General features: G+C 45.2%; 37 protein-coding genes and 1 pseudogene (1 of these 38 cut by a window edge). 32 read left to right on the top strand and 6 right to left on the bottom strand.

All coding sequences use genetic code 11. The features are described 5' to 3' along the window. The 8 genes from NSA57_RS01315 to NSA57_RS01355 form a co-directional block, all read left to right on the top strand. Positions 1–1,578, top strand: partial view of a TIGR02680 family protein gene (locus tag NSA57_RS01315; protein ID WP_257463767.1) — the end only. Its footprint begins 2,526 nt before the window's first position; 1,578 of the gene's 4,104 nt are visible here — the last part of the coding sequence; its start codon lies beyond the left edge, outside the window; the stop codon is at positions 1,576–1,578. 3 nt (positions 1,579–1,581) lie between these two features. Continuing rightward, complete coding sequence (locus tag NSA57_RS01320) at positions 1,582–2,943, top strand: TIGR02679 domain-containing protein (RefSeq protein WP_022068909.1); 1,362 nt, start codon at positions 1,582–1,584, stop codon at positions 2,941–2,943. A gap of 538 nt (positions 2,944–3,481) precedes the next feature. Then, positions 3,482–6,334, top strand: a complete 2,853-nt coding sequence (locus NSA57_RS01330; protein WP_330671273.1) for a cobalamin-dependent protein — start codon at positions 3,482–3,484, stop codon at positions 6,332–6,334. A gap of 331 nt (positions 6,335–6,665) precedes the next feature. After that, complete coding sequence (locus NSA57_RS01335) at positions 6,666–8,033, top strand: hypothetical protein (protein ID WP_138270012.1); 1,368 nt, start codon at positions 6,666–6,668, stop codon at positions 8,031–8,033. Positions 8,034–8,062: 29 nt separating this feature from the next. After that, a complete protein-coding gene (locus tag NSA57_RS01340; protein ID WP_173752061.1) occupies positions 8,063–9,205 on the top strand; it encodes an aminotransferase class V-fold PLP-dependent enzyme in 1,143 nt (380 codons plus the stop codon). Between the two features lie 47 nt (positions 9,206–9,252). Next, entirely contained in the window at positions 9,253–9,552 is a 300-nt protein-coding gene (locus NSA57_RS01345) for a hypothetical protein (protein ID WP_178709151.1), read from the top strand. Positions 9,553–9,671: 119 nt separating this feature from the next. After that, complete coding sequence (locus NSA57_RS01350) at positions 9,672–10,532, top strand: AraC family transcriptional regulator (RefSeq protein ID WP_138270015.1); 861 nt, start codon at positions 9,672–9,674, stop codon at positions 10,530–10,532. 178 nt (positions 10,533–10,710) lie between these two features. Then, positions 10,711–12,009, top strand: a complete 1,299-nt coding sequence (locus NSA57_RS01355; RefSeq protein WP_138270016.1) for an ABC transporter substrate-binding protein — start codon at positions 10,711–10,713, stop codon at positions 12,007–12,009. A 374-nt stretch (positions 12,010–12,383) separates the two neighbouring features. Here the strand turns inward: NSA57_RS01355 and NSA57_RS01360 are convergent, their stop codons facing one another. After that, positions 12,384–13,145 carry a response regulator transcription factor gene (locus NSA57_RS01360; protein ID WP_147598103.1) on the bottom strand — a complete coding sequence of 254 codons (762 nt, stop codon included), beginning with the start codon at positions 13,143–13,145 and terminating at the stop codon, positions 12,384–12,386. Next, positions 13,123–14,949 (bottom strand): sensor histidine kinase, encoded by a 1,827-nt coding sequence (locus NSA57_RS01365; protein ID WP_147598104.1) that lies wholly within the window; start codon positions 14,947–14,949, stop codon positions 13,123–13,125. The genes NSA57_RS01360 and NSA57_RS01365 overlap by 23 nt, the downstream gene beginning before the upstream one ends. A gap of 267 nt (positions 14,950–15,216) precedes the next feature. Here NSA57_RS01365 and NSA57_RS01370 point away from each other — a divergent pair, with 267 nt between their 5' ends. From NSA57_RS01370 to NSA57_RS01380, 3 genes are read left to right on the top strand one after another with little or no spacing between them, the layout of a single operon-like run. Further along, entirely contained in the window at positions 15,217–16,092 is an 876-nt protein-coding gene (locus NSA57_RS01370) for a carbohydrate ABC transporter permease (protein WP_138270019.1), read from the top strand. Continuing rightward, positions 16,092–16,922 carry a carbohydrate ABC transporter permease gene (locus tag NSA57_RS01375; RefSeq protein WP_147598105.1) on the top strand — a complete coding sequence of 277 codons (831 nt, stop codon included), beginning with the start codon at positions 16,092–16,094 and terminating at the stop codon, positions 16,920–16,922. The genes NSA57_RS01370 and NSA57_RS01375 overlap by 1 nt, the downstream gene beginning before the upstream one ends. Positions 16,923–16,963: 41 nt before the next feature. After that, positions 16,964–19,390 (top strand): glycoside hydrolase family 31 protein, encoded by a 2,427-nt coding sequence (locus NSA57_RS01380; RefSeq protein ID WP_257463768.1) that lies wholly within the window; start codon positions 16,964–16,966, stop codon positions 19,388–19,390. A gap of 191 nt (positions 19,391–19,581) precedes the next feature. Here the strand turns inward: NSA57_RS01380 and NSA57_RS01385 are convergent, their stop codons facing one another. Next, positions 19,582–20,766, bottom strand: a complete 1,185-nt coding sequence (locus NSA57_RS01385) for an iron-containing alcohol dehydrogenase (protein ID WP_147598106.1) — start codon at positions 20,764–20,766, stop codon at positions 19,582–19,584. Between the two features lie 280 nt (positions 20,767–21,046). Here NSA57_RS01385 and glyA point away from each other — a divergent pair, with 280 nt between their 5' ends. The 13 genes from glyA (at position 21,047) to ade (ending at position 35,041) form a co-directional block, all read left to right on the top strand. Then, positions 21,047–22,285 (top strand): serine hydroxymethyltransferase, encoded by a 1,239-nt coding sequence (gene glyA, locus NSA57_RS01390; RefSeq protein ID WP_022068918.1) that lies wholly within the window; start codon positions 21,047–21,049, stop codon positions 22,283–22,285. A gap of 117 nt (positions 22,286–22,402) precedes the next feature. Next, positions 22,403–23,605 carry an NRAMP family divalent metal transporter gene (locus tag NSA57_RS01395; protein WP_147598107.1) on the top strand — a complete coding sequence of 401 codons (1,203 nt, stop codon included), beginning with the start codon at positions 22,403–22,405 and terminating at the stop codon, positions 23,603–23,605. 77 nt (positions 23,606–23,682) lie between these two features. Beyond that, the gene (gene pxpB / locus NSA57_RS01400) at positions 23,683–24,411 is read left to right on the top strand and encodes a 5-oxoprolinase subunit PxpB (protein ID WP_147598108.1); all 729 of its coding nucleotides are present in this window, start codon (positions 23,683–23,685) and stop codon (positions 24,409–24,411) included. A gap of 1 nt (position 24,412) precedes the next feature. After that, positions 24,413–25,417: a 5-oxoprolinase subunit C family protein gene (locus NSA57_RS01405; protein WP_138270022.1), complete on the top strand. Its 1,005-nt coding sequence runs from the start codon at positions 24,413–24,415 to the stop codon at positions 25,415–25,417. A gap of 85 nt (positions 25,418–25,502) precedes the next feature. After that, on the top strand, positions 25,503–25,940 hold the full coding sequence (accB, locus tag NSA57_RS01410) for an acetyl-CoA carboxylase biotin carboxyl carrier protein (RefSeq protein WP_257463770.1): 438 nt from the start codon (positions 25,503–25,505) through the stop codon (positions 25,938–25,940). 22 nt (positions 25,941–25,962) lie between these two features. After that, on the top strand, positions 25,963–27,309 hold the full coding sequence (gene accC, locus NSA57_RS01415) for an acetyl-CoA carboxylase biotin carboxylase subunit (RefSeq protein WP_022068923.1): 1,347 nt from the start codon (positions 25,963–25,965) through the stop codon (positions 27,307–27,309). A 14-nt stretch (positions 27,310–27,323) separates the two neighbouring features. Then, positions 27,324–28,091 (top strand): LamB/YcsF family protein, encoded by a 768-nt coding sequence (locus NSA57_RS01420; RefSeq protein WP_257463771.1) that lies wholly within the window; start codon positions 27,324–27,326, stop codon positions 28,089–28,091. 208 nt (positions 28,092–28,299) lie between these two features. Next, a complete protein-coding gene (locus NSA57_RS01425) occupies positions 28,300–29,208 on the top strand; it encodes an NAD(P)/FAD-dependent oxidoreductase (RefSeq protein WP_330671274.1) in 909 nt (302 codons plus the stop codon). 14 nt (positions 29,209–29,222) lie between these two features. Further along, positions 29,223–29,525 (top strand): thioredoxin, encoded by a 303-nt coding sequence (trxA, locus tag NSA57_RS01430; RefSeq protein WP_022068926.1) that lies wholly within the window; start codon positions 29,223–29,225, stop codon positions 29,523–29,525. A gap of 24 nt (positions 29,526–29,549) precedes the next feature. Then, positions 29,550–31,232 (top strand): B12-binding domain-containing radical SAM protein, encoded by a 1,683-nt coding sequence (locus tag NSA57_RS01435; RefSeq protein WP_257463772.1) that lies wholly within the window; start codon positions 29,550–29,552, stop codon positions 31,230–31,232. Between the two features lie 146 nt (positions 31,233–31,378). Beyond that, positions 31,379–32,116: an AIR synthase-related protein gene (locus NSA57_RS01440; protein WP_147598113.1), complete on the top strand. Its 738-nt coding sequence runs from the start codon at positions 31,379–31,381 to the stop codon at positions 32,114–32,116. A gap of 168 nt (positions 32,117–32,284) precedes the next feature. Beyond that, positions 32,285–32,779: a tRNA (cytidine(34)-2'-O)-methyltransferase gene (locus NSA57_RS01445; protein WP_147598114.1), complete on the top strand. Its 495-nt coding sequence runs from the start codon at positions 32,285–32,287 to the stop codon at positions 32,777–32,779. 534 nt (positions 32,780–33,313) lie between these two features. Then, on the top strand, positions 33,314–35,041 hold the full coding sequence (ade, locus tag NSA57_RS01450; protein WP_257463773.1) for an adenine deaminase: 1,728 nt from the start codon (positions 33,314–33,316) through the stop codon (positions 35,039–35,041). 65 nt (positions 35,042–35,106) lie between these two features. Here ade and NSA57_RS01455 read toward each other — a convergent pair whose 3' ends face one another. The 3 genes from NSA57_RS01455 to NSA57_RS01465 are packed head-to-tail and all read right to left on the bottom strand — an operon-like array spanning position 35,107 to position 39,614. Beyond that, positions 35,107–36,519, bottom strand: a complete 1,413-nt coding sequence (locus NSA57_RS01455; RefSeq protein WP_257463774.1) for a HAMP domain-containing sensor histidine kinase — start codon at positions 36,517–36,519, stop codon at positions 35,107–35,109. Beyond that, complete coding sequence (locus NSA57_RS01460; protein ID WP_147598117.1) at positions 36,516–37,217, bottom strand: response regulator; 702 nt, start codon at positions 37,215–37,217, stop codon at positions 36,516–36,518. The genes NSA57_RS01455 and NSA57_RS01460 overlap by 4 nt, the downstream gene beginning before the upstream one ends. 18 nt (positions 37,218–37,235) lie before the next feature. After that, positions 37,236–39,614: an endonuclease MutS2 gene (locus NSA57_RS01465; RefSeq protein ID WP_257463775.1), complete on the bottom strand. Its 2,379-nt coding sequence runs from the start codon at positions 39,612–39,614 to the stop codon at positions 37,236–37,238. Between the two features lie 244 nt (positions 39,615–39,858). On the opposite strand from NSA57_RS01465, the gene NSA57_RS01470 reads away from it, so the two are divergent. From NSA57_RS01470 to NSA57_RS01505, 8 genes and pseudogenes are all read left to right on the top strand, one after another. Continuing rightward, positions 39,859–41,124 carry a S1C family serine protease gene (locus tag NSA57_RS01470; protein WP_257463776.1) on the top strand — a complete coding sequence of 422 codons (1,266 nt, stop codon included), beginning with the start codon at positions 39,859–39,861 and terminating at the stop codon, positions 41,122–41,124. A gap of 16 nt (positions 41,125–41,140) precedes the next feature. Beyond that, positions 41,141–42,088 (top strand): 3'-5' exoribonuclease YhaM family protein, encoded by a 948-nt coding sequence (locus NSA57_RS01475; protein WP_022068936.1) that lies wholly within the window; start codon positions 41,141–41,143, stop codon positions 42,086–42,088. A 5-nt stretch (positions 42,089–42,093) separates the two neighbouring features. Next, positions 42,094–43,482 carry a 23S rRNA (uracil(1939)-C(5))-methyltransferase RlmD gene (gene rlmD, locus NSA57_RS01480; protein ID WP_257463777.1) on the top strand — a complete coding sequence of 463 codons (1,389 nt, stop codon included), beginning with the start codon at positions 42,094–42,096 and terminating at the stop codon, positions 43,480–43,482. Between the two features lie 332 nt (positions 43,483–43,814). Beyond that, complete coding sequence (locus NSA57_RS01485) at positions 43,815–44,012, top strand: hypothetical protein (protein ID WP_160253881.1); 198 nt, start codon at positions 43,815–43,817, stop codon at positions 44,010–44,012. Beyond that, on the top strand, positions 44,002–44,337 hold the full coding sequence (locus tag NSA57_RS01490) for a hypothetical protein (RefSeq protein ID WP_257463778.1): 336 nt from the start codon (positions 44,002–44,004) through the stop codon (positions 44,335–44,337). Before NSA57_RS01485 ends, NSA57_RS01490 begins: the two co-directional genes overlap by 11 nt. 144 nt (positions 44,338–44,481) lie before the next feature. Continuing rightward, a complete protein-coding gene (locus NSA57_RS01495) occupies positions 44,482–45,309 on the top strand; it encodes a ParA family protein (RefSeq protein ID WP_257463779.1) in 828 nt (275 codons plus the stop codon). Next, a complete protein-coding gene (locus NSA57_RS01500; RefSeq protein ID WP_257463780.1) occupies positions 45,263–46,210 on the top strand; it encodes a ParB/RepB/Spo0J family partition protein in 948 nt (315 codons plus the stop codon). Before NSA57_RS01495 ends, NSA57_RS01500 begins: the two co-directional genes overlap by 47 nt. A gap of 190 nt (positions 46,211–46,400) precedes the next feature. After that, positions 46,401–49,826, top strand: a pseudogene (locus NSA57_RS01505) (SpaA isopeptide-forming pilin-related protein); the annotation flags it as partial. Positions 49,827–49,921 lie beyond the last annotated feature (95 nt).

The following is a 49,921-nucleotide window of genomic DNA, read 5'->3' on the forward strand; positions in this document are numbered from 1 at the left end:
CTGGAGCTGTTTGTACAGACGCTGGATGGGCTGAGAAATTATAAGGAGCTTTTGGCTAGTCTCCAGGTTTTATGGGGAAATTATCAGAATGGTCTCCGATTTGTGGAAAGTCAGGAAGCGTATCTGGAGGAGCTGGAACAGGATCTGGACGAAATACGGTATGAAAGAATTCGGATTCAGCAGAAAATACGGGAATTGGAGGGGCTTTTGGATTCTGTGAGAAAACAGCTGGAGCTTACGGATTATGAGCAGATACAGGAACGCCTGGATTTCTGCATGAAGCGTCTCTTGCAGCTTCCGAAAGAACGGGAAAACAGTGTAAGGGAACAGGAAGCCCTGGAAGGTGAAATCCAGACGCTTGAAGAAAAAATCAAGGAAAACGGTATAAAGAAACAGGAATTTCTGAAAAAACAGGAAAAGTATCAGTATATTTTCCAGAAAGAATATAATTTAGGGTATGTGGAAAAAAATTTTGTAATTACAGAGGATATGGATGATCAGGCGCGGAAGGTGTGCAGGATGTTTGCAGGAGGCTTTGGAAATAAGAAACAGAGCGACCTGTTTGGAAATCTTCAGGAGATTTATCATCAGAACCGGGGATATCTTCTGGATTATCAGATTACTCTGTTGTCTCTGTTTGGTGATCTGGATGAGGACAGTCTGTTTTATGAAAAAAGTGTAAAGCGAATTGATATTTCGGCAAAATATCGGGGAATATCAGTGACTTTTAAGGAACTGATCCGGAAATTGACAGAAGATGCGGAATCATTGTCTGCTCTTTTAAATGAAAGAGACCGGGAGCTGTTTGAGGATATACTTGCAAACACGATCAGTAAAAAAATCAGGATAAAGATCCAGGCAAGCAGGCGCTGGATAGAAAAAATGAATACACTAATGGAATCCATGCAGACCTCAAGCGGATTGAAATTAAGTCTTCGCTGGAAGAATAAGCAGGCTCAAAGAGAAGATCAGCTGGATACCAGATCTCTGGTGGAGCTGCTTCAGAAGGATGCGGAGATTATGAGGGAGGAAGAGGTTGAGAGCCTTTCCCGTCATTTTCGGTCAAAAATTGAGGAAGCCCGTAAAATTTCAGGAGAAACCGGCGCAGTTCAGTCCTTCCATGCAACTATGCGGGAGGTACTGGACTACAGAAAGTGGTTTGAATTTCAATTGGAGTGCCAGAAAACAGGAGAGAAGAAGCGGGAGCTGACAGACAGAGTATTTTTTACCTTCAGCGGAGGAGAAAAAGCCATGTCCATGTATGTTCCTTTATTTTCAGCAGTGGTGGCAAAATATGCAGGAGCCAACGAGGATGCGCCAAGGCTGATTTCTCTTGACGAGGCTTTTGCCGGTGTAGATGAAACCAATATCCGGGATATGTTCCGTCTGATGGTGGAATTTGAATTTAATTTTATGATCAATTCTCAGATTTTGTGGGGCGATTATGATACGGTTCCGGGACTGGCAATTTATCAGCTGATCCGACCGGAAAATGCAAAGTTTGTTTCTGTGATCCGCTATATCTGGAATGGAAAGAAAAAGATCATGACAACAGGAAGTACGGAACAGAGGTCATAGGAAATGACAGAAGGAGAGAAAAATAAAAACCTGAAGGAATGTCTGGAATATTTTCGTGAGCGTCCGGTTTATAAAAAGTTTTTCTCAAAATGGCGAGAGAAATATGCCGGACTGGGATATCTGGGCGGTAAGATAACGCTGACCGGATTGGATCAGGAGGAGAAGGCTCAGCTCAGTGGCTTTTTTCAAAAGGATTATACAGAAAGCAGGACTGTGACAATTTCTGCGCAGGTGTTTGAAAAAAGGCTTCAGAACAGCCGTTTTGCAGGAATTTCGGGAGAAGAGCTGCTGAAAGCATATTTTGAACAGCCATTGGTAATAAAAAAAGAAGAAAAACAGAAGGAACTGGAAAAAAGAGCTTTTTATTTCAATGATATTATAAAAAAATCTCAGGGAAATACGGCTTCTGTATGGCTGAAGCTGGTTCTGGCAAATCACCTTCCAGGTTATGAAATTCTGATTCAGCAGTATGGAGGTGATCCGGAGACATTTCGCAGTGTGCTGGAGAATTTTATGGCTGCAGTTCAGAGACTTACAGAAATGTTTAGAGAAGGAAACGGCTGCAGAGAACTGCTTCCTGTATTTTCTGCAAAGGTCACAGGCAATCCTCATTATTTTGACGCAGGTACTGCTGCCGAAAAATTACTGACTGCATTTTTTTCATGGCAGTTGTCGGACACAGACTCAGAGAAAATGACAGGTGCAGAGGAAAAGAACCGCCTTTTTTATCAGTGCGGGCTTTTGAGAGACGATTTGTCTAATGAGGTTCTGGCTTATGGTATCCGGGGCTGGAAAAGAGATGGAAGTCTTCACAGGGGAATAGAAGGATTTTTTCTTGAGAAGGAACCCATGCGTCTGACGCTGCACACCATGGGCAGTATTGAGGTTATCAGGGCGCAGCGGAAACAGGTTTATGTAGTAGAAAATCCGGCAGTATTTTCTGTTCTGACAGCCCGATATCCGGAATGTGCGGCTGTGTGTATCAATGGACAGCCAAGGCTTGCCGCTCTGCTTCTGCTGGACAGCCTGAAGGGCAGTCACAGATTCTTTTATGCAGGGGATTTTGACCCGGAAGGTATCCTGATTGCTCAGAGGCTGAAAGAACGATATGGTGAAAGTCTTCATCTCTGGAAATATGATAAAAAATGGTATCTGCAGTTTCTGTCCGAAGTGGAACTGAATCCCAGACGGCTTAAAAAGCTGGAACAGGTATATATAGACGAGCTTCTGGAAATCCGGGAGTGCATGAAAAAGAAGAAAAGAGCTGCCTATCAGGAGGCTATGATGGAGATTTATCTTGATGCAGTAAAATCTGAAGAGTCAGAAAATGGTTTTGTATCATCATCAGCAGATGAAAATGAATAAAATATTGTCAGAGGGTTACTGTTGTCGAATGGTGTCGATGAGATTTTGTTGACTTTCAGGCAGGAGGAGCATATACTGATAGTAGCTAAAAACGTTATGATTCTGACATTAGCGAAAACGAAAACCCCGGAAGTCTGCTACACTTCCGGGGTTTTCTATTCCTTTTATGTAAGGAGGCTTAGACCTTGAGGCTGTTACTGCCTGTTGTTTTTGTCCAGCCATTTGCAGATATAGTAGCTAACTATACCTGCTGCGACAGAAACAAAAAACGTCATGATAAGTTCTGACATCAGCATTCACCTCCTTTCTGCTGGAGGTTCGGCAGCAACTGTATTGTATCATTTGCAGTCAGAAAAATATGTCATATTCTGGTTACAAAGCTTGAAAATTTCAGCAGTGCAGAGGGATTTCTTTTAAATGCCTGTAATATGTAACTGAGAAAATTAAAATAGTACACATAAATAAAAAAATAGCAGAAGAAAATACAAGCTCTCCTGGGGTAAAATAAACTCAGTAATAACATACAGGAGGGTATGCCATGATAATCATTGGAGAAAAACTGAACGGTTCCATTCCGTCAGTTGCTAAGGCCATTGCAGATAAGGATGCGGAACTTATCAAAGAGAGAGCCAGAAAACAGGCAGAAGCGGGCGCCACATTTCTGGACGTGTGTGCTTCTGTTGAGGAGGACGTGGAAGTAGAAACTTTAAAATGGATGATTGATCTTGTACAGGAGGTAACAGATACGCCGATTTGTGTAGACAGTCCAAGTGCAAAATCCTGCGTAGCAGCGATCCCGTTCTGTAAAAGACCGGGACTGGTAAACTCTGTTTCCCTGGAAGGAGACAAAATTGACAGGATTTTCCCGGTCATTGCGGATACAGACTGGGAATGTGTTGCTCTTCTCTGCGACAATGACGGAATCCCGGATTCTGTAGAACGCAGGATGAAGGTTTTCCATGGAATCATGGAAAAGGCAAAAGAGTACGGAATTGCTCCGTCAAGATTACATATTGACCCGTTGGTAGTAACTTTGTCAACAGATGAGACTGCACTTACTGTATTTGCAGACTGCTGCCGTCAGATTAAGGCGGAATATCCGGAAATCCATATTACCAGCGGTCTTTCCAACATTTCATTTGGTCTGCCTGTAAGAAAAAATATCAATCAGGCATTTATGGTTCTTGCCATGAATGCAGGTATGGATAGCGCTATCGTAGATCCAACCAACAAAAATATGATCGGAATGATCTATGCCACAGACGCTCTTCTGGAAAGAGATGAATACTGCCTGAATTATATCGGGAAATTCCAGGACAGACCTCAGGAGTCAGAAGCAGAAGCGGCACCGCAGACACCGGCAGACGAGAAGATGCTGGCAGTCTTTAAGGCAACTCAGGACGGTAAAAACAAAGAAATCGGAAAATGTGTGCAGGATGCCATTGACGCAGGCTGCGATCCTACAGCAATTCTCAATGACGGTATGATCGGAGCTATGGCTGTGGTAGGTGAGAACTTCAAAAAAGAGATCATCTTTGTTCCGCAGATGCTGGCTGCAGCCCGCGCTATGAAGGCCGGTGTTGAGGTGCTGAAGCCGTATCTTGCAACAGGAGAGGCGGGAAGCGCAGGAAAGATCATTCTCGGTACTGTGGCAGGCGACCTTCACGACATCGGAAAAAATCTGGTGGGCATGATGTTTGAGAGCGCCGGATTTGAGGTTCTTGATCTTGGCGTGGACGTTCCCATCCAGACCTTTATTGATACAGTAAATGAACATAAGGATGCAACGATCGTTGCCCTATCCGCGCTTCTTACTACAACCATGCCGTCTCTGCGCGACACAGTTGCAGCTCTTCTGGAGCAGCCTTTCCGTCCAAGAATTAAAATTATGGTAGGAGGAGCTCCGATCACTCAGGAGTTTGCTGATGAGATCGGCGCAGACGCATATACCGAGGATGCGGCATCTGCAGCAGAGCAGGCAAAAAAATATGCGGATTCCGGTTTCTGTGCAAAGGCCGCAGCCGGAGAATTTGACCTTACTGAGGAAGAACTGAAAGCTTTTGAAGAAAAAAGAGCGGCAGAAAAAACAGAAGCAGCATCAAAAGAGAAAGCTGCGCCTGTAAAAGAAGCTGCAGTTCAGGTGAATTTTGACAAAACAAAAGTAGATATCAGCAAAGTACGTCTTCCCGGTCCGGGAGAAGGCTATAAGCTGAACTGGGAAGAAACAAAAGAGAAATTCCGTAATTACTGGGCTCACAAGAACACAGGCCGTCCGCTGATGTGCGTGATCGCAAGAAGACCGGAGATTGAACAGTATTCTGACGGAACTCCTGTAGACGGCGGATATCTGGGGCAGATCTGCCAGGGCAAATACTACAATATGCCGGATGAGCTGATGTGGAAGGATATGGAGGATAAATATCAGGATCCTCAGAGAATCGTAGACCGTTATCGTTTCTTCTGTGACACTCACGCATTCCTTGGCGAGAGTTTCCCGAACCTGAATGTTGACTTTGGACCGGGATCTCTGGCAGCCTACCTTGGATCCGAGATCGGCTTTAAAGAAGACACCGTATGGTTTAACAAGTGTCTGGACGGCTGGGATGGTGTTCCGAAGCTTCAGTTTGATCCGGAAAATAAATGGTTTAAGAAACATATCAATCTTGTGAAAAGCTGCCGTGAACTGGCTGGAAATGATTTTTATGTAGATATGCCTGACCTGATGGAGAATATTGATGTTCTGGCATCCCTTCGCGGAGCCCAGGAAACCTTGTTCGACCTTCTGGATGAGCCGGAAAAGGTAGGCGAGCGTATACAGGAAGTAACTGATGTTTACTATGATTATTATGACTGTTTCTACGATGCCATCAAAGACGAGGAAGGCGGCAACGCATACACTGTGTTCCAGATCTGGGGACCGGGAAGAACCGTGAAGCTGCAGTGTGATTTCTCAGCCATGATGTCACCGGAGGATTTCCGGAAATACATCCAGCCTTCACTGAGAACACAGTCTGAAAATGTGGATCATGTTCTTTATCATCTGGACGGACCGCAGGCGATCAAGCACATGGATGCTCTGATGGAAATTGACGGAATTGATGCTCTGCAGTGGACCAGCGGCGATGCCGGCCCGGACGGAACTCTTCCGGACTGGGATGTGATTTATGACAAAGCTATTGCAGCAGGAAAATCCATCTGGGTAAAGGTTTATTCCGGAGAGTTTGAGGACTGGATCAGAAACGTAGACCGTCTTGTAAAAAAATACGGTTCTCACAGCCTCTTCCTTCTGTTCCCGGAAATGTCCATGGAGCAGGCAGTATATCTTCTGGATTATGCAGAAAAGAACTGGAGCGATGTCAAAGGCACTTTCTGTGAGTCACTGGGAAGATAAATAAAGTTTACTTTTGAATTCCAATAAAATATATTCTGTAACACAGAAAAACCGCAGCAAAAGGGTTCCACGGCCCGGGCTGCGGTTTTGTTCTGATGAATATTTTATCCTTTGGTGACGGGGGCTGTCAGGCTGGTAAAGAAGAAATAAATGGATCAGATCATTATGATCGGCAGATTTATGATCGGTAGACTTTTTCCTGCAAAAACAGGAAAAAAGTACAGTGATATCACAAGATACAGGACGAAAATTCTATATTTCCTTTATATAATAGGTTTATCAGAAATAGGAAAACGTAAACTTATAAAATAAAAAGAGAGGAAACAGACAAATGAAACAGAAAGCTATGGAAACAAAACTGGTTGTAAGACCGCTGGTGGGATGCCTTACTCACACACATTTCTGGGAGGGACCGTGCAGAGCCGGACGGAGAGAGGATATGACTGAGGAAGCAGAGGCCAAAGCTGCAGACGAAGTTTTTAAAAGTTCTGTAGAGGGATTAAAACAGGTCATTGATGAGGTTGAATTTCTGGAGCCTCTGGATGTTCGCTATAATGAATCTTTCACTGTTGAGAAAGAGCTTTTTGCAAAAATAGGAGAAGATCTTGACAAAGTAGACTGTTTTCTGTGCATGGGCTGGAGAATCCCAAAGCTTGAACGTTATAATAAACCGGTGATCATCTGGCAGAACGGAAATGAGGGAATTGATTTTGCAGCTTATTGCCGTTCACTTGGAATAGAGGCTTATGTCTGTATGGATCTTCAGGATGTGAATGAGATCGCGCATATTCTCTGGGTAAGAAAAGCAGTTCAGAATACAAGAGCCCTTGTGCTGACTGCAGGATCTCAGCCGACTTTTGGGATCCAGAGCCTGATCCGTGATCCTGAGATTTTAAGACAGCGTTATGGCCTGGAAGTTGTGAAGCTTCCTTTTACATCTATTTTTAAATACATGGATGAGATCACAGACGAAGAAGCAAGACCAATTGCAGAAAAGATCATCAATGGTTCTTCAGATACCCAGGTAAATACAGAATGGTTCCTGAATGATATCAAATATTATCTGGCAGCAAAAAAAATGATGGATATTTATGACTGTAATGCATTTTCTACGGCCTGCCATGAGCTTTGCACCACAGAAATTCCGCAGCAGAGAAAATTTACCCCGTGTATGTGCCACTCTATTTTAAAAGATGAAGGGATTCCAAGTGGATGTGAAGAGGATCTCAATGCACTGATGGCAATGGTGATTCTGCAGTATGCAGCTCACCGGCCTGCATTTATGGGAAATCCCAATCATGAAACAGATGAACTGCTTCGTATTCATCATGCAGTTCCGGCGCTGTGCATGAATGGTTACGGAACCAAACCTCTGGAATATAAACTTTGGGCATTTACCGGTCAGGGATTCGGTGGCAAGCTTCAGGTTGATTTTACAGAGAATAATGAGGATTATGTAACTCTGGGACGATTTAATCCGGCAGGCGATACCATGTGCGTAAAGGTAGGGGAAGTCATCCGTTCCGAGTATGCAGAGACTTACTGCAGTCCTTATTATTATATTAAAATGGATGACGCAAGAGAGTATATGCATAATCTGGCAGGCTTTGGCCATCATCAGGTACTGGTGTTTGGCGACTATAGAAAAATTCTGAAAAAAATCGCAAAAGTTATGAATTTTAATATACTGGAAGGCTGACGGGAATCAGCCGGGGAGGAGGGAGAGGTTTGATCTATCTGAACAATGCAGCAACCTCATATCCGAAACCATCCTGTGTAAAAGAAGCAGTGCAGGCATGTCTGGAAGACGTGCCTGCTTCTCAGTTTCGGGGAGGAATGCAGATTGGAAAAAAGGATATTGAAGAAGCCTGCAGAGAGCGTCTGGGCAGGCTTTTGGGTATTTCTGAGTATTCCAGGATATATTTTACTTCAGGTGCCACAGAAGCCCTGAATACAGTGCTGGGAGGATTACTGCTGGATGGGGAGATTCTGGTTACTCAGACAGAGCATAACAGTGTTCTGCGGCCTGTCAGAAATCTTCTGTCAGCACAGAAACTGGAAATGAAAGTGATTCCCTGTGAAAAAGACGGCAGGATCACACTGGCAGCACTGGAAAGTTCTGTGACTTCCCGGACCAGAGCAATTGTAGTAAATCACTGTTCCAATGTGACCGGGTGTATTCAGGATATGGATATGGTGGGAAGATTTGCAGAAAAACACGGACTGATCTTCATTGCAGATGTTTCTCAGAGTGCAGGCTGTATTCCCATAGATGCAGAGAAATGGGGAGCAGATGCCCTTGTTTTTACAGGACATAAAAGCCTTATGGGAATTCAGGGAACAGGAGGCTTTTATATACGGCCGGGACTGAGGCTGATCCCGTTGAAATTTGGGGGAACAGGAACAGACAGCGCAAAACTTGTTTATGAGAATGACGATTATGAATATGAGCCGGGAACCCATAATCTTCCCGGGATCACAGCCCTTTATGCCGGAGTGGGATTTATTCTTGAGACAGGTGTGGAGATAATCCATAAAAAAGAAAGAAATCTGATGGAGATTTTGTATGAGGAACTTGAAAGGATTCCCGGAATTCAGGTTTATGGAAATAAGGAGACATGCAGAGGCCCGGTGCTGAGCATGAATTTTACAGGGCTTTCTCCGTCGGACAGTGCCTATATTCTTGGGGATACCTATGGAATAACAGTCAGGGCAGGGCTTCACTGTTCGCCGCTGATCCATCAGGCAATGGGAACCGGGGCAAGGGGAACTGTAAGGGTCAGTGTTTCCTGGTTCACAACCGAGGAGGAAATAAGAAGCTTTATAAAGGCGGCAGAAGAAATTGCAGAATCTCTGACAGGAGTTTTTTGAAGGTTTTATCAGAAAAAGCTTTGTTTACAGATCAGGAGAAATTGGAAATGAAGATTGTGGAAAAAACAGAATCAAGAGAAAAGTGCGCAGAAGCCGGATGGTTTGCCTGGGACTGTCTTCTGGATCATAAAATAAACAGGGAGTTTATTTTAAGTCTGAAACCTCTGGGGGGATTTGTGTATCTGGATATGCTCAGACAGCCGTTTTTCAAAATTGAAAATGATTATTATATGATAAAAGGAATAGAGGGAAACAACTATTTTCGCATAGCAGTACATGGAAAACACCAGGAGTATCTTGAAAAAATTGAAGAATTTGTCAACACAGAAAAACAGAATAGTTTATAAATAATCCCTTAAAAGTCTGTTTTATGATTATTTCTGACAATAATTGCGCTTAAAACCGGCATTTGTTATAATGTCTGAAGAATCACGCCATTACACAGCGGCAGAAAGGACATTATAAGATGAAGCTTATCAGAGATAATATTGCGCTGGATAAGGATTTTCCCTTTCAGATATCAGAGGTGGTGCTGAATCATAAAAACAGCCGACCGGATACCTTTCACTGGCACAGTTATTTTGAGATCACTTACGTACAGGAAGGACAGGGAAATTATTCTGTCAACGGACAGGAGTATATGATGAAACCGGGGGATATTATTATTTTTAATAATGTGGAAGCCCATGGCTGGAAGCTGATGGGAGAAGATATGAAGCTTCTGGTAATGATTTTTTCCCCGGAATTTGTGGCAGAAAAGCTCAGTGTTTTTGACTCTGAATATCTGAAGCCTTTTGTAGAGCGGGGAAGTAATTTTAAAAACAGGATCGGAAGTGAAGAGCCGGTAAGTCATGAGATCCGCAAAGGAATCAGGGAGATTTATGCAGAGTGGCAGCAGCAGAAAGAGGGATATCCTCTGATGATCAAGGCAAATATCCTTCGTATACTTACCATGCTGATCCGCACCTATCAGGATGAAAGTAAATCAGGAGAGATGCTGAAGGAAAAAAAGTCTGCCATGAAGCGTCTGGAGCAGGCGATTTCCTATATAGATCATCATTACAGTGAAAAAATCACCCTGGATGAAGTGGCGGCAGCGGCTTATATGAGTTCCAATTATTTTTCCTCTTATTTCAGGAAGGTAACCGGTATCAGCTTCAGTGAATATGTGACCCGCATTCGTATCAGCCACGCCAGAGAACTTTTAAGAGATACGGACAAAAGTGTTACGGAAATCGCCATGGAATGTGGATTTCATAATATCTCCAATTTTTACCGTCTGTACAAAAAACAGGTGGGAAAGCCGCCAAGGGATGAGAAAAAGTAAAATCTGTATGGCATAAATTTTTCGGGGAAAAGCAGTATTTCAGTGTATGAACAAAAATTATGACATCTGAGATCACAGATAAGTTAAAAAATGACAAAAAGAGCTGCGCAATTTCCATGTTCTTTTGGTGAATGTGCTGGTATGATAAAACCATCAAGAAAACAGGAGGGTTTTTACGATGAAGAAAAAATTAGTGGCTGCACTTCTTTGTGGTGCAATGGCAGCAGGATCTATCACTGTATATGCAGAGACAGTTCATGCGGAGGGCGATACAACCATTACTGTAATGGCAAGTCAGGACTGGGTGTATGACGCGGAGATGGAGCTTGGCAAAAAATTTGAGGAAGAGACCGGAATCAAGATTGATTATCAGATTGTCCCGGCTGATCAGTATTACAATATGCTGATGACAAAACTGAACAGTGGTGAGGGTCCGGATATCTTTGGCGGACAGGCCGGAGCCTTTGATATTGTTTCCCAGTATAACGTAGAAGAAAACGCAGTAGATCTTTCCGATCAGCCATGGGTAGAGACCTATGATGAGTTTGCAAAAGAGCAGACTTCTGTAGGCGACAAGGTTTACGGAATGACTTATTTCGACGTTTCCACAGATTATTATGTAATTTACAACAAGAAGATTTTTGAAGAGAATAAGCTGGAAGTTCCCACTACATTTGCAGAGTTTGAGGAAGTATGTCAGACACTTCTTGACAATGAGGTAACTCCAATCTATGAGCCATGTGCAGACGGCTGGCATCAGACTATGTGGTTTACTGAGATCGGCGGAAAATATGAGGATCTTGTTCCGAATATTGTAGATGATCTGAACAATAACAAGATCAAATTTGCAGATGTTCCTGAACTGAAACAGGCACTTGACCAGCTGAACGATATGGCCCAGAAAGGCTATTTCGGCGACAACTACCTGTCTGACGAGTACACAGATCTTCTTATGTATCTTGGAACAGGCGAGTACGCAATGGCTCTTGAGAAACCCGGTCAGATTCCGGCAATCGCAGCAGCTTCCGAAGGCGCTTACACAGAGGAAGACTTTGGTATGTTCAAGATTCCGCTTCTTGACAACGACATTCTGAACGTACATCCGGTTGGACCGTCCAGATTTATTTATTCCGGTTCTGAGCATCAGGAAGAAGCAAAACAGTACCTTGAGTACATTGCTTCTGCTGACAGTGTACAGTACATGATTGACAACTGTGACAAGATCGAGAACCTTCCTTTCGAGGTTGGTCAGACACCTTCCTACAGCGATGAAACAAAAGAGTTTATCGATTCTGCTGAGAAGCAGGGAACTGTATTCCAGGATACTATTAAATACCTGAATCCTCAGTGGACAGAGCTGACACAGGATATCGTATCCATGTTTATCGGCGATATGACCTCTGAGGACGTTCTGAACGCAATCGACGAGAGACGCGCAACTCAGGCAGAGGCAGTTGGAGACGAAGCCTGGAAATAATTTATAAGTGATTTTAAAGCATAAAGGGCGGCATAGCGAAAGCTATGTCGTTCTTTTTAAGGTTCTTTTAAAATGAAAATATAAATAAGCAAATATTAAATTTTTCACAACAGGATCTGCAATACTCGAAGGAAATACTCGAGCGTAGAAGAAATATTAAGCGGGATTATGTATGGCACAAAGACAGATCAATAAAGGATTTGTACACTTTTTTAAGCTTTGTACAGGAAAAACAGCAATGCATAAAGATCAGCAGAATAAAAAGACCTGTAATCAGTTCTGTAAACCGATAACAGGTCTTTTCAGTACCAAAAAAGTGTAGTTGTCAGAGAGTAATTAACTCTGATACCTGCACTTATTTTTATTGCTGCAAATTATTCTTCCATCTGCGGTTTCTGGCGGTACGCAGTAGGATTTATTCCGGTAAGCTTGCGGAAGGTTTTGCTGAAATGGAACTGATCCGGGTAGCCGACTTTTTCACCCACCTCACGGATGGGAAGAGTGGTATTTAACAAAAGATGCTTGGCTTCGTGGATGCGTACGTCTGTAAGATACTTTAACGGTGTGTTTCCCACGTATCTGTTGAACAGCTTTGTGAGATACGCAGAGCTGAAGCCCATACGGGAAGAAATATCCGAGAAGTCAATATCGTCCATGTAGTGATTGCGGATATAAAGAACTACGTAGTCTACGATTTCCTGGGAATCCTTTCCCGCCATGGAGGTGTCCTCCTCCAGCTCATAATATTTCTGCAGAGCAAGGCTTGCCTTTCCAAGAGTGCTTTCCAGACTTTCACGGGTCACAGGCTTCAGGAGATAGTCAAATACACCCTGGCGCAGAGCCTCCTGAGCGTACTGGAAGTCTGCATAGCCGGACAGGATCACAGTAAGAATATGGGGATACTGCTGGTGGATGTTACGGGCAAGAGTCAGTCCATCCATAACAGGCATACGGATATCTGTGATGATGAGATGGATATCCTCCTGCTTCAGGGCATCCAGAGCTTCCTGTCCGTCCATTGCCTGACAGACTACCTTGTAGCCGTTGTCCAGAGCGTCGATGTGTCTGGCAAGAGACTGGCGGAGCAGTTCTTCGTCTTCAACCAGCATGATGTTATAATGTTTGATCTTTTTCATGAAAACGTCCTCCTACAATTACAAAAGCGCCTCCTTCGGGCAGATTTCCGAACTGGAACAAAAAAGAGCTTCCGAACAGAAGATAAAAGCGGATAAAAATATTGAGAATACCCATGCCGTCCAGCTCCAGGCTGGGAAGCCGGCTGTATTTCAGGATTTCATCCATCTGAGATCGGAGATGTCTGTCTACCTCCGGGTCAAAGCCGGGGCCGTTGTCCTTTACGGAGATCAGCCACTGTCCGGCATCAATGTAGCCCTCAATGCGGATATGCCAGGGCGGCGCTGTTTTTGATACAAATTTTACCGAATTTTCAATCAGAAGCTGGATGCACAGCTTGGGGATCTTCAGATCCAGAAGATCATCGCCAATGTCAAACTCATAAGTGAATTTGTCCTTAAAGCGCATTTTCATACAGTTTAAATAAAGAGAACAGTGCTCCAGTTCCTCCTCCACTGTGGAAACTGATTCTTTGTCTGAAGATATGTATCGGAGAATGGAGGTGATATCCTGGCACATGGAGGTGACCTCCTCCGTCATTCCCTCTTCGGCCATAGCTCCGATGGTATTCAGGGAATTGTAGAGAAAATGAGGATTCATCTGTGCCTGTAAAGCAAGCATCTGGGCCTGTATCTCAGATTCCTTCATCACAAGAAGGGATTCCGTTGCAGCCTCCTGGGCGCGGATGGAGCTGTTCAGAGAGTCGCGCAGCCGGTCGATCTCTATGACTCCGGAATCTTTCAGACTGATCTGCCGGAACTTTCCGGCGGAATCAGACTGTGACAGAAACTGGTGCATTTCTGTCAGTGGCTGGGCAAGCCTGCGGCTTAAAAATCCTGCCACAAAATAGCAGACTACAAACAGACTGAGAGCCAGCAGGGGAATCCACATGAGGCTGGCAAGGATGGGAGTATAAAAGCCTGTGTTATTAATGGATGCAGTTACAGTAAATCCGCTGTAGTCCAGAGGGCACACAGTGACAAACTCTTTTTGCTGCTTCAGATCATTATATATCCGGGCGCTGTCTGAAGAAAGATCACGGGAGTTAAGTTCCGTGAAATAATCAAAGTGTTTTTCACCGCCAGAGGCAGTATCCGGATAAATCTGCCTGCCGTCCTCATCATACACGGTGATATCAATACTGGAAGAAGTGGTGGGCGAAAGCGCTTCCTCAAAAAGCTCATCATAGTATTTGGACACTTCCACAAAGCCGGCAGGATTATGGTAGTTGTCAAAGTACATACGGTAAAGGGAAAAATAAAACCTGTCAGTCTCAGTTCCTGAGTGCCGGGAGAGAAGAGGATGGCTGTCAGCCTGAAAAAAACGGTAGCCGTCCTTTTCTACCGCTCCCTTATACCAGGGAAGATCGGCTGTACTTTTGGACAGTCTGCCGTAATAGTTTCCCACTCCATATCCGCCTGACTCCATGGAATAAAGATTCACCTGGCGGATGGAGGTGTCAATTCCTCGTATGGAAACAAGAGAGTTGTTCAGCTGATTCTGCTGCTGACGCCGCTCATAGGCGGAGGCATTTTTGTTCTGGCTCCACTCAGCAAAGGTGTCTTTTACGGAGGTGGAGTTGATCACATTAAGACATATATTATCCATCTGGCTGATCTGAAGGTCAATGGCATCGCCAATACTGGAGCTTGTGCGGATAATGTCATTCTCCATATTTTTGTACATTTTTGTGTACTGGATCAGATAGACAATGGCTGAGACTATGATCAGCAGCGCTGCGGTTACCGATAAAAAACGGTAAAACAGAATGGTCTGAATACTCTTTTTTCCATGTCTGGCAAACATAAGACACACCTCCGATTTTATCTTTTGCCATTGCACCATGGTCACTAAACTTGGTGTTCGCATCGCTCGACCTCGTTAAGTGTCCAGGCATATATTCTCACTAAATTCATCCTGCGTCTTTGACTTGGATTCATTAAGTGTTCATATTGTACCACATCTGGTTAAAAAAATACATAAATAAAACAGGCGAGTGCATGGGAAAATTATGCGTTTTACCCTAAAATAAAGAAAAACAGAGAGAAACAAAGAGAAATGGAGGAGGATTTTGTGAACAAATCAAAAATTTATCCCTGGTATTTTGCAGCAGGCGCTATTTTTATCTATACGGCCCTGTCCGTTATTCCCGGGATCATTGGAATCGGCTATTCTTTTACAGACTGGTCTGCATATTCAAAGGAGCTGAATTTTGTTGGCTTTCAAAATTTTATTGATGTATTCAGCGGCGACCAGGATTATCTGCAGTACATACTGAACACACTTTTATTTACTGTGGTGACCACTGCTGCAAAAACAGGACTGGGACTTTTGTTCGCCCTTGCCCTCAGCAGGAATATTAAGGCAAAGAATTTCCACAGAGGCGTAATGTACATGCCGTCAGTTCTTTCTATTCTGATCATTGGCCTTGTATTTACTTCCATTCTGAATCCGAAAAACGGTCTTCTTAATGAGGGACTTCGGATGATCGGTCTGGAAAGTCTTACACAGAGATGGCTTACCGATCCGCAGATCGCATTCTGGTCTGTTATGGGGGTTGATATCTGGCGTGGAACCGGATACATTATGACAATTCTGATCGTGGGCATTCTTGCCATCCCCAATGTTTATTATGAGGCCGCAAGTATTGACGGAGCAAACGGATTTAAAAAATTCAGCTACATTACTCTTCCCATGCTGAAGCAGACTCTGGCAGTAACTATCGTACTGAACGTGCTTTATGGCCTGAAGGTATTTGATATGGTATATGCCCTGACAAACGGAGGACCGGGACACAGAACAGAGGTTATGTACACTGCAGTATTTAAGCAGTTTTCCCAGGGCCTGTATGCACAGGGCACCACTATCAGTTCCGTTATGTTCATTTTTATGGTGATCGTAGGCTACTTTATGATTAAGATTCTGACGAAAGATGAGGTGATCGAGTAATGAATGCGAAAACCAAGAAAATCATTCTGACAATATTAAAAAATATCCTTGCATGGATTTTTTCTCTGATCATGCTGATCCCTCTTCTTCTGATCGTGATCAATGCATTTAAACCGGATTCTGAGGCCCTTACCTTGTCTCTGACGCTTCCAAAGATTTGGGAGTTCAGTAATTTTTCAGTTGTGATTGAAAAAGGAAAGCTGGGAACCAGCTTCCTGAACAGTCTTCTGTATGCAGGCTGCGCAACGGTCATTACTGTAATCCTTGCATCCATGGCAGCCTATGTACTTGCCAGAAGACGGGGAAAAGCTGACAACAGACTGTATATGTACATGGTTCTGGGTATTGTGATCCCCATTAACTATGTATCTCTGATGAAAGTGATGCAGGTGACACAGTTAAATGATACAAGGCTGGGTATCATTCTTCTGTATGTGGCAATGCAGCTTCCGTTTTCTGTATTCCTTTTGTACGGCTTTGTGTCAAAGGTTCCGGTGGATCTGGATGAGGCGGCAGTGCTGGACGGCTGCGGACCCTGGAGACTTTTCTTTAATATCGTCATGCCGATGATGAAATCAAGTATGGTGACAGCGGCAGTTCTCTGCTTCCTGAATACATGGAATGAGTTCGTAATGCCTCTGTATTTCCTGAATTCTTCCGAAAAATGGCCGATGACACTGGCTGTATACAATTTCTTCGGACAGTATTCAAAGAGCTGGAACCTGATCTGTGCGGACATTCTTCTGACCTGTCTGCCGGTTATCATTATGTATCTGGTGTGCCAGAAGCATATCGTAGGCGGACAGACCGCCGGAGCAGTAAAGGGCTGATGCCCTTTTTCTGCTTAATCTGAAAATAAAGGAGAAGTATTATGGGTATTATGCAGAAACATGAGTGGGAATTTCGATTAAAGGACGGAAACTGCAGGGTTCAGGCAGTACGTAACAATATTATCAGATGTTCTTACACAAAAAGAGAGAACTGGGAGCAAAAGTCACCTGTTGGCATTAAGGTATGTCCGGAAAGCTCTTTTAGTGTCAGTGAGGGCGGAGAAAAAACTGTTTTCCGGACAGAGAGAGTGGTTTTGGAGGCTGACAGCAAAAACGGAGGCTTTGTATGGCGGAATGCTGATGACGGCCGTGTACTTTTGAAGGAGGGCCGCAAGGAACTGACAGAGGCTCCTCTTATGGTTTATTCTACAGGGGGCGAGGAGCCTGTTATCAAAAGAGTTCAGACCGTAGACGGCGAGAGAAATTTTGTGCAGAATCTGAAGGCTGTGGAGGATCACATGGCCTTTCACGGAAAACTGAACTTCTGCTGGCAGCCGGACGAGCATATCCATGGTCTTGGACAGGGGGAGGAAGGCATTTATGATTATCGTGGAAACGTTCAGTACCTTTATCAGCATAATATGCGCATCCCGATCCCCTTCCTGGTATCGGACAGGGGATATGGAATCCTGGTGGACTGCGGCTCCCTGATGACCTTTAACGACGACTGCAGAGGCTCCTGGCTGTATCTGGATATGATCGAGCAGCTGGATTATTATTTTATCAGAGGAGAGAACCTGGATGAGATCATCAAAGGCTTCCGTTTTCTTACAGGACGGGCCGTGATGCTGCCCAAATGGTCCTTTGGCTATGTGCAGTCCAAAGAAGCCTACAAAACTCAGGACGAGGTAGTTGGTATTGCAAAGAAATACCGTGATCTTGACATTCCTCTGGACTGTGTGGTACAGGACTGGAATACCTGGGAGCCGGGCAAATGGGGAAACAAGCGTGTGGACAGAGAACGCTATCCAAGCCTGACAGAAATGAATCAGAAGCTTCACGATATGCATGTGCATTCCATGGTATCGGTATGGCCGAATATGAATTCCGGAACAGAGGATTACGAGGAGATGAAGGCGGCAGGACATCTTTTTTATGATTATGCCACCTACAATGCTTTTTCTGAGGAAGCAAGAGAACTTTACTGGAAACAGGCGGAGAGGGAGCTGTTTTCCGGAGGCTTTGATTCCTGGTGGTGTGATTCTACAGAGCCCTTTTCCGGCCCGGACTGGAATGGTGAGTTTAAAAGAGAGCCATGGGAGCGTTTCCGCCTGGTAGGAGACGAGCACCGCAGATTCCTTGGGGCAGAGAGGGCAAACCTTTATGCGGCTGCACATGCTCAGGGGATTTATGAAAATCAGAGAAAGTCCAATCCGGACAAACGTGTTCTGAACCTGACACGCTCCGGTTATGCATCCAGTCAGAAATTCGGAACTGTCCTGTGGTCAGGAGATATTTTTGCCTCCTGGGATACCATGAAAAAACAGATCCATGAGGGGCTGAATATGTGTATGAGCGGTATGCCCTACTGGACTCTTGATATCGGCGGTTTCTTTACCGTAAACGAAAACTGGCAGCACAGAGGCTGCTCCTGCAGCAAGGATCCAACGCCAAAGTGGTTCTGGAGAGGGGATTACGAGGAAGGTGTGGAGGATTACGGTTACAGAGAACTGTATGTGCGCTGGTTTGAGCAGGGAGTTTTTCTTCCCATGTTCCGTTCACACGGCACGGACACCCCCAGGGAGGTGTGGAATTTCGGCAGGCCAGGCGAGCCTTTCTATGATGCGCTTGTAAAGAATATTGAGCTGAGATACAGACTGATGCCTTATATTTACTCCAATGCAGCAAGAATCTGGACAGATGATTATACAATGATGAGAAGCCTGCTTTTTGATTTTGCACAGGATAAACGCGCAGCGGCGCTGGGAGATGAGTATATGTTTGGCGACAGCCTTCTGGTATGCCCGGTAACAGAACCTATGTATTATGAGAGGGAAAGCCGCGCCATTGACCGTGAGAAGCTCTGGAACTGCTATCTTCCGGCGGGAACGAAATGGTATGATTTCCATACGCTGAAAGAATATGAGGGGGGCACAGAGGTGGAAGCGGACGCTTCCCTTGACCATATTCCGGTATTTGTAAAGGCCGGAGCTGTCATTCCCATGGAGCAGAAAATGCGCTATGCGGACGAGGCGGTGGATACACCCTTTGAGATCCATATTTATCCGGGCGCTGACGGAAGCTTTGTTCTGTATGAGGATGACGGAGACGGATATGCATATGAGCAGGGCAAATATAACCAGATTTCTCTTACCTGGAAGGATGATGAGCACTGCCTGACAATCGGCGCAGCAGAGCATACCTTTGCACAGGGGCTGAAGGGACGTGAATGCCGCGTGATCCTGGAAGGAGATAAGGTGGAGAAACGTTTTGTATATGACGGAAAGGAGAGACGTATTTCTCTGTAAGAGAACAGGTGTGCTTCCGGCTGATTAAGTTTTCTAATCTCTGAAAGTGCTGTTCTGCATAAATAAAAAAGAATCCTGAAATTCACCTTTATTTCTGAAACAGATCAGGAATCTGCGGTGAAATTTCAGGATACTGACAAAAACTTTATTTCGATAGAAAAGACAGTTATCAGGTAGGCAGACCGGAAGGGTCAGCGGGCCATAAGATAGATTTTTTCCATGTCTTTCATATTCAGCTGTTTGAAGACGCCGATGGTACGGGTGTCTTCAAAACTGCATTTAAAGGCAAGCTCATGAATCTGTTTTTCGTTCAGATCAAGACCGAGCTCCCGGAGGCTGGTGGGCATTTTTATGGAGCGGAAAAAATCTTCCATGGCTTCAATGCCGGCCAGCGCTGTTTTTTCAAAATCCACATAGCAGGGAATATCAAATACATTTGTTGCAAACTGGGCGAAGCGCTCCGGGTTTTCCAGATATACATATCGTGCCCAGCTTCCCCAGATAGCGGCAAGTCCGGCGCCGTGCGCCACATCATACAGACCACCCAGCTCATGCTCAAGCTGATGGCAGGCCCAGTCGCCGCCACCTGTTCCGCAGCCTGTAAGCCCGTTGTGGGACAGGCTTCCGGCCCACATCACTTCGGCCCTTGCATTGTAGTTGCCCGGCTCTTTCATAAGTATTCTGGCATTGTAGATCACAGTCTGCATCAGGGACTCGCTGATACTGTCAGTGATCTCCATAGTTTCCAGATTGACAAAGTATCGTTCCATGGTATGCATGAGAATATCCACACATCCGCTCTCAGTCTGGTACTGGGGCAGTGTATAAGTAAGTCTGGGATTTAAAAGAGCGAATTTCGGACGGCAGAGATCGCTTCTGGTGCTTCCCCGCTTCAGCCATCCGTCCTCGTTGGTGATCACACAGGAACCGCTCATTTCACTTCCTGATGCGGCAATAGTGGGAATGGCGCCAATGGGAAGGCAGTCTTTGGGCACTTCTGTTTTCAGGAAGAAATTCCATACATCTGTCCAGGGGTTGGCAACGCCGTAGCCGATAGCCTTGCAGGAATCAATGACGCTTCCGCCTCCTACGGCAAGAAGAAAATCCACCTGCTCTTTTTTACACAGCTCAATTCCTTCGCAAACCTTGCTGAGTCTGGGATTGGACACAACGCCTCCCAGCGTGACAAAATCCACCCCGGCTTCGGCAAGGCTGGATTTGATCTGATCCAGAAGTCCGGAAGAAACAGCGCTTCCGCTGCCGTAATGGATCAGAACTTTTTTGCAGCCGTATTCTTTCAGAAGTTCGCCGGCCTTCATGTGTGTATCTTTTCCAAAAATCACCCTTGTGGGGGTGTAATATTCAAAGCCTCTCATAGCAAATGCTCCTTTTATGTTAATACTTCACTCTATTATAAAAAAGATATCATAAATAGTCAAAAAAAACTTAATGAAATTGAAAAAGAATACAAAAATTTTTGTATGACGGACAAATGTCTTTTTCTCGTTGACATAGATAGGGGATTCAGGTATAATCAATTCTAGTGTTGCGGAGAGCAGTAACAGTTTTAAGCACGGAAGGTCTGAGGGATTCAGAGAGTCTGAAGCAGACATGGACGTTTCGTTACGGAGAAAGATATTTACAAGGAGGATGAGCATGTATTCATTAGAAGAAATTCAGCAGACAGATAAAGAGATCGCGGATCTGATTCAGGCGGAGGTGCAGCGTCAGAATTCTCACATCGAGCTGATAGCATCCGAAAACTGGGTGAGCAGGGCTGTTATGGCAGCAATGGGAAGTCCGCTGACAAATAAATATGCAGAGGGATATCCGGGCAAACGATTTTACGGCGGGTGCGCCTGTGTGGATGAAGTCGAGCAGCTTGCGATCGACAGGGCGAAAGAGCTTTTTGGCTGCGAATATGTAAATGTTCAGCCTCATTCCGGAGCCCAGGCAAACATGGCAGTATTTTTTGCAATGCTGAAGCCGGGGGATACCGTGCTGGGCATGGATCTTGCCCACGGAGGCCATCTGACACATGGAAGTCCGGCAAATATGTCAGGTACTTATTTCCATGCGGTTTCCTATGGAGTAAATGATGACGGCATCCTGGACTATGACGAGGTTCGCAGGATTGCGCTGGAATGTAAGCCCAAAATGATCGTCGCAGGTGCCAGTGCCTATGCCCGCACCATTGATTTTAAGAAGTTCCGTGAGATTGCAGACGAGGCGGGAGCATATCTTATGGTGGATATGGCTCATATTGCCGGTCTTGTGGCAGGCGGACAGCATCCAAGTCCTGTCCCTTATGCTGACGTTGTAACAACAACCACACATAAGACACTGAGAGGCCCAAGAGGCGGACTGATCATGAGCAGCGCAGAAAATGCAAAGAAATTTAACTTTAACAAAGCTGTTTTCCCGGGAATCCAGGGAGGCCCTCTGATGCATGTGATCGCTGCCAAGGCGGTATGCCTGAAAGAAGCTCTGCAGCCGGAATTTAAAGAGTATGCCCGCATGGTAGTGGAAAATGCTCAGGCGCTCTGCAAAGGACTTCAGAACAGAGGCGTTGATATTGTATCCGGAGGAACCGATAATCATCTGATGCTGGTAGATCTGAAAAACCTTGGGGTAACAGGAAAAGAAATGGAAAATCTTCTTGACGAGGCAAACATTACCTGCAATAAAAACACCATTCCAAATGATCCTCAGTCTCCGTTTGTAACAAGCGGCGTACGTCTGGGAACACCGGCAGTAACCTCCAGAGGAATGAAGCCGGAAGATATGGATGTGATCGCGGAAGCCATTTCTCTGATGCTGAAAAGCCGTGATAACAGAGAACAGGCAAAGGCCCTTGTAAAAACACTGACAGATAAATATCCGCTTGTGGGTTAATCAAAAAATTCTTGTTGGATACTGTAAATTATGATATAATAAACAAAGAGTTTGAAGCAGGCACTCTGCGCAACGCAGAGTGTCTTTTTCTATCAAAAACGAAAAGGAGGAAAGAGCATGAGCGAAAAAAAGAAGAACGGAGGTGCGCTTCTGGGTGCAGCCTTTCTGATGGCAACCTCAGCGATCGGACCTGGATTTCTCACTCAGACATCTAAATTCACCAGTGATTTTCAGGCAAGCTTCGGATTTGTAATCCTGATCTCCATTCTACTGTCAGCAGTGGCGCAGATGAATATCTGGAGAGTACTGTGCGTGACAGGACTGAGAGGACAGGAGGTTGCAAATAAAGTGCTTCCGGGACTTGGATATCTGGTAGCTTTTATGGTGGTCTTAGGCGGTCTGGTATTTAATATCGGCAACGTTGGCGGAGGTGCGCTGGGCTTTAATACCCTTCTGGGAATTCCGACCAAGGTGGGATATGTACTTGCCGGAGTACTGGCAATCCTGGTATTTCTTTCCAGAAATGCAAAGGGCGCCATGGACACACTGACAAAGGTTCTCGGAGCAATTATGATCGTTGTTATCTTTATTGTGATCGTAGTTGTAAAGCCTCCGGTAGGATCAGCCATTAAGAATACGTTTGTTCCGGATGCAGGGGTACAGGCTCTTGTGCCTGCGATCATCACACTTCTGGGCGGAACAGTGGGAGGATACATTACCTTTGCCGGAGCTCACCGTCTGATCGATGCAGGTATTACAGGTGAAAAGAATTTAAAAGAGATCAACAAAAGCTCTGTAATGGGAATCGGTATTGCAACGATCGTACGTATTTTCCTGTTTCTGGCAGTGCTTGGCGTAGTAGTAAAGGGTGTGGCTCTTGATCCTGCCAACCCGGCAGCAGATGCGTTCAGAAAAGGCGCGGGAGAGATCGGATACCGTTTTGCAGGACTTGTTCTTTTGTGTGCGGCAATTACTTCTATCATTGGTGCAGCCTATACTTCCGTATCCTTTTTAAAGACCTTCCATCCGGCTATCGAAAAGCACGAGAATGGTGTGATTATCGGTTTTATCGCAGCATCTACGCTGATCATGCTGATTCTTGGAAATCCGGCAACTCTTCTTGTGGTTGCAGGCGCTCTGAACGGACTGATTCTTCCGATCACTCTGGGAATCTGTCTGATCGCATCAAAGAAAAAGGCTATTATGGGAGAAAATTATCATCATCCCGCATGGCTTCTGGTACTTGGAATTATTGTAGTTATTATTTCTGCTTATCTTGGAATCACAACCTTTGTATCAAATCTGGGAAGTTTATTCTGAGCATAGTGAGAACGGGGAAAGGTGTGGTCGCAGAGGCTTACACCTTTTTCTGATATTTATGAATCAAGGAGAAAAACATGCAGAATATCAGAATTTTAACAGCAGGGGATTCTTCTATTTTGATTGAATTCGGAAAGGAGATCAGTCCGGAGATCAACAGGAAGATTTCTGCTACTATTCAGCTTATGAAGGAACAGCACATTGAGGGCGTGGTGGACATGATTCCTGCATTCTGTTCTCTTCTGATCAATTATGATCCCCGAGTGATCTCCTATGATGAGATCCGGGAAAGAATGCAGGCACTGGTAAAGGTGGAAGTAAAAGCCGGAGAGACCTGCAAAAGGATTTTTGAGATTCCGGTATGCTATGGCGGCGAATATGGACCGGATATTGCGAACATTGCAGAGCATGCAGGTCTGACAGAGGAAGAGGTGATCCGCATTCATTCCTCAAAAGACTATCTGATCTATATGCTGGGCTTTTTGCCGGGCTTTACCTATCTGGGGGGACTGGATGAACGGCTCCATACCCCAAGACTTGCCAATCCGAGAATACGGATCAGTGCAGGCAGTGTGGGAATCGGAGGTTCTCAGACAGGTATTTATCCACTGGATTCTCCGGGAGGCTGGCAGCTTATGGGTATGACTCCGGTAAAAACCTATGATCCGGACCGGGAAGTGCCGATTCTGGTAGAAGCCGGAGATTATATCAGGTTTGTCCCGGTGGACGAGGAAGAATATCTGCGTATCAAGGATGCTGTGGAACGTGGAGAATATCAGTGCGTGATCCACGAGGAAGAGGTGTAAAATGGGAATTCGTGTATTAAAAGGCGGAATGTTGACAACAGTTCAGGATCTTGGCCGAACCGGATATCAGAGTCAGGGCTTTTCCGTGGCAGGCGTCATGGATGTGCGTTCCTTTAAAATCGCCAATCTTCTTCTGGACAATCCGGAAAACGAGGCGGTACTGGAAATGACGCTGATCGGTCCCACACTGGAATTTACATCAGCAACCATTATTGCCATTACCGGAGGAGATTTTCAGCCTCAGGTCAATGGAGAACCGGTACCTATGTACACGGCTCTCTATATGAATAAGGGAGATATTCTGAAATTCGGAAGCGCAAGAACAGGAAGCAGAGGATATATTGCCTTTTCCAGTTATCTGGATATTCCGGTGGTTATGGGAAGCCGATGCACCAATATGAAAAGCGGAATCGGAGGCTTTAAGGGAAGGAAGCTTCAGGCGGGAGATTACATGAATTTCCGTATAAAGAGAAGATACCTTCCGTTTTTCCTTTCCAGAAAGCTGGAGCCGGAAAATTTTGATCAGGACCAGGCAGAGATCCGCGTGGTCATGGGACCTCAGGAAGAGCTTTTCAGCAGACAGGGAATCGAGACATTTCTAGGCAGCGAGTATACAGTAACAAGTGATTTTGACAGAATGGGCTGCAGACTGGAGGGACCGTTTATCGCTCCAAAGGAAACCTCAGATATCATTTCCGACGGAATTGCTTTTGGCTCTGTGCAGGTTCCCTCTCACGGAAAACCGATCATTCTTCTTTCTGACAGACAGACAACAGGAGGATACGGAAAGATCGCCACAGTGGCGTCTGTAGATATTCCGGCAGTAGTCCAGAGAAAAACAGACCAGAAGCTCCGGTTCCGCGCAATTTCCGTGCAGGAAGCCCAGGCTCTTTACCTGAAAGAAATCGAAGAGCTGGATGCCATGAGAAAGATCATACATCAGCCCTGCAAAGAGGTTCTGGACTGCAGACTGGTTGCAAAAAGACTGAGGAAATTATTCGAATAAAGTTTTGTACAGGACAGTGCTGTGAGAGCAGCAGCCTGTACCTTCAGGTATCAATAGAAAATGCAGCAGAAAAGGAGAGATACGAATGGATTTAGAAAAAATTGAAGGACTGGTAAAAATAATCGAAAATTCTTCTCTGACAGAATTTACTCTGAAAGAGGGCGATATGAAGATCACAATGAGCAAGCTGGATCATCCTCCTGTAGTGGCAGCCGGAGTGCCGGCAGCAGCGGCTGCGGGTGCACCGGAGCCGGCTGTGGAAGAAGCGGATCAGGAAGATGAGAAGCTCTTTATCACTTCTCCCATTGTGGGAACCTTTTATTCAGCTCCGGCGCCGGATGCCCCGACTTTTGTAAAGGTGGGAGACCAGGTAAAAAATGGACAGACAGTATGTATTCTGGAAGCGATGAAGCTGATGAATGAGATCCAGAGCGATTTTGACTGTGAGATCGAAGCAGTTCTTGTAAGCAATGAGCAGAAGGTAGAATACGGACAGCCTCTGTTCCGTGTAAAAAAATTATAAAAGCCGGAGGGAGGCCTGAATATTGTTTAACAAAATTTTGATTGCCAACCGGGGAGAAATTGCTGTCCGAATTATCCGCGCCTGCAGAAATTTAGGCATACGCAGTGTGGCTGTCTATTCCAAAGAGGATGCCAAAAGCCTTCATGTACAGCTGGCAGACCAGAGAATCTGTATTGGAGAGGGCCCTGCCAGAAACAGTTATCTGAATATGGACAGGATCATCCAGGCAGCCAGAAATATGGGAGCGGACGCCATTCATCCCGGATTTGGATTTTTATCTGAAAACAGTGAATTTGTCCGCAGATGTCAGGAAAACGGGATTACCTTCATAGGTCCGGACGCAGACGTGATCGATAAAATGGGAAATAAATCTCAGGCAAGAAAAACCATGATGGAAGCCGGAGTTCCTGTAGTACCGGGAACAAAGGAACCTGTTTATGATGCGGAAACAGGACTGAAGCTTGCCGGAGAGATCGGATATCCGGTTATGATCAAGGCATCCTCCGGAGGCGGCGGAAAAGGAATGAGAGTAGCTGCTTCAGAGGATGAATTTGAATTTCAGTTTAATGTGGCTCAGAGAGAATCGGCAAACGCTTTTGGCGACGACACCATGTATATTGAGCGGTTTGTGGAAAATCCCCGTCATGTGGAAATTCAGATCATGGCAGATAAATTCGGAAATGTTGTGGCTCTTGGAGAAAGAGACTGCTCTGTTCAGAGAAATCATCAGAAGCTGATCGAGGAATCTCCGTCTCCGGCCATCACAGAGGAAACCAGAGAAAAAATGAACCAGTATGCGGTACTGGCTGCGAAAACAGTAAACTACACCAATGCGGGAACCATTGAGTTTATTGTAAGCCCAAAGGGTGAATTCTTTTTTATGGAAATGAACACCCGAATCCAGGTGGAGCATGGCGTTACAGAAATGGTTACAGGCACGGATCTGATCATTGAGCAGATCAGAGTTGCCATGGGACTTCCTCTTAGCTTTAAACAGGAGGATGTGAAGCTGCGCGGTCATGCCATTGAGTGCAGAATCAACGCAGAGATACCGGAAAAGAACTTTATGCCAAGTCCCGGTGTGGTTCAGCATCTTCATCTTCCGGCAGGAAACGGAGTAAGGGTGGATACCGGACTTTATACAGGATACCGGATTCCTTCTGAATACGATTCCATGATCGCAAAGGTGATCGTCCATGCTCCGGACCGGGAGGCTGCTCTTCAGAAAATGCGTTCTGCGCTGGATGAGATGCTGATCGTAGGAGTGGAAACAAATCTTGATTTTCAGTATCAGATCATGAGACATCCGGTATTCTGTGAAGGAAAGGCAGATACAGGATTTATTGAAAATCTGATGCATATTAAATAGGAGTGACAGGATTTATGTACAAAGTAGATTTAAACAGTGACCTGGGAGAAAGCTTTGGCAATTATACCATTGGAAATGACGATAAGGTGATCCCTCTGATCACATCAGCCAATGTAGCCTGCGGCTATCATGCTTCTGATCCCGTTGTGATGGATAAGACTCTTGGCATGGCAAAAGAAGCCGGCATTTGTGTGGGGGCGCATCCGGGCTTGCCGGATCTGATGGGATTTGGCAGAAGGAATTTAAGCGTCAGCCCTGACGAGGCAAAGGCTTATGTTCTGTATCAGCTTGGAGCGCTGGAAGCCTTCTGCAGAGTCCATCATATGAAAATGCAGCATGTGAAGCCTCATGGAGCCCTTTACAATATGGCTGCCAAAGACTATGAGCTGTCTCTTGCAATCTGTCAGGGGATCAAAGACTTTGATCCGGAGCTTATTGTTCTGGCTCTTTCCGGCGGCGAGCTTGCCCGGGCGGCAAAAGACCTGGGACTTCGCACCGCGCTGGAGGTTTTTGCGGACCGTGCCTATGAGGAGGACGGTTCTCTTGTAAACCGCCGTAAAGAAGGCGCAATGATCACAGACGAGGAGCTTGCGGTTTCCCGTGTAGTGCGGATGGTAAAAGAGAAAAAGGTTACGGCAATTACCGGAAAGGATATTCCTATTCAGGCAGATTCTGTGTGCGTTCACGGAGACGGGGCCAAGGCCCTTGCGTTTGTGGAAAAAATCCGCAGAGCTCTGACCGATGAGGGCGTGGAGATCTGTGCCCTTGACAGGATTGTATAAATGTGAATAAAATAAGACAGAATCAGTTCAGAACTTCTGGACGGTTCTGTCTTACTTATTGTTAGAGCAAGCCGGTGGTCGTGATTCTTATTTTCAAAGAAGTTTGAATCGGACTTGTATGCTTTGTCCAAAACAGAAATTTTTATTCTGTGATAAAATCACAGAAATCTTTTCAGGAAAACAGTATACTATAGAAAAAGGCAGGTGAATGGAAATGGAACATGTAGTGATCATTGGCGCAGGTCCGGCAGGGATTTCCGCAGCTCTTTATACAGCCAGAGGAAATCTGGATCCTCTTGTGATCCACACAGGGATCGGAGCCCTTGAAAAAGCAGAAAAAATAGAAAATTATTATGGCCTGGAGAAGCCTCTTTCCGGGCAGGAGCTTTTTGACAGAGGAATTGCCCAGGCAAAGGCTCTGGGAGTCAGAGTCATGGAAACCCAGGTTCTGGGGATCAGCGGATTTGATACTTTTACAATCAGAACAACAGACGGAGACATAGAAACAGAAAGTGTGATCCTTGCTACAGGAAGTAAACGGGCAGCGTCCTCTATTCCGGGAATCAGAGAATACGAAGGAAAAGGAGTCAGCTACTGCGCTATCTGCGATGCCTTTTTTTACAGGGGAAAACAGGTTGCAGTTCTGGGAAACAGTGATTTTGCCCTTCATGAGGCAGAGCAGCTGAAAAATGTGACTCCTTCCGTGACGATTTATACCAATGGGGAAAAGCCTGAATTTTCAAGAGAACATGATATTCAGGTGAATACCATGAAAATCCAGTCAGTAGAAGGTGAGAATACTGTTTCCGGCCTTCGGATGGAACAGGATATGAGTATCCTGGAAAGTGATGGTCAGAAGGAGTCTTTTTATCCGGCTGACGGGATATTCGTAGCTCTTGGAACAGCGGGAAGTACGGAGATTGCCCGGCAGATGGGAGCTGAACTTACAGAAAAAGGAAATATCAGAGTAAATCAGGAAATGGAAACAACGATTCCGGGACTTTTTGCAGCAGGAGACTGTACAGGCGGCCTGCTTCAGGTAGCGACAGCCGTCTCAGAAGGCTGCGCGGCAGGAATCAGCGCAGGAAAATATATCCGAAGAAAATTCAAAAAATAAAGGAGCGATTGATTATGGAAATTACTTTAACATCACAGAATTTTGAAACAGAGGTACTTCAGTCAGAAAAGCCGGTTCTGGTGGATTTCTGGGCAACCTGGTGCGGCCCGTGTATGCGGCAGGCGCCTATTGTAGAAGAGATCGCAGCTGAGGGATATACAGTAGGGAAGGTGGATGTGGACCAGGAACCTGCTCTTGCCCAGCAGTTTCGGATTATGAGTATTCCCACTCTTCTGGTATTTAAGAACGGAAAAGAAGCAAACCGTGTCGTAGGACTTACCTCCAAGAATGATCTGCTTGCTCTTCTTAATGACTGAGCCGGGCATCGGGGAGTCTGACATATGAAAATTTTGCTGGCAGCATGCAACGCAAAATACATCCACTCCAATCCGGCAGTGTATGATCTCAGAGCGTTTGCATCTGAATATAAAGAACACATACTTCTTGGGGAGTATACCATTAATCAGACAAAGGATGAGATCCTGAAGGAGATTTACAGAAGCGGCGCAGAGGTAGTTTGTTTTTCCTGCTATATCTGGAATATTTCCTTTGTCCGGGAACTGATCTTTGACCTTAAAAAAATACTTCCGGGTACGGCCTTCTGGGTCGGAGGCCCGGAGGTTTCTTTTGATGCGGAAAATTTTTTAAAGGAAATGCCTCAGGTAACAGGCGTTATGGTGGGGGAAGGAGAAGAAACCTTTCTGGAGCTTGCCCGTTATTACATAGAAAAAAAAGGGACGCTGGCAGATATCAGGGGAATTGCGTTCCAGGAAAACGGCGAGATCTTTCACAACGGATGGCGGGAAGTAATGGATTTAAGCAGAGTTCCCTTTGCCTATGAGCAGACAGAGGATTTTGCAAACAGGATCATTTATTATGAAAGCAGCAGAGGCTGTCCTTTTTCCTGCAGCTACTGCCTTTCTTCCATTGATAAAAAGCTTCGGTTCCGCAATCTGGAGCTTGTAAAAAAAGAGCTTCAGTTTTTCCTGGATAAAAAGGTTCCTCAGGTAAAGTTTGTGGACAGGACCTTTAACTGTAAACACGATCATGCAATGGAAATCTGGAAGTATATTCTGGAGCACGACAACGGAGTGACGAATTTCCACTTTGAAATATCCGCTGATCTGCTTCGTGAGGAAGAGCTGGAGCTGATGAGCAGAATGCGCCCCGGACTGATCCAGCTTGAGATTGGAGTTCAGTCCACAAATCCGGATACCATCCGTGCGATCCACAGGAACATGGATCTGAAAAAGCTGGAAGCATCTGTGGCCCGTGTAAAGAGCTTTGGAAATATCCATCAGCATCTGGATCTGATCGCCGGACTTCCCTGTGAGGATTATGAAAGCTTCCAGCGTTCCTTTGAACAGGTTTACCGCATGAAGCCGGATCAGCTTCAGCTGGGATTTCTGAAGGTGCTGAAAGGCTCTTCCATGTATCATGAGGCGCAAAAATATGAAATTCTGTACAAGGAAAAAGAGCCTTATGAGGTTCTGTCTACAGCCTGGCTTTCTTATGAGGATATTTTGAAGCTGAAAATGGTGGAAAGTATGGTGGAAGTGTATTATAATAGTGGTCAGTTCCGGAAAACGCTTTCCTGGATCGAGATGTTTTATCAGGAGATGTTTTCTTTTTATGAAAGTCTGGGAGCCTATTATGAGGAAAAAGGATATGAAGAGATCTCTCATTCCAGGCTCAGGCGTTATGAGATTCTCCTGGAATTTCTGAAAGAGAAGACACAGCTTCCTGTAAATACAGCATCTCAGCATATGGTATATGATCTTTATCTGAGAGAAAAGCTGAAAAAACGTCCGGTTTTTGCTATGGATCAGAAGCCTTATGAAGCATCTGTGAGAAATTACAGGAAAGCAAATAAAATTCCAAAAACAGCTCACATTGAAGTATTTGGTGACGGAAGCGCGGTTCTGTTTGATTATGAAGTGCGTGACCTTCTTACAAACAATGCCCGGGCAGAACAGATTTTTTTGGAACGGAACCCGGTAAATGATATAGAAACAGAAGCGTGATCCGTAATATAAAAGAGGTGACAAATATGGGAATGTTTAATCCGAAAAAACGTAAAATAATTACAGCAGTGATCGCTGTGATCCTTGTGCTTGCCATGGTGGTTCCAAGTATCCTGTCCATTCTTGTCTGACAGAGGAAACGATACATGAAACTTGGACAGAAAGCAATGGAAGCATTAAGAGCTGAGATCACAGGTGAACTGAAGGCAGGGGATGATCTGGTTGTTGCAGGAGATATCGCCCTGTCAGGGACAGCTCTGATCACAGAAAAGGAAAAAGAAACCCTTAAAAGCTATTTTTCAGAAGGCTTTCTCTGGGATGCGCAGAGAAGCCCCTCTCTTTATGGAGCATATGACGCGGAGGTTCTTTTAGGAGACCGGGAAAATCTTACCTGTGAGCAGATGAACGGGAGAAAAAGAGCCTGTGCAGAAAAATCCTCTGTATGGGAAGCTGCACGGAATATGGGAGCAGATGCGCTTTATGTTCTGGGAACAGGCGGTGTGCTTGCCGGCCTGTGGAAAATGGCAGAGGCCGGAGAAACAGGAATTCAGGCAGATCTCCGCAAAATACCTGTGCGTCAGGAAACCATAGAAATCTGTGAGAGGTTTGATCTGAATCCTTACAGGCTTTTTTCGGAAGGGGCGCTTTTGATCGGCACGCAAAATGGGGCGGAGCTTGAGCTTTTCTGCAGACAGAAAGGAATTCCGGCGGCTGTGATCGGAAAGGCTGTAAAGGGCAATGACAGATTACTGTACAGCGGAGAAAACTGCAGATATCTGGAACGTCCTGCTGAAGATGAGCTTACAAAATTTTCCTGGGGAAGCTCCTGGAAAAATAAAGGCCTGCTTCCGGGCAAAGATAAAAATCAGAAAAGCCATAAATGAGAGATATACAGAACTAAAGACATGGCATTTACGGAAACAGGAAAGCAGAATATAAAACAGAACATAAATGTGACGTTTCTGTAAAGGGAGAAACAAAAGGCTGTATATGCACAATACAGACAAGGAAAATGGCAGTATACTTCCAGAAAAACACAAGGAGAAACAGATATGTTGAATATTGTACTTCACCAGCCGGAGATTCCGGCAAATACCGGAAATATCGGAAGAACCTGTGTGGCAACAGGAACCAGGCTTCATTTGATCGAGCCTCTTGGCTTCAGTCTCAGCGAAAAGGCATTAAAAAGAGCCGGAATGGATTACTGGAAGGATCTGGATGTAACTACTTATCTTGATTATGAGGATTTTCTGAACAGAAATCCGGGGGCAAAAATTTACTATGCCAGTACAAAAGCACCTCAGACCTATGCAGATATCAGCTATGAGGAGGACTGCTTTATTATGTTTGGCAAGGAAAGCGCAGGCATACCGGAGGAAATTCTTCTTAAAAATCAGGAACACTGTGTAAGGATTCCCATGATCAACGATATCCGTTCTCTGAATCTCAGCAATTCTGTGGCAGTAATTCTTTATGAGGCTCTGAGACAGCATAATTTCAGCCATATGCAGCTGGAGGGTCAGCTTACAAAATATCACTGGAAATAAAAGAAACCAGGCAGAGCATTGTCTGAGGGGCGGTTCTGTACTGAATAAAAAGAGAAACTCTGAGATACATTCCGGGTATGGAAGCTCTCAGAGTTTTTGTTTTGCAGCAAATGATACTGGCAGCATCTCTTTAATAAAGGAATTTTTTAGATATAAGGCTGTTCTGGTCTATAAGGAGTGGTTATTTTATCTGTCATAAAAGGATGAGCAAAAGAGTAAGAGTGAATCTGCTGCAGTATGTATCATACAGATATAAAAAATAAATAAGTTCTGTATGCTCAACATACAGGATCAGAGCCAGAAAGAGATGGAATAGTTTTTAGAATATTTATGGATAAAAACCAAAATAAGAAAACAAAAACGCTGCGATTTATTAAAAACACACAAATTATAATTGAAAATATGTAAGAAAAATGATAATATAATTGAAATATAACTTTAATATAAAGAAAAATCTGTATGTACAGATAAAAACAAAAATTTATGAGAATATAAAGCCGGAATATTCTCAGATATCAAAAAGGAGGCAGGGATATGGAGCTTGAACAGTATCGTATATATTCTGAAATGGCAAGAGGAATTCGAAAGGCCCCTCTTGTTTTGAAAAATGCGAATATTTTTTATGCACATTCAGGTGAGTTCCGCAAAGGCGACGTGGCTGTTGCAGACGGACTGATTCTTGGAACAGGAAGCTACAGCGGTGAGAGGGAAACAGATCTTTCCGGAAAGTATCTCTGCCCTGGCTTTATTGACAGTCACCTTCACCTGGAATCTACTCTTGTGACTCCGGGAGAGCTGATTCGTCAGGCTGCCCAGTGCGGAACTACTACATTTATTGTGGATCCTCATGAATCTGCCAATGTGTCAGGAACAGCCGGCATTGATTATATTCTGGAGCAGACAGAGGATGTTCCTGCCAATGTGTATGTGATGATGCCTTCCTGTGTGCCTGCAACCCATGTAGATGACAATGGATGCACTCTGACAGCAGGAAAAATGAAGAGTTATCTGAATAACCCGAGAATTCTGGGACTTGGAGAGGTGATGGACGCCGTTTCCGTGATCAATGGCAGTGTTTCCATGCATGAAAAACTGGGATTGTTTCAGGATCGTATCCGGGACGGACATGCGCCGTTTCTGGAAGAGGGAGAATTGGCAGCTTATGCGCTGGCGGGAATTGCAACGGATCATGAGTGTGTGGACTATGAATATGCTATGGAGGAATGCCGAAACGGTCTGCAGGTGCTGATCCGGGAAGGCAGTGCGGCGCGCAATCTGGAAGCTATTATAAATGGTATCGTAAAAAATCATACAGATACTTCAGGATTCTGCTTTTGTACAGATGATAAACACATTGAAGAGATACGGAGAGAGGGACATATTAATTACAATGTAAAACGCGCGGTACAGCTTGGACTGGCTCCGGAAAAGGCGCTTAAAATGGCAACGATCCAGGCCGCCCGGTGTTATGGACTGAAGCATCTGGGTGCCATTGCTCCTGGCTATCAGGCTGATCTGGTGGTTCTGGATAATCTCAGAGACATGAACGTGCTGGAAGTTTATCATAAAGGCATAAAAATCCAGAAAGATGAAAAAACAGAGATCCGCCCCTGCTCCCCTTATCTTAAAAATACCGTTCATTTAAAGAATTTCAGTGAAAAGGATCTGAGGCTTGTACATACAGGAGAAAAAGCCCATGTACTTCAGATGGTAGAGGGACAGATCGTAACAGAAGATCTTGTGGAGGAGGTTCCTTTCAGAGAAGAAGCAGGAGAGAGGATTTTTGCCGCAGATGGCATTTATCAGAAAATTGCAGTGATTGAGCGCCATAAGAATACAGGAAAAACAGGAGTCGGCATTGTAAAAGGGTTCGGGATCACAGGAGGAGCCATCGCGTCAAGTGTTTCTCACGATTCTCACAATCTGATTGTGATCGGAGACAATGACAGAGACATGTATCTGGCTGTGCAGGAACTTTTGCGCACCCAGGGCGGGTACACGCTGATGCAGAACGGAAAAGTTTACGATACACTGCCGCTTCCGGTTATGGGGCTGATGAGTGATGCAGGGTATGAAAATGTAAATGCACTTCTGGGAAAAATGATCCCCAGGGCATATGAAATGGGAATCAAAAAAGGGTTTGATCCTTTTATCACGTTGTCCTTTATGGCGCTTCCGGTTATTCCTGAAATCCGGGTGACTCCAAGAGGAATCTATCTTGTAAAAGAGGACAGAATTCTTTCCAGTCCTTTTGAAGCATAATGTTATTACCCGGAATGGAAAGAGAAATATTTCAGGTAAATGAAAAGCACGGCAGGAGACAAATCCTATCGTGCTTTTTCCAGAGTGAAAATAAATTCTGTTCCAATGCCCTCGGTACTGATCACATTAATGTGCTGATCATGAGCATGGATGATCTCTTTTACAATAGACAGACCAAGACCGGTACCTTTCTGGTCTTTTCCTCTGGAAATATCTGTTTTATAAAAGCGTTCCCAGATTTTGGAAAGGCTTTCCTTTGGAATGCCGATTCCGTGGTCTTTGACAGAAACAAAAATCTTTTCATTTTTTTCTGTTGTCTCAATAATGATGGTTGAATGATCCGGGCTGAATTTAATGGCATTGTTCAGCAGATTATGGAGCACCTGCTGGATCTGTTCCACATCTGCCCTGGCGTACAGCTCTTTTCCGGAAAGAATCAGTTCAAGGAGAATATGACGTCTGGTGCAGTCTCCCTCATAAGTGGCGGCAGCTTTTTTTATGGCCTCGTTGATATCAAAGGTCTGAATGTTCAGGAGACGTTTTTGGATATCCAGTTCATTCAGGGTGAGGAGGCCTTTTGTGAGCTTTTCCAGACGGTCAGCCTCATAGGCAATGATCTTCAGGTATTTATCCTGCATTTCCACGGGAATCGTACCGTCCATCATTGCTTCCACATAGCCTTTTATGGAGGTAAGCGGTGAGCGGAAGTCATGGGAGATATTGGAGATAAACTGTCTCTGATATTCTCCGTTCCGGTTCATTTTATCTGCCATATAGTTCAGATTGTTTGCCAGATATCCAAGCTCATCGTCTGTATAAACAGGGATTTTATAGTTAAGGTTGCCTCCTGCATATTCGGTAACTCCTTTTTTTATTTCTGTAAGCGGTTTGTGAACATACTGACGGAACACAAGCAGGAGCAGGGACATCAGTATATAGACAAGCAGGAACAGAAACTGAAGGATAAAAAGATATCTGCCTCTTTGCTGGTAAAGGCGGCTCATCATATAGTGAATGGCAACATAGCCTTTGATAGTCATGTTGTCTGTAATGGGAGCGATTACGCTGAGGCGCGCATCATCTTCAAAGTACCCGTAGAAATAGCCTACCTGATAATAGGTGCTTCCCCAGATGGAAGGATCAAAACCTGCAAGAGGAATGGGATCTCCCGGAGAAATATCCTTCCGGGTACTCAGAACAACCTCTCCTCTTTCATTAATGATCCAGATGATGGTATTGGGATAGTCTGCAACCATAGTGAGTTTTTCTCGGATGCTGTCAAGACTGGAAGCGGAAATATTGTACCGGATATCCTCATTTTCTGAGATCCGGTAGGCACTCTGATAAAGATCTGCGCTGATATCTTTTTCCAGCTGAGATTCGATCATATGGGAACCCAGCAGCGTAACCAGCAGAAAACCAAGGAGCCCTACAAAAAGATAAACCTCCATGAATTTCCTGGACAGCTTTTTTTTCATCTGTTTTTTACCTCGAATTTGTATCCGATGCCCCACACAGTTGCAATGCTCCAACTGGGATTATCTTTGATTTTTTCCCGGAGTCTTTTAATGTGGACATCCACAGTTCTTGTATCCCCGATATATTCATAGCCCCAGATATGATCAAGGAGCTGCTCTCTTGTAAATACCTGATTGGGAGAAGAAGCCAGAAAATAAAGCAGTTCCAGCTCCTTGGGGGGCATGTCTACCTGTTTTCCCATATAGGTGACTGAGTAGTTGGTAAGGTTGATGGTAAGGTCAGGGTAGGACACTGATTTTTCGCCGGAAGGGGCAGACGGCTGTCTGACCTTAAAGCGGCGGAGCACAGCGCGGACACGTGCGACCAGTTCTTTTGCATCAAAGGGTTTAATAATGTAATCATCTGCTCCCAGTTCAAGCCCCAGAACCTTGTCAAAAGTTTCGCCCTTTGCAGAGAGCATGATAATGGGAACATCCGAGGTATGACGCAGTTCTCTGCACACCTGATATCCGTCGATTCCGGGCAGCATCAGATCAAGGAGCAGAAGATCCGGATGAAAAGAGTCAAATTCTCTCAGCGCCTGTTCTCCGTCATTTACGATTTTTGTCTCAAAACATTCCTTTGTAAGATACAGAGAAATCAGTTCTGCAATGTTGTTATCATCATCAACGATAAGAATTTTCTGTTTGGATGTCATTAGGAAATCCTCCCTCTGTTATTTAAAATCTACAATAGTCACGCCTGCATCGCCCTCGCCGAATTCGCCCAGACGGAAAGAGGAAACATGCTTCTGGCGGCGCAGATAATCATGGATTCCTTTCCTCAGAGCTCCGGTTCCCTTTCCATGGACAATACGGACGCTTTTCAGGTGGGCAATATAGGCGTCGTCCAGATACTTATCAAGCTCGGCAATGGCTTCGTCTACTGTGCGCCCGAGAAGATTGATTTCTGTGGAAACACTGGCAGACTTGGACATACGTATTTTTCCGGCTCCTGTTTTCTGAAGAGAAGGGGTGGTGATCACAGGCTCATCCACAAGCTCCAGATCAGAGAGATGTACTTTGGAACGGATAATTCCCATCTGCACAAAGAGGAAACCTTTGGAATCCGGACGGCTTCCCACAGTCCCTTTCAGGTTCATGCTGAGAACCTTAACAGAGTCTCCCGGACGGATATCTTTGGCCGTAAGCTGCTTCTTCGGTTTTTTTGTTTCCTGTCTGTCAGACATGTTTTTTTCTGCTTTATTCATCCGTTTGCGGAGTTCCTGGCGCTCTCTTTCCACAGCCGAGGTATCCACATTATTTTTCTGGAATTTATGGAACAGCTTCATGGTCTGGTCAGCATATTCTTTTGCTTCCTCCAGAACCTTGTGAGCCTCTTCGTTTGCCTGGCGGAGAATACGGTCCCGCTGGGCATCCAGTTTTTCCTGGCGGGATTCCAGCTGGGCTTTGAGAGTTTTGATCTCTTCTTTATAACGCGCAATCTCCAGTCTTTCATTTTCAATGGTAACGCGGTTTTCTTCCAGAGAAGAAAGAACATCCTCAAAGGATTCGTCCTGTTCGCTGATCTGTTCCTTAGCTCTTTCAATGATCTGATCGGAAAGTCCAAGTTTGGAAGAGATGGCAAAGGCATTACTTTTTCCGGGAATACCGATCAGAAGGCGGTAGGTAGGACGCAGGGTTTCTACGCTGAATTCGCAGCAGGCATTTTCCACACCCGGTGTAGAAAGTGCGTATACCTTAAGCTCGCTGTAATGGGTGGTTGCCATGGTCCTTATTCCTTTATCATGAAGATAGGAAAGGATGGAAATGGCAAGGGCAGCACCCTCCGTAGGGTCGGTTCCAGCACCCAGCTCGTCAAAAAGAACAAGAGAACGGGAATCTGCTTTTTCCAGGAAGGATACAATATTAGTCATATGAGAGGAAAAAGTACTCAGAGACTGTTCAATGCTCTGCTCATCCCCGATATCTGCATAAATCTCATGAAAAAGAGCCAGCTCACTGCGGTCAAGAGCCGGAATGTGAAGTCCTGCCTGACCCATAAGAGTAAGCAGACCAACGGTTTTCAGAGAAACTGTTTTTCCTCCGGTATTAGGACCTGTGATAATCAGAAGGTTAAAATCATCTCCCAGACGGATATCAATGGGAACTACTTTCTTTTTTGGAATCAGAGGATGGCGGGCTTTTTTCAGGAGCACACGGCCTTCCTCGTTAAAAACAGGTTCGCTTCCGTTCATATCCATGGCAAGACCGGCTCTGGCAAAAATAAAGTCAAGCTGTACCATCAGTTCCAGATTCAGGGCAATGGCTTCCCGTTCTTCTGCAATCTGTTCACTTAAACCGGCAAGAATGATCTCAATTTCTTTTTGTTCCTGAAGCTCAAGCTCCCGCATGTCATTATTCAGCTTTACCACAGCCATAGGCTCAATAAACAGAGTGGAACCGGTGGAAGACTGATCGTGGATCATGCCCGGAACCTGTCCTTTATATTCGGCTTTGACCGGAATACAGTACCGGCCGTTTCTCATGGTGATCACAGAATCCTGAAGGTAGGTACGGGCGTTTCCGTTTACCAGTCCGGAAAGCTGCGTATGGATCCTGTCATTGGTTACTTTCATATTTCTTCGTACCTGGCGCAGCGCAGGACTTGCATCATCACTGATCTCATCTTCAGAGAGAATGCATCTTCTGATCTCTGAAGACAGAGGGGTCAGAGGAGCAAGCTGTTCAAACATGCTGTCAAGAGAATCAGAGGGAAGGTCGCTCCGGTCGCCTCGGGAATAGGCTTTTACTCTGGAGGTGTTTTCCAGAAGCGCGCAGACAGAAAGAATTTCCATAATACCCAGAGAACTTCCGATCTCCAGTCGCTTCAGTGAGCCGCGGATATCCTTTACACTTCCAAAAGAGACGGAACCCTTCTGAAAAAGACGGGTCAGGGCATCTTTTGTCTGAGTCTGCATGAGACGGATCTTATTTATATCAGTAGAAGGCTGAAGTTTCCGGCACAGCTCTTTTCCCATAGGAGAGGAAGCCTTTTCTGTAAGCCGTTCTATAATTTTTGGATACTCAAGTGAAGATAATGCTTTTTGATTCATAACTTTTTTCGCTGCCAGAAGCAGCATCTCCTGTAAATTCTGATAGTATTTAGTCTTTTATCATAACAGATTCTGATGTTTTTTTCCAGATGAAACACAGAATCAGGAAAGAAAATTCTTCTTATAATCTTATCATACATGATTTGTTTCATAATGAAAAGGAAAAAGTATATTTTTGTTAATAAAAAGTTCATATATTTTTGCTAAAATACACCTAAATTATCTGGTTTATGGGAGAATGGTTATGGTTGATAAAAAGGATCAGGACTATCCATTTATAAAAGAGACAATAAAAGAACGGCCCATAGATAAAAAGACAGTGCTCCGCAGGCTGGCAATGGCTGCATCCTGTGGAATTGTATTCGGAATTTGTGCAGTTGTAACGGTAATGGCTTTTGTGCCCAATATATTCAGACAGTTTGAAAAAGAAGCGAAAAAACCGGAGACGGTACAGTTATCACCGCCTGCCGGCTCAGAATTCGCCAGAGGAACGGATACACAGACGGCGGAAAGTGTTCAGCCGGAAGAGGAGGAAGATGCAGATTCAGCAGACCATTTGAAAAATGTGTATAAAACCATCTGGGACATTGCAGAGGAACCGCGCAAGGCTCTGGTTCAGGTGACCGGACTTACGGACACAGAGGATTTACTGAACGATTCCCTCCTCACTTATGGGGATGAAGAAGGTATTGTTTTTCTGAAAAACAAAGATGCGTTTTATATTCTGACTACATCGGATGAGCTGGAAAAAGCGGAGAAATTCAAAATTACATTTTCTAATGGAGTGATGGCAGAGGGAACTCTGTGCGGAGCAGATCCCCGGACAAAGCTGGTAGTCGTCAGGGTTCCGGTAAAAAATGTAGAAGAGGAATACAGGGATGAGATTACTGCAGTGACTCTGGCTCCGCAGGACGACCGTCAGCAGACGGAGCCGGTGATTGCGATCGGAAGTCCAAATGGAGATACCAATTCCCTTATTTACGGAAATATTACCGCCATTTCCGGAAAGCTTACTATCCCGGATGCAGAATATACACTGATCACAACGAATATGGCCGCCGGTAATGACGGAGGCGGTGTGCTTCTGGATATGGACGGAAAGATGATTGGTATTATTCTGGATCATGAGGAAGAAAAAAGCTGCGTGATCCGTGCTGTATCGGTGGCACAGCTTGGAACTCTTCTGGAAAAGCTTTCCAACGGAGAACCCATCTGCTATGCAGGACTGATCGGGACAACGATTTCTCAAATACAGTCTGAGAGCAGAGATATTCCGGGAGGGGTTTATATTGACCGGGTAGAAAGTAATTCCCCGGCTATGGTTGCAGGCGTTCAGAGCGGAGATATTCTTCACCGGATTAACGGAGAAGAAATTACCACAATGCGGGAATACAGTATCCGGCTTCAGAGTATGAAACCGGGACAGCAGGCAGAACTTACAGTATATCGCAAAAATCCATCAGGAGAATATGTGGACGTAGAATTAGATGTACTGATAAAACAAAAATAGAGAGGCAGAAAAAGAAATGCGTTTTATTAATGAATTACACGAAGGCGACAGAATCAGCGGAATTTATCTGTGTAAACAGAAACAGTCAGCGGTGACCAAAAACGGGAAACCTTATGACAGCATTATTTTACAGGATAAGACAGGAGTGCTGGACGGAAAGATCTGGGATCCAAACTCATTGGGAATTGATGAATTTGATGCACTGGACTACATAGATGTAATGGGCGATGTGACAAGCTTTGCAGGAGCCATGCAGGTAAATATCAAGCGTGTGCGCAAAGCCGGAGAGGGAGAATATGATCCAGCAGATTACCTTCCTGTCAGCGAAAACAGTGCAGACGATATGTATCGTCAGCTTTGCGATATGATCAGCACAGTAAAAAATCCATATCTGAACACAATTCTCAGGAAACTGTTTGTGGAAGATCAGGAGTTTATCAAAGCTTTCCAGGGACATTCTGCAGCCAAAACAGTTCACCATGGATTTATCGGAGGGCTTATGGAGCATACGTTAAGCGTGGCAAGGCTCTGTGATTATATGGCAGGCGCTTATCCTCTTCTGAAAAGAGATCTTCTGATCACAGCGGCGCTGCTGCATGATATTGGAAAAACAAAAGAACTTTCTGCTTTTCCTCAGAACGATTATACAGACGAAGGACAGCTTCTGGGGCACATCATCATCGGCTCTCAGATGATTCATGATCTGGCAAAGGAAATTCCGGACTTTCCGGAAGTGCTGGAAAATGAACTGATCCACTGTATTCTCGCCCATCACGGGGAACTGGAGTATGGATCTCCGAAAAAACCTGCGCTTGCAGAGGCAGTTGCTCTGAACCTGGCGGACAATACAGATGCCAGAATGGAGACGCTGACTGAGATTTTTGCAGCAGATAAAGGAAAAAAAGACTGGCTTGGATATAACAGACTTTTTGAGTCAAATTTAAGAAGAACAGGAGAAGTGTGATCCTCATGGAATATCGTAAAAATGATATGGTTACGTTAGATATTGTGGATTGCGGTACAAATGGTGAAGGCATTGGCAAAGCTGATGGCTTCACTGTTTTTGTAAAGGACGCAGTCATTGGAGACAGAGTTACAGCCAAGATCATGAAAGCAAAAAAGAACTATGGGTATGGAAGACTTATGGAAATCCTGACGCCTTCTCCTGACCGTGCGGAGCCGGTATGTCCTTCTGCCCGTCAGTGCGGCGGATGCCAGCTTCAGGCGCTTTCCTATGAAAAACAGCTGGAATTTAAAGCTGACAAGGTTCGCGGGCATCTGGAACGGATCGGCGGCTTTGCCAATCTGCCCATGGAACCCATTATCGGTATGAAGGACCCGTTCCATTACCGCAACAAAGCACAGTTTCCGGTAGGACGGAACAGGGATGGAAAAATCGTAACAGGATTCTATGCAGGACGCACCCACAGCATTATCGAAAACAGGGACTGTGTCCTTGGCGTTCCGCAGAACAGAGAAATCCTGGACCGTGTAATTGACTATATGGAAACCTATGATATCTCCCCGTACGATGAGGTTACCGGAAAAGGCCTGATCCGCCATATTTTTACCCGTTACGGTTACCATACAGGAGAGATCATGGTCTGTATTGTTGCCAATGGCAGCAGGCTTCCGCATCAGCAGGAGCTGGTGAAAGCTCTGAGAGAAATCCCGGGTATGACCAGCATTACTCTGAATATTAATAAAAATCGTAATAATGTAATCCTGGGAGAAAAAATCCAGGTTCTCTGGGGACAGGAATATATTACAGATAAAATCGGAGATATTTCTTATCAGATTTCTCCATTGTCTTTTTATCAGGTAAATCCACAGCAGACATGGGAACTGTATTCCAAGGCTCTGGAATATGCAGATCTTCACGGAGAGGAAACAGTGTGGGATCTTTACTGCGGCATTGGAACCATCTCTCTTTTCCTTGCCCAGAAAGCAAAATTTGTCCGCGGCGTGGAAATTGTTCCTGCCGCTATTGAAGATGCCCGCCGCAATGCACGGCTGAATGGTATAAAGAATGCAGAATTCTATGTAGGAAAAGCTGAAGAGGTCCTTCCTGATTACTATGCAGATTATGCTGCCCGTCATCCGGGAGAAAACGCCCGGGCCGATGTGATCGTTGTAGATCCCCCTAGAAAAGGCTGCGACGAGATACTGATTGACACGATCGTAGAAATGCAGCCGGACAGAGTTGTGTACGTAAGCTGCGATTCCGCCACCCTGGCCAGGGACCTGAAATACCTTTGCGAGAGAGGGTATCAGGTGAAAAAGGTGTGCCCGGTGGATATGTTTCCGATGACGGTACATGTAGAGACTATTGTGTTGATACAAAAGAAAACCTCGTAGAAATCCTTTATTTTAGGCACTTTGCGAAGCATTTCACGTTCACTTCGGAGGGTGAAAAAATCCGAAATAAGCACCTCAAAAACTACTTTGACGTTTCGGTGGTAGTTGATATCGGGTGTGGGAACACAAACGGAAAATAAAGGGTTTGGGCAATCAACGTGTCTATGTAGTGTACACCCTGCTGATAAAATATAGGCAACAGGCTCTTAGAAATTGAACGGGATAGGCGTATCATTAGAGATAGTGGTACGCTTATTTTTTCGCCCATTCGCATCTTTGAATATACTGGTATCTGTCTATTATAATGAAAATAAAAAAGGACGGTGATATGAATGAGAGAAAAGAAAAATCATTTATATGTGGATAGTGAAGAAAGAAAACTCCTGTTACATAGCCTTGTAGGATTAAAAAATCAGCTTATACAGCAAGGCAGATATACAGATTGCGTTGATGAGCTTATTATCAAGGTTATCCATGCACCTGTAAAAAAGTTAAGGGTAGAAATGGCAGGAGGAAGTGATGTGCGATAAGGAATTTAAAGAACTGGTGAAAATAGCGGTCGAGAAACTAAAAGACGAATCTGTATTGAAACTGTTACAAGCGGATGCAAGTTATCAAAAAGATAGTAATAACGAGGGAGATGCAGAGGATGCCTTTAATGAGCTTGATTTGACGGAAAAGCAAAGGGCAGTTTGCCAACGTCTTTTAGATTGCAGGGATAAGCAGGATTTTGAATACGGAACTCATGCGTATATTGCAGGGCTGATAGATGCGTTTCATATTATGGCGGTATTGTTTCCAGAGAAATGGGATACAGAAAGAATAATAGAAAACTTATCATGTAAGAGCAGATAAGGCAAATAATAAAACAGAATAGATTTTTACATAGCCGATTGGTGTAGTTTAAAAAACAGCCAGTCGGCTTTTTTTATTGTCATGAATCCTTTACATAGCCACTCTGACAAAGTGGCTAAATTTATGCGAAAGGAGGACGCACCTATGTCAAATTGTAAAGTAATCGCTCTGACGAACCAGAAGGGCGGTGTCGGAAAGACCACCACGGCGGTAAATCTGGGTGTCAGTCTGGCACAGCAGGGTAAAAAAGTCCTGCTGATTGATGCCGATGCACAGGCAAATTTAACTATGTCACTTGGTTACAGCAGACCAGATGAATTGTCGGATACGCTTTCAAGCATCATGCAGGACGTGATAGACGATAAGCCTGCCAATGTCCAGAAAGCTATCCTGCACCATGACGAGGGCGTTGACCTGCTCCCGTCCAATATTGAACTGTCGGGCTTGGAAGTAAGGCTCATCAATGCCATAAGCCGTGAAAGTGTGCTGAAAACCTGCATCAATGAAGTAAAAAAGAATTACAATACTGTCCTTATTGACTGTATGCCGAGCTTGGGTATGCTAACAATCAATGCACTTGCAGCGGCTGACAGCGTGGTTATCCCGACACAGCCCCATTATCTTTCTGCAAAAGGTTTAGAGCTGTTGCTTCGCTCCGTGTCTAAAGTCAAACGGCAAATCAATCCCCATCTGCGGATTGACGGTATCTTAATGACGATGGTAATGCCACGCACGAACATCTCTAAGGAGATTACCGCAACGGTAAAGAGTGCCTACGGGCAGAGGATTAAAGTTTTCGATGCCCAGATACCCCATTCTATTCGTGCCGTAGAAGCCACCGCAGAGGGAAAAAGTATTTTTGCCTACGACAAGAGCTGCAAAGTAGCCGCAGCCTATGAACAGTTTGCAAAGGAGGTGGCAGAGATTGGTGAGAAACAGAGAAAACAAAATCGAGCTGACCGCATACGATGACCTCTTTGAAACAGACGAGAGTCGTGCAGAAGCGAATCTAAGCAAGATAAGGGAGATACCCATTTCCGAAATTGATGAGTTCCCAGACCACCCATTCAAGGTTTTGATGAATGAGGATATGGAACAGCTTGTTGAAAGTGTCAGTCGGAGCGGCGTAATGACCCCTGCCACAGTTCGGCAGAAAGAGGACGGGCGGTATGAGCTTATCAGCGGTCACAGGCGGAAAAAGGCTTGCGAGCTTGCTGGGCTTGAAACGCTGAAATGCGAGGTTAAGGAGCTGACCCATGATGAAGCGATTATAATCATGGTTGAGAGTAATCTCCAACGCTCCGTTATCCTGCCGAGTGAAAAAGCCTTTGCCTATAAGATGCGGCTTGAAGCGATGAACAGACAAGCGGGCAGACCACCAAAAGATAATTTGACACCAGTGGTGTCAGATTTAGAAACTCCCCGAACAAATGAGAAGTTGGGAAAAGAAGTTGGTGAAAGCCGTGAGCAGATACGCCGCTTTATCCGCTTAACTGAACTTGTACCCGAAATTCTGCAAATGGTAGATGAACGCCAGATTGCTTTTCGTCCTGCGGTAGAGATTTCTTATCTTTCCGAGGAACAGCAATACACCCTGCTTGAAGCGATGGGCTACAATGATGCCACGCCTTCACTTGCACAGGCTATCAAAATGAAAAAGTTTATGCAGGAGGGAAAGCTCACGGACGAGGTTATCCAGAGCATCATGCAGGAGGATAAGCCGAACCAGAAAGAGAAGCCTGCCTTTAAGGATGAGCGGATAACCAAGCTCATACCGAAATCCATCCCCAGAGGGCAGCAAACGGATTTTGTCGTAAAGGCGTTGGAGTTCTACAACCGCCATCTGCAAAGGCAGCGGGGGCAGGAAAGATAACCGCACACTTGGGGAGAAGTCCGCCCTTTGGGGAATAGCAAATTTTTTTCCGCTTCCCCCTCTCCACACCTCTCCCCCTAGATACTGCCAGTAACTATCCGAGAAAAGAACTATTAAAGGCTGTCCACATGGGCGGCTTTTTTTCTGCCAGAAGTCAACTATCAACACGAGAATGAACAGGAGGTAATGAATGAAGATATGTAAATTATTCAAAAGGGCTGCGGCGTTTGCTCTGGCTGCGGTCACGGCATTGTCCGCCGTCCCTGCCACGACAGCGTTTGCAGCGGGCGACATCGGAACAATCAGCTTTACCCACACCTACGACGGTGCAGGGAACGCCATGAGGTATAATTCCAGTGCCAACATTGGAGGTCATACCGCAGGAGGAACGGGCGAATACAAATACCGTATGTATGTGGACGGGGAAACGGCGTTCTGCCTTCAGCCGGGCGTGCCGCTGAAAACAGGAAACACATTGGCAAAGGCATCTTCCAACGCTTGGAACGCCCTCTCCGCAGACCAGAAAAAGGCGGTTGGGCTTGCCCTGCTCTATGGGTATCAGGGAAACAGCGGGAATTTATCTGGGAGCGATGATGAGAAATGGCTTGCCACCCAGACCCTTGTGTGGGAGTTCGTCACGGGATGCAGACAGGCAGCAAGTCCGTACAGCCAGACAAGCACGATGGTTTACAGTCTTCACTTTGGCTCTAATTATTCCAATAGCGGGGCAAGGGCGGCTTACGACCAGATTGTGTCGTTGATGACAAGGCACAGCACAATTCCGAGCTTCATGTCGGCAGGCAAGAAAGACATCACAAAGGAGCTTGCCTATAAGGATGGGAAGTACAGTCTGACATTGACGGATAAGAACAATGCCCTCTCCGAGTATTCCTTTACCAGTTCCGACAGCAATGTAAAGGTATCCAAATCTGGGAATAAGCTGACCATCACATCATCAAAGGCGATTGACGGCAAGGCGAGGATTACGGCGACGAGAAATAACACGCCGACCGTCAGCAGCGGTGCGATGATGATTGCCTACGGCGACCCGAATTTACAGGACGTTATCACGGGTGTGGAAAATGTAGACACCATGATGGCATATATCAACGTGGAAACGCCGACAGGCACGGTTGCACTCAAAAAGACTTCCGAGGACGGAGTTGTTGAGGGGATTTCCTTTACCATCAAAGGCGACGGCTTCAATAAGACCGTAAAAACCGACAAGAATGGAAACATCACGGTGGAGGGCTTATTCCCTGGCACTTATACGGTCACAGAGCAGTCCATTGACCGCTACGAGCCGCAGAAGACCCAGACCGTGACGATTATCGGAGGGAAAACATCTACGGTCACATTCAGCAATACCTTAAAGCGTGGAAGTCTGGAAGTTGTAAAAACATCCGAGGATAATCTTGTGGAGGGCGTGAAGTTCCACCTTTACGGAACATCATTGAGCGGCTTGGCTGTTGATGAATATGCCATAACCGATAAGAATGGACTGGCGAAGTTTGAGAATGTCCTTATCAGCGGCAGCACGCCTTATACCCTTGAGGAAGTGGATACGGCAGTCCGTTATGTTGTCCCTGCATCCCAGACCGCCCCGATTGAGTGGAAAAAGGTCACGAACCGCTGCTTCCACAACATTTTAAAGAAATTCAATGTCACAGTATTAAAGACCGATGTGGAAACGGGAAAGAAGCCGCAGGGGGACGCTTCCCTTGCAGGTGCGGTTTATGGCATTTATAAAGGCGAGGAACTGGTTGACACCTACACCACCGACGAAAACGGGCAGTTCACAACAAAATATTATGTGTGCGGCGATGACTGGAGCATCCGTGAGATTACCCCGTCCGAGGGCTATCTCTTAGATACGACCGTACACCATGTAGGGGCAGAGCCAGAGCTTTACACCGTGGAATATAACTCTGCAAAGAATGACGTAAACGAGCAGGTCATTAAGGGAAATATCGCTATCATCAAGCATACCGATAACGGCGAAACCCAGATTGAAACGCCAGAGGAGGGTGCTGTTTTTGAGGTATATTTGAAATCCGCAGGCAGCTTTGATGCGGCGGAGGAAACGGAACGTGACACGCTTATCTGCGATGAGAACGGATTTGCACAGACAAAGGATATGCCATACGGCATCTATACGGTTCACCAGACTTCTGGATGGGACGGGCGTGAGCTGATGAAAGACTTTGACGTGTTTATCTGCAAGGACAGCCAGACTTACCGCTACCTTATCAACAATGCCAATTTTGAGAGCTATATCAAGATTGTGAAAAAGGATATAGAAACAGGCAAGGTTATCCCATATGCAGGTGCGGGCTTCCAGATTTACGACCCGAATGGGGAGCTTGTAACAATGACGTTCACTTATCCCGAAGTAACAAAGATTGACACATTCTACACCACGGCAGAGGGCGAGCTTATTACGCCGCAGACTCTGGAATACGGCAAGGGATATTCTCTGGTTGAGGTGCAGGCTCCGTATGGCTACGTTCTGGATTCCGAGCCAGTTTATTTTGATGTAGAACAGGAAAATTCCGAGGATGAAAACGGCATCACGATTGTCAAAGTGGAACGCTCCAACGTGGCACAAAAAGGAAAAATCACGGTAGAAAAGTCTGGGGAGGTATTCAGCAGGGTATCAGGAAACAAGGGGCTGTATCAGCCGATTTTTGCAGTAGACAGCCTTGAGGGTGCGGTTTATGAGATTACAGCAGCCGAGGACATTATCACAATGGATGGGACGGTCAGAGCCGAGAAAGGCGAGGTTGTAGACACGCTTACCACAGGAGAGGACGGCACGGCAGAATCAAAAGAATTGTATCTGGGAAGATATGAGGTTAAGGAAGTGACCGCCCCGTATGGCATGGTGTTAAGCGAGGAAGTCCACGCCGTGGAGCTTGTATATGCGGGACAGGAAATCGAAGTGACGGAAGCAGGCACGGATTTTTACAACGAGCGTCAGCGTGTGGAAATCGATGTAATCAAGAGCCTTGAGGTGGATGAAGCATACGGTGTGGGAAATAACGGCGAAATCAAAGACGTTACGTTTGGTCTGTATGCCGCCGAGGAACTGACCGCCGCAGACAGCACGACAATCCCTGCGGATGAATTATTAGAGGTTATTTTCCTTGATGAAAACGGTCATGGAAAGGCAGTCAGCGACCTGCCGATTGGCAGCTATTATGTGCAGGAAATCAGCACAAACGCCGCCTACCTTGTCAGCGACGAGAAATACCCTGTTGACTTTGAGTACGCAGGGCAGGAAACAGCCGTTGTGAATATCACGGCAAATGAGGGCGAAGCCATTGAAAACGAACTGATTTACGGCTCGGTAAGCGGTAAGAAATCCAATGAGGACGGCGAGGACTTGGGCGGTGCGTTAATCGGCATCTTTAAGACAGGCACAACAGAATATACAAAGGAAAATGCGATTGCGACTGCCACATCCGAGGATGACGGCAGTTTTTCTTTTGAGGAAGTTCCGTATGGCACATGGGTCATCCGTGAAATCGAAAGCCCGAAAGGTTATGAACTTTCCGAGGAAGAAATCAGCGTGACAATCAGCGAGGTTGACGAAGTTGTGGAGATTGAACTAGTATAGAATAAATTAAATTTCTGCTATATATTTTTGAGATGATGTATGGTAAAATAGTGTTATCAAAGAAAGGATGATCGCTATGAGAAAAACATATC

Source organism: Blautia caecimuris (genome assembly GCF_024622975.1).
In the GTDB taxonomy this organism is placed as follows: domain Bacteria; phylum Bacillota; class Clostridia; order Lachnospirales; family Lachnospiraceae; genus Blautia_A; species Blautia_A caecimuris.

Coding starts and splice junctions, on each gene's coding strand:
- NSA57_RS01330 (WP_330671273.1), top strand. CDS start 3,482: ATGATAATCATTGGAGAAAAACTGAACGGTTCCATTCCGTCAGTTGCT.
- rlmD (WP_257463777.1), top strand. CDS start 42,094: ATGGAATATCGTAAAAATGATATGGTTACGTTAGATATTGTGGATTGC.
- NSA57_RS01360 (WP_147598103.1), bottom strand. CDS start 13,145: ATGAAAAAGATCAAACATTATAACATCATGCTGGTTGAAGACGAAGAA.
- NSA57_RS01365 (WP_147598104.1), bottom strand. CDS start 14,949: ATGTTTGCCAGACATGGAAAAAAGAGTATTCAGACCATTCTGTTTTAC.
- NSA57_RS01435 (WP_257463772.1), top strand. CDS start 29,550: ATGAAAATTTTGCTGGCAGCATGCAACGCAAAATACATCCACTCCAAT.
- glyA (WP_022068918.1), top strand. CDS start 21,047: ATGTATTCATTAGAAGAAATTCAGCAGACAGATAAAGAGATCGCGGAT.
- NSA57_RS01495 (WP_257463779.1), top strand. CDS start 44,482: ATGTCAAATTGTAAAGTAATCGCTCTGACGAACCAGAAGGGCGGTGTC.
- trxA (WP_022068926.1), top strand. CDS start 29,223: ATGGAAATTACTTTAACATCACAGAATTTTGAAACAGAGGTACTTCAG.
- NSA57_RS01350 (WP_138270015.1), top strand. CDS start 9,672: ATGAAGCTTATCAGAGATAATATTGCGCTGGATAAGGATTTTCCCTTT.
- NSA57_RS01375 (WP_147598105.1), top strand. CDS start 16,092: ATGAATGCGAAAACCAAGAAAATCATTCTGACAATATTAAAAAATATC.
- NSA57_RS01460 (WP_147598117.1), bottom strand. CDS start 37,217: ATGACATCCAAACAGAAAATTCTTATCGTTGATGATGATAACAACATT.
- accB (WP_257463770.1), top strand. CDS start 25,503: ATGGATTTAGAAAAAATTGAAGGACTGGTAAAAATAATCGAAAATTCT.
- NSA57_RS01345 (WP_178709151.1), top strand. CDS start 9,253: ATGAAGATTGTGGAAAAAACAGAATCAAGAGAAAAGTGCGCAGAAGCC.
- ade (WP_257463773.1), top strand. CDS start 33,314: ATGGAGCTTGAACAGTATCGTATATATTCTGAAATGGCAAGAGGAATT.
- NSA57_RS01335 (WP_138270012.1), top strand. CDS start 6,666: ATGAAACAGAAAGCTATGGAAACAAAACTGGTTGTAAGACCGCTGGTG.
- NSA57_RS01355 (WP_138270016.1), top strand. CDS start 10,711: ATGAAGAAAAAATTAGTGGCTGCACTTCTTTGTGGTGCAATGGCAGCA.
- NSA57_RS01405 (WP_138270022.1), top strand. CDS start 24,413: ATGGGAATTCGTGTATTAAAAGGCGGAATGTTGACAACAGTTCAGGAT.
- NSA57_RS01455 (WP_257463774.1), bottom strand. CDS start 36,519: ATGAAAAAAAAGCTGTCCAGGAAATTCATGGAGGTTTATCTTTTTGTA.
- NSA57_RS01440 (WP_147598113.1), top strand. CDS start 31,379: ATGAAACTTGGACAGAAAGCAATGGAAGCATTAAGAGCTGAGATCACA.
- NSA57_RS01470 (WP_257463776.1), top strand. CDS start 39,859: ATGGTTGATAAAAAGGATCAGGACTATCCATTTATAAAAGAGACAATA.
- NSA57_RS01465 (WP_257463775.1), bottom strand. CDS start 39,614: ATGAATCAAAAAGCATTATCTTCACTTGAGTATCCAAAAATTATAGAA.
- NSA57_RS01385 (WP_147598106.1), bottom strand. CDS start 20,766: ATGAGAGGCTTTGAATATTACACCCCCACAAGGGTGATTTTTGGAAAA.
- NSA57_RS01475 (WP_022068936.1), top strand. CDS start 41,141: ATGCGTTTTATTAATGAATTACACGAAGGCGACAGAATCAGCGGAATT.
- NSA57_RS01395 (WP_147598107.1), top strand. CDS start 22,403: ATGAGCGAAAAAAAGAAGAACGGAGGTGCGCTTCTGGGTGCAGCCTTT.
- NSA57_RS01320 (WP_022068909.1), top strand. CDS start 1,582: ATGACAGAAGGAGAGAAAAATAAAAACCTGAAGGAATGTCTGGAATAT.
- NSA57_RS01380 (WP_257463768.1), top strand. CDS start 16,964: ATGGGTATTATGCAGAAACATGAGTGGGAATTTCGATTAAAGGACGGA.
- pxpB (WP_147598108.1), top strand. CDS start 23,683: ATGCAGAATATCAGAATTTTAACAGCAGGGGATTCTTCTATTTTGATT.
- NSA57_RS01490 (WP_257463778.1), top strand. CDS start 44,002: ATGTGCGATAAGGAATTTAAAGAACTGGTGAAAATAGCGGTCGAGAAA.
- NSA57_RS01425 (WP_330671274.1), top strand. CDS start 28,300: ATGGAAATGGAACATGTAGTGATCATTGGCGCAGGTCCGGCAGGGATT.
- NSA57_RS01485 (WP_160253881.1), top strand. CDS start 43,815: ATGAGAGAAAAGAAAAATCATTTATATGTGGATAGTGAAGAAAGAAAA.
- NSA57_RS01420 (WP_257463771.1), top strand. CDS start 27,324: ATGTACAAAGTAGATTTAAACAGTGACCTGGGAGAAAGCTTTGGCAAT.
- NSA57_RS01445 (WP_147598114.1), top strand. CDS start 32,285: ATGTTGAATATTGTACTTCACCAGCCGGAGATTCCGGCAAATACCGGA.